Here is a 55,316-nt window from a genome sequence, read left to right as displayed (position 1 = left end):
CGGCCTCGATCTCGCGGTAGAGCCGGATGGTATAGTCCTGCAGCGCCGCGACATTGGGGTCGGCGTTGAGCGCATGGAAGCCGGCCGCCGCATGCCAGGTCGAGCCGGCCGTCAGTTCGGCGCGCTCGATCAGCGCCACGTCGCTCCAGCCGAAACGCGTCAGGTGATAGAGCACCGAGGCGCCGACCACGCCTCCCCCGATGACGACCGCGCGATAATGCGACTTCACGAGCCTCTCCCTCTCGTTGGAAGCCGTACGATACATAGTCTGGACATATGTGTCTAGACACTTATGTCCAGAGCTTGCTTACCGCTCCACGTCGTGCCACTTGTTCGGTCATGATCATGACCAATCGCCAGGACGAGCCGGCGCCCGGCAATTTCAAGGTGACCCGCGCGGACTGGATCAACCTGGCGCTGCAGACGCTGATTTCCGACGGCATCGAGAGCGTGCGGGTGCTTACGCTGGGACAGAAGCTCGGCGTGTCGCGCTCGAGCTTCTACTGGTATTTCGAAAGCCGGCAGGATCTGCTCGACCAGTTGCTCAAGCACTGGCAGGACACCAACACCAAGGCGATCGTCGAGCGCGCGCGCCGGCCGGCCGAGACCATCATCATGGGCGTGATGAACGTGTTCGAATGCTGGGCCGACGAGCGCCTGTTCGATCCGCGCCTCGATTTCGCCATCCGCGAATGGGCCCGGCGCTCGGCCGACGTGCGGCGCGTCATCGACCGGGCCGACGAGGAGCGCCTTCTCGCCATCCGCGACATGTACCGGCGGCACGGCTATGACGGCGAGGACGCCTTCATCCGCGCCCGCGTCCTCTATTACATGCAGATCGGCTATTACGTGCTCGACCTCAAGGAACCGGTCGAGGCGCGGGTCAGCCATCTCGCCGCCTATCTGCGCTCCTTCACCGGCCTGGAACCGAGCGAGGCGGATGTGGCGCATTTCATGCGCTTCATCGCGGCGCGGTGATATCGCAACGTGCAATCAACCTTAGCGTTCAACAAAGCTTGTGCTGTGGCTTCGCTGCCCTTGTGAGCGGTGATAAAATGGTCGAATAGTTTGACAGGGTGCCACCTGAAACTGCCCACATGCTGTTTTCAGGCGAAAGCGCGTTGGGGCGGAAGTCGGAATGGCAAGTCCTTCGAAACCACGCAAGAGAAGAGGCCGGATCGCTTCGGCGCTGCTCGGCCTCGATGCGTGGCTCGATTCCTCGCTCTACGAGATCGGTTTCAAGGCGCGCGAATTCTGGGAAGCGGCGACCATCTTTTCCCGCCGTTTCCGGGTGCATGGCTGGCGCCGCGCCATCATCGAGGTATTGAGCGAAGGTTTCACCATGGGCGCCGGCGGCGTCGTGGTGCTGCTCGCGCTCGCCATGCCTGCCTTCGACATCACAACCGGCGACTGGCGCAACCAGGGCGACTTCGCCGTCACCTTCCTCGACCGGTACGGCAACGAGATCGGCCAGCGCGGCATCATCCAGCGCGATTCCGTGCCGGTCGACGAGATGCCGGACATCGTCATCAAGGCGGTGCTGGCGACCGAGGACCGGCGTTTCTTCGACCATTACGGCATCGACGTCCTCGGCCTGTCGCGCGCGGTCTTCGAGAATGTGCGCGCCAATTCGGTGGTCCAGGGCGGCTCCAGCATCACGCAGCAGCTCGCCAAGAACCTGTTCCTTTCCAATGAGCGCACCCTCGAGCGGAAGATCAAAGAAGCCTTCCTGTCGCTGTGGCTGGAAGCGAACCTGTCCAAGAAGGAGATCCTGCAGCTCTATCTCGACCGCGCCTATATGGGCGGCGGCACGTTCGGCATCGAGGCGGCTGCGGATTTCTATTTCGGCAAGAGCGTCAAGGACCTGAGCCTGGCCGAAGCGGCGATGCTGGCCGGCCTGTTCAAGGCGCCGACCAAATACGCCCCGCATATCAACCTGCCCGCGGCGCGCGCGCGCGCCAATGTGGTGCTGTCCAACCTCGTCGACGCCGGCTTCATGACCGAAGGCCAGGTGCTGCAGGCGCGGCTGCATCCGGCCGACGTCGTCGACCGCGGCGAGCAGAAGAGCCCGGATTACTTCCTCGACTGGGCCTTCGACGAGGTCAAGAAGATCGCCAAGCCCGGCCAGCACTCGCTGGTGGCCCACACCACCTTCGACGCCAACATCCAGAAGGCGGCCGAGGAGTCGGTCGAGTTCCACCTTCGCCAGTTCGGCAAGGAGTACAACGTCACCGAAGGCGCGGTGGTGGTGATCGAGACCAACGGCGCGGTGCGTGCCATCGTCGGCGGCCGCGACTATGGCGCCAGCCAGTTCAACCGCGCCACCAAGGCGCTGCGCCAGACCGGTTCATCCTTCAAGCCCTATGTCTATGCCACCGCGATGGAGCACGGCTTCACCCCGGATTCGGTCGTTTCCGGCGGCGCGGTCAGCTGGGGCAGCTGGTCGCCTCACAACTACAGCGGCGGGTCGGCCGGCAATGTCACGCTGCTCACGGCGATCGCCAAGTCGATCAACACAGTGCCGGTACGGCTCGCGAAAGACTATCTCGGCATCGGTCCAATCAAGGCGATGGCCGAATCGATGGGTGTCGAATCGCCGCTGGAATCGCACAAGACCATGGTGCTCGGCACATCGGGCATGACGGTGATGGACCAGGCGACCGGCTACAGCGTCTTTGCCCAGAACGGTTTCGTCGGCTCACGCCATGGTATCACCCAGCTGGTCACCCGCACCGGCGAGGTCGTCTATGACTGGACCAAGGACGCGCCGCCGCCGCACCGCGTGCTGTCGGAAAAGGCGCTGAAATACATGAACACCATGCTGGCGGCGGTGCCGGTGATCGGCACCGCCCGGCGCGCTCAGCTTCCCAACATCGTCGTCGCCGGCAAGACCGGCACGACGCAATCCTACCGCGATGCCTGGTTCGTCGGCTTTACCGGCAACTACACGGCCGCCGTCTGGCTCGGCAATGACGACTTTACAGCGACCAACAAGATGACCGGCGGCACGCTGCCGGCAATGGTCTGGCAGCGGCTGATGGTCTATGCGCACCAGAATATCGACCTGAAGCCGATCCCCGGCATCGATCATCCATGGGTCGATCCGGAGGTCGCGGCCAAGGCGGAGGAGGCGGCGAAGAAAGAAGCCGACGCCACGGCGGCGCAGGTCGAGGCCGAACGCCCGCCGGTGCTTTCCAGCCGCACCACCCAGACGTTGAGGGAAATGACCAACGCGTTCCAGGCCGCGCCTGTGCTCGATGCGCCCGCCTTGCCGGAGACGCTTTCGGCGCTTTAGGACCGCGCTGGCGCAAAGCCGGCTTGCCACAGCACCCCGCGCCGCGATATCCCGGGCAACCTCCTCTGTTTGCGGCTCTCATGCTCAAGAACGCCATCCTGACGCTGCTTTCGCTTGCCATAGCCATCGGGCTTGGCGGCTACAGCGTCTGGTACGCGCTCAACGCGCAGGATGGCGTCGGCGCGATCCGCATCGGCCAATGGACCGCCTTCCCCGAAGTCGGGACCTTAGCCGCCGACCCCTACTCCAAGGCGCGCGTGGCGCGCGAGGGCGTGCTGGCGCTCGGCCAGGCCGAGGGGCTTGCCTTCGTCGCCGAGCGCGACGATGCCGGCCAGCCGCTGAAACGCGAATGCGCCTACACGATCGCGGGCGGTTTTCCGACCGCCCGCTTCTGGACGCTCTATGCCGCCGACCAATCGCTTGGCGTGATCGAGACCGGCAAGTCGAGGCGGTCGGCGCTGCAGTCCTACGAAATGCTGCGCCAGCCGGACAATTCCGTCGTCGTCTCCGTCGGCAACCGCCCGGCCCCGGGCAACTGGCTGCTCACCGGCGGCTCCGGCAAGATGTATTTCGTGCTGACCTTCTACGACACGCCGATCGCCTCGAGCACCGGCCTCTCCGACGTGACGCTGCCGCGCATCCTGAAGGCGGGCTGCAATGCGTAGCCTGCTGCACGCCCTGATCCTCGGCATCCTCGGCGCCGGCATCGTGCATATCGTCGTGCTGTTGCTGGTGCCGGAATTTTCCGAGCGCGATGCCTGGTCGCGGCTGGCGATGGCCTCCGACCTCTACAGGATGACGCGGCTAGACGCCGAAGCCGGCGGCGCGCCGGTGGTGAAGTCGGTCGACCCGCTGTTTTATGCCGCCGCCTGCCGCTTCGACCTCGCCGACGGGCTGGTGCGGATCAAGGCGCCCGGCGACGTGCCGTTCTGGTCGGCCTCGGTCTACGACCGCAACGGCCACAACATCTATTCCTTCAACGACCACAACGCCAATGGCGAAAAGCTCGACGCGGTGGTGCTGACGCCGGCGCAGATGATCGATGTGCGGCGCGACCTTCCGGAGGATCTGCAGGGCGCGATCTTTGTCGAGGCGCCGATCGAGGAAGGCATTTTCGTCGTCCGCGCCTTCGTGCCGGACGAGAGCTGGAAGCCGATCGTGTCACGCTTCCTGGAGCAGAGCGCCTGCGAATTGCAGGAGTACTAGCGCAAGCAATTCCGGGAAAAGCGTGAAACAGTTGGGCTCGGCGAGTTCGCCGTAACCTTCCGTCCGGAATTGCGCCAACGTCTATCAGTGATGTGGCGTGGAAGGTGGCGGCGAGCCGGGCTTGTCGGGACTGCCGGGCTGAGCCTGACTGGCCTGCGGACGCAATTCGTAGCGGACGCCGGGGAAAATGATGACCGCCGCCGCCGTAGTGGTGTCGTGACTTGCTCGATTTACAGGTGCCGCTCGCGGCACAAAAGACAGGACCATGCCCATGGTTCGCGCATTCCTCTCGGTTTCCCCGGAGCACAACGCAACGCCTCCAAAGTTGATTAAGAGGCGTAGAGGGTTAACGTAGCGCTAACGGATCGCGGCTAATTTGATGTTTGTTTTTCCTGGAGTTGCGAAACCAGCCCGGCTGGATTGCGCGGTTCAGGATTGTGTCGAGTGTCGGGCGTATCCTCCGTGTCATCTTCGGATTTCAGGCAAATCGCTATCCGGACCGAAGCTGGAAAGGCCGAAAGGCTATTCCGCGCCGCCGTGTCGGCCTTCTGCTCGCTGACGCGCCCCTCGCGCCGCGAGATCGCCCAGCTCGAGGATCTGACCCTGCCGCTGTTCGACGAGGTCTCGGTCGAATCGCGCCGCTATGTCGCCGCTGCCCTATCCGAGTGCGAATATGCGCCGACCGCGCTGGTACGTCGGCTGGCCGAAGAACCGGTCGAGATCGCAGCACCCCTGCTCACACGCTCAAACGCGCTGAGGGACATCGACCTCATCGCGCTGATCGGCCGGCACGGGCTGCCGCACGCACGCGCCATCGCGCGCCGCAAGGAGCTCAACACGACGATCGCCGATCTGATCCGCGCGCTGGAAAGGCCGACGCTGGTCAAGACGCGGCCCCCGGAGACGGTCACCAGGCTTGCGCCGAAACCAGAGCCCGTGGCCAAGGCGGACACCGGCCGTGCCGCGCCCGGCGAAGCGGCGGAGAATGCGCGGCGCCGGCTGCGTTCGATGATGCGCCCTGCCGGTGACGGTGCCGGCGTCAACACCTTCCTCGGCCAGCCGGCCTATGTGAAGCTGCGCGAGACGGCGCTGACCGGCAATGCGGCCTTCTTCCAGACCGCCCTTGCCGACGCGCTGGAGATCGACTTCGCGACTGCCCGATCGGTAACCGGGCAGTCAAGCTATGCCGCATTGCTTGCGGCGCTGCGCGCCCTCGATCTCAGCGAAGACAGGGCCTTTCTCATCGCGGTCGCGGTCTATCCCGGCGAGTTTCCGCATCCGCAGGCGATCCGCCTGTTCCTCGACCGCTACCGGCTGCTGCATCGCGAGGCGGCGCTCGACAAGGTACGCGCCTGGAAGACCGAGACTCTTTCCCGGGCGATCCGCGGCAATGCTTCCGATACGGCAAATGCCGAGCGCCTCGAAGCCTCGAACGGCGATCAAGCGGCCGCCGGCCTCAAGGCGTCCTAAGCCGGTCTACTCCGTCTTCACCGAAAGAAGCTCCTCGACCGGAACAGTTCCGGCCTCGATCTCCACCACCCAGATGTCGGGATCGAATTTCTTCTCCCGTTCCAATCGCGCATCGAACGCCGAGCCGTCCTCACCGGTATCGAGCAAGGTGAAGAAGCGCTCATCGGGCTTGGCCGAATCGTAGCTCGTCTGCGGCGCCGGTCCGTAGAGAGCCACCTCCCCCATCCGGCCGCGCGACAGAACGAAAACCGCGCCCGCCTCGGTGGCGCCACGCTTGACCACGGCCGCGAAACCGCTGGCGCCGAACACGCGGCGCACGAGGGCCGAAACCCAGAGATCGGTGGTTACGCGCATGAAACGTATCCGGGTAGCACAAGGCTGTTTAGCGGGATTCAGCTACGCTCGCGAGGGAGGATAACGTCAAAAAACTGGAGGTTCGTCGAGCGCCTTTTTGCGTAATCTGAAGGCCGAACGTATAGCACAACAATAACCAGTATTTGCGAATGCTTCAGTTCGTCAGGCCGATCTCGCGCATCTTGACGTAGACCGCCTCGTCCGGCTCGCCGGTCTCGGGCAGGCCGAACAGCGCCTGGAATTCCTTGATCGCGGATTTGGTGCGGGCGCCGACCTTGCCGTCGAGCTGCATGTCATTATTGCCGAAGGCCTTGAGGCCGGCCTGGATCTTGACGATGCGGGCGTCGGGAGACTGCGTGGCGCCATCTGCCGGGGCGGAGACCGGGATCACCGGCGGTTTGGCGGCGGAAGCGTTGGCGGCGACATCGGCTGGCCGTGGCATCGGATGGGGAATGGCCGCCGTCGTCTGGCGCGCACCAAGCTGATCGAGCAGTGCTCCGTCGATCTCTCCCGATCCCGGCAGCCCCACTTTCAGCTGATAGGCCTGGATGGCCTTGCGGGTGGCCGGGCCCGTCAAGCCGTCGACCGTGCCGTCATAGAAGTTGAGATCCTTCAAAATGCCCTGCACCTGCTGGACAACCGGATCCGGCTTGACGGCCGGCTGGGTCGGTGCCTGGCGCACGATGTTGATGGTCGTTTCCGGTTCGTTGGAGACGGTATGCGGGAAATTCTCGATGCTCCGGGTGGCGAAGAAGGCGCTGGTATGCGGAAAAGGCTGATACCAGAGCGCATTGGCCGAGACGTAGAACAGCGTCACCAGGAAGGCGGTCGAACCGCCGACCAGAACCGGATTGCTTGCGATCAGTTGACCGACGGCAGCCGCGCCCTCGGCAAAGACGCCGCGCTCGGGTTCGACCACCTTAGGCCGTTTTGCGGAGCGAGCCATTCCTCTCCCCATCTGCATCCCCCTTCGGCTTCGCCGCCGGCATGGCCAGCACACCGGAAGGCGCACCGGAACGCCGCTTCGGCCCGTTCACCGGCAGGCCGATCGTCACCGTGGTGCCCTCACCCGGCGCGCTCTCGATCGACATCGTGCCCTCGTGCAGCGCCACCAGGCCCTTGACCAGCGACAGGCCGAGCCCGGTTCCCTCGAAACGGCGCGTGTAATCATTCTGGATCTGCATGAACGGCTTGCCGAGATTGGCCATGTCCTCCTCGGCGATGCCGATGCCGGTGTCGCTCACCCAGAAATGCAGGCGCGAGCCGACGCGCTTGGCGCCGATCACCACTGAGCCGCCATCGGGCGTGAACTTCACGGCGTTCGAAGCGAGATTGATCAGGATCTGCTGCACCGCGCGGCGGTCGGCATTGATCTCGCCGGTATCCGGCGCGATCTGCGTGGCAAGAATTATGCCCTTGGCGTCGGCCAGCGGCCGCATCATCGAGCGGCACATGTCGACGGCCTCGACGAAGCGGAACGGCTCCAGCTCGGTCGCGTAGGCGCCCGCCTCGATGCGCGAGACATCGAGGATCGATGTGACGACGGACAGAAGATGCTGGCCCGACTCCCTGACCAGGCCGACATATTCCTTCTGGCGCGGATCCTTGAAGGCGCCGAACATCTCATGCAGCAGCATGTCGGAAAAGCCGATGATGGCGTTGAGCGGCGTGCGCAGCTCATGGCTGACCACCGCCAGGAAGCGGCCCTTGGCCACTTCGGCGGCTGCAGCCGCCTCCCTGGCGCCCGCAAGCTCCTCGCGCAGCGCAGCGACGCCGTCGTTCTCGCGCAGGACCACGGTGAATACGTCGCAGTCGGCTTCGCCGCGCATCAGTTCGAGGCTGAACGGACGGAAATTGTCGGCCGCGCCCGAACCTTCGCGCGGCAAGCGGATGCGCAGCTCAAGCCGGCGCTTCGGCGCACCCTCGCGCATATCGGCCAAGGCGGTGAGATAGGCGACGCGGTCGGAAAGATGGACGCGGTCGAACATGCCGGTGCCGAGCAGGAGCTCGGGCGCCAATTTCAGGATCGAGCGCGCCTTCGCGGACGCGTCGAGCACTTCGCCCTGCCGCCCGACGCGCAGCACGACGGCGTCGATGACGTCCTCGAGACGATCGGCGGCGGGTTCCGCCAGCTGCAAGCTGGCCGGATTGGCGAAGGCGGCGGCACGCGGCAGCAGCGTCAGCACCCAGGCGAGCGGCAGCAGCCAATGCCAGGCGGCGATTTCGCCAAGCGGCAGGACATGGCCGGCAAAGGGCTGGAGCACGATAGCGGCAAGCGCCGCCAGGGCGCTCGACAACGCGGCGCGCCGCGCCCCGGAGACCCACCAGGTTTCAACCGGCAATGCGACGGCAAGCAGCGCGACCGGCGAGGCCAAGCCGCCCGCCGCGGCAATAGCGCCGGCAAGGGCAAGGCCGCCCAACACGACCGCCATGCGGCCGGCGAGCGCCATGTGGCCGGTGGCCGCCACCAGAAGCGCAGAGAACCAGCACAGGCCGAAAGCAGCGAAGATCGCGGCTATGGTGACAGCCGCGCCGTGGCTCGACGTGACCAGCGTGACCGCAGCACCGGCAGCGAGGAAGGGAGCCGCAAGCATGACGCCGATGAAGCGGCGCTGGCGCAGGCGCTCTGCCTCACCCGTCACTGTCGGGTGAACCATGCGTTCGCAGCCAGCGGCAACCGCGCCAGGCAATTGAACGTATCTGGCTGAAATAGAACTCAACGCACGCGTACCCGGTCGCAAAAAACGCCCTGCCTGGCAGGTGACTCAATCAATTGGCTTGAAACTCGCATCCAGCGTTTAAGGAATGGATAAGGCTGACGGAGCCGGCGACCCGCCCAAGGCAAATATTGTGATGCCGGCGCCGCAAAGCACGCCGAGTTGGCGCCATGGTAAACGGCGGGTTAGCCGCGAGGCCTGTGCCAAAACGGGCCGAAACTTGATCCGGCTAACCACCATAGAAGATAAAGTCGTTTAATAACAATATGATATATGGTTATCATAAAGTTAATGCGACCGATGAGATTCGAGGCAAGTCGATGTCAAAATCAATCCTTTCGAATTTGCCTAAAATTTGCGGAAAATTCGCGGCTTCGATGCAAGCCGTCCTTTGCGTGACCGTGCCACTATCGTGCCCATAAAAGAGGTCATGCCTATGGATGCATGATCCGTCACGGATGGATGCATCATCCATCCCGGATGAGAGGCAAGTAAGATGGGCTTTCTGATCAGGATGGCTTTCTGGTTTTCGCTGGTGCTGCTCGCGCTGCCGCTCGGCGTTGGCCCGGGTGAAGACGGCCAGCAGAGCGTCGGGCCGATCCAGGCGCTGTTTGCGGCACGCGAGGCGGTCGGCGACATTGCCGGGCTGTGCGAGCGCAAGCCCGATGTCTGCGAGACCGGCAAATCGGCCATGTACACCATTACCGTTCGCGCCAAGGAAACGGCCAAGATCGCCGCGGCCATGATCGACGACCAGCAGTCCGGGCAGGCAGGCGCGCCCGAGACGAAGGTCGCGGATGGCTCCGTCACGACCACCGGCAGCGTCGCCGAGGACATCGTGCTGCCCGCCAAGGTCAACATCCCGGTGGCGTTGACGGCGAAGAACTGAGATCTCGTTCAGCCGTTCGCTCTGTCTCTTTTGGCGCAATTCCGGACGGAAAACCGTTTGACAATCGCTCTAACGCCGCGGGCCCGTCCGACCTCTCGACGCCCGCGGCGTCTTTCTTTTTCCGTGACGCGGCAGTGCCGGGCCACTATATGCAGGGCAATGACCACCCCGATCCAGACGATCCGCGACGACTTTTCCCTGCTCGACGAGTGGGAGGACCGTTATCGCTATGTGATCGAGCTCGGCGAAGGCCTGCCGCCTTTCCCTGAGGAGGAGCGCACGGCAACGAACAAGGTGCCTGGCTGCGTGAGCCAGGTGTGGCTCACCACCGAGCAGGGAGCGGGCGCCGACCCGGTGATCAGCTTCCAGGGCGATTCCGACGCCCATATCGTGCGCGGCCTCGTCGCCATCATGCTGGCACTGTTTTCAGGCCGGCAGGCAAGTGAAATCCGGAGCACCGACGCCGAAGCGACGCTGAAGGAGCTCGGCCTCGACGAACATCTGTCGCCGCAGCGCGCCAATGGCCTGCGCTCGATGGTCAAGCGCATCAAGCGCGACGCGGAAGCGGCGCTGAAGCAGACGGCCTGATCCGGGCCGACATCTCTTTGTTCTGACGCAATTCCGGATGGAATGGCTACGGCGAAGTCGCCGAGCCTAACCGCTATGCACTTTTCCTGGAATTGCTCCGGAAGCAAAACGGCGCCGCAAGGGCGCCGTCGAACTGCTTGAGGAACCGAGACCTATCAGCGACCCTTGCGCTTGCGGCCCAAACCCATCTTCTTGGCGAGCTGCGAACGGGCGGCCGCATAATTGGGGGCCACCATCGGGTAGTTGGCGTCCAGGCCCCACTTCTCACGGTATTCTTCCGGCGTGAGATTGTAGTGGGTCATCAGGTGCCGCTTCAGCGACTTGAACTTCTTCCCGTCCTCGAGACAGACGATGTAGTCGTCATGGACGGAGCGCTTCGGGTTGACGGCCGGCTTCTGCTTCTCGGCCGACGGCTGCTCCGGCGAGCCACCGACACGGCCCAACGCGGCGTGGACGTCGGCGATAAGGTTCGGCAGTTCCCCAACCGGCACCGGGTTGTTGCTGACATAGGCGGCGACGACATCGGCGGTCAGCTCGATCAGCGCATCACCGTTTTTCGAAGGTGTTTCGACGATTTCCATAGTGCTAAGGCCCCAACGAGAGTTGTTTCTAAAACTGTGCCCTTTTTTGCGGGATCGGGCATCGCGCGAATTTCATGCAGGAAAGGCCCCGCGATTCGCGTCGCTTATCTTAATGGCGCTGCATTGCAAGTAAGTCAATTCGCATACTGACTTATATTCGCCGATATTCATCAAATATTGCTGATTCAGCTTCAAAAATTCGTGCAAGGTGTAACTTCGCGAGATTTTTCTGGCCAGACCAGCATGCCATGACGTCACGTCATCCGTATGTTAGACATCCGATCGCCGCCCGACATGGCGCTCAATGCTTGCCAATGCTTGGATGCCTGTTGCGCCGCCACGATGAATCCTGCGGCGCAACGGAGCGCAAGGACCCCGCCTTGCCAGCCACACCGACAAGGTGGGGTGACGGCATCCCTCAATAAGGCGCGATATATTTGCCGTAGACCCAGCCGGTGACGAAATGGCCATTCTGCGCCGGGTCGTGCCAGATCTCGCACCAGCAATAGCGGATCGCCTGGCGCTGCTCCCACTGCGGCTGCCGGGCGATATCGAGCAGGTTGACGCCACCGGTGCAGCGGCCGGTCATCTGCATCACGGCACCGTTCGGATACGCGCGCTGCTTTTGCGATGTGTTGGAAGGAAATTTTCGCGCATTGAGCGCGTCGCCGAACGGCACGCCCGCCACTTGCCAGGCGGCAAAGACGGTTGCATGAGACTGACTGGAAAGAGCCAGACCTGCCGCAAGGACGGCAACAGACATTGCGGTAGAAACACAGGATTTCATCTTTCCCCCTTCAACTTAGCTTGTGTAGACCATCTTGAAACGCGCCCCCCTTGAACCGCCGCTGAGCGGCGTGTTCACTTGTTATTCAAGCAAATTCCGCAGCGAGACGTAATGATCAGAGCTTCCGCCTTCCCGACCGCCAGCCCGCCGATCCCTGAGAAACACCCGGTTTCCGACACACATCACGGCGTCACCCGCAGCGACCAGTATGCCTGGATGCGGGCTGACAACTGGCAGGCCGTGTTCCGGGACCCCTCCCTGCTCGACGGCCGCATCCGCGCCCATCTGGAGGCTGAAAACACCTATCAGGCCGTGCTGATGGCCGGCACAGCGGACCTGCGCGGCAAGCTGTTTGCCGAGATGAAAGGGCGCATCAAGGAAGACGATTCGACGGTGCCGATGAAGGACGGCCCCTATGCGTATGGCTCGTCCTTCAGGCAAGGCGGTGAGCAGCCGCGCTATTTCCGCACGCCCCGCGACGGCGGCGCCGACGAGATCCTGCTCGACGGCGACGCGGAGGCCGAAGGCAAGCCTTATTTCCGGCTCGGCGGCGTCGACCATTCGGCCGACCACAAGAAGCTGCTGTGGGCGTTCGACGACAAGGGTTCGGAGTTCTTCACGCTGCGCGTGCGCGATCTTGCGAGTGCCAAGGAGCTTGCCGACCAGATCCCGGATACGGGTGGCGGCGGGGTGTGGAATGCCGGCGATGACGGCTTCTTCTATACCCGTCTCGACGACAACCACCGCCCGTCAAAAGTGTTCTTCCACGCGCTCGGCAACAAGCCTGAAAACGACCGGCTGATCTATGAGGAGACCGATCCGGGCTTCTTCATGGATGTCGGCGGCACGCGCGCCAATGACTGGATCATGATCGGCATCAACGACCATGAGACTTCCGAATACCGCCTCCTGCCTGCCAATGACCCGTCAGCCGAGCCGAAGCTGGTGGCGGTGCGCGAGACCGGGCTGCAATATGACCTGGAAGAAGGCGGCGACATCTTCTTCATCCTCACCAACGCCGACGGCGCCAAGGATTTCAAGATCATGACCGCGCCGGTCGCCAATCCGGTGCGCGCCAATTGGCAGGAACTGGTACCGCACGAGCGTGGCCGGCTGATCCTCTCGGTGCTCGGTTTCAAGCATCACATGGTCAGACTGGAGCGCAAGGACGGCCTGCCGCGCATCGCCGTGCGCGAGCGCTCCAGCGGCGAGGAGCATTTCATCTCCTTTGACGAGGAGGCTTTCTCGCTCGGCCTCTCCGGCTCCTACGAATACGACACGGAAGTGATGCGCTTCACCTATTCGTCGATGACGACGCCGGCGCAGGCGTTCGACTACAACATGCGCAGCCGCGAGCGCGTGCTTTTGAAAACGCAGGAAGTGCCCTCAGGCCACCATCCGGAGCACTATGTCACGCGCCGCCTGATGGCGCCCGCCGCTGACGGCGAGCTGGTGCCGATCTCGCTGCTATACCATCGCGACACGCCGCTGGATGGTTCCGCGCCCTGCCTGCTTTACGGCTACGGCTCCTACGGCATCACCGTTCCTTCCGCCTTCAACACCAACTGCCTGTCGCTGGTCGACCGCGGCTTCGTCTACGCCGTCGCGCATGTGCGCGGCGGCAAGGACAAGGGCTATGGCTGGTACGAAGACGGCAAGCGGGCGAAGAAGATGAACACCTTCACCGATTTCATCGCCTGCGCCCGCCATCTCGTCGCCGAGCGTTACACGCAGCATGACCGCATCGTCGCGCAGGGCGGCTCGGCCGGCGGCATGCTGATGGGGGCGATCGCCAACATGGCGCCGGACAATTTCGGCGGCATCGTCGCCGAGGTGCCGTTCGTCGACGTGCTCACCACCATGCTCGACGCCAGCCTGCCGCTGACGCCGCCGGAATGGCCGGAATGGGGCAACCCGATCGCGTCGGCCGGCGACTACAAGACGATCGCCGCCTATTCGCCCTACGACAATGTCGCGGCGCTCGACTACCCGCCGATCCTGGCGCTGGCCGGCCTAACCGATCCGCGCGTCACTTATTGGGAGCCGGCGAAATGGGTGGCGCGACTGCGCGAACGCAAGTCGGGCGGCAATCCGGTGCTGTTCAAGATCAACATGGATTCCGGCCATGCCGGTGCATCGGGTCGCTTCTCGCGGCTGGAGGAGATCGCCTACATTTACGCCTTTGCCTTGAAAGTGACCGGCAAGGCCTGATTTTCCGCTCGCAATTGCCAAGAGCGCGCGTTACGCAATTCGCCGTTATTTTTGGTCGCGGTCATCTCGGACCGCCTCACCGTCATTCGCAGGGTTGGTCATGCTGCTCGTCGACGTTTATCTCGACAAATCGCCCATCCAGGGCATCGGCGTCTTCGCCAAACATCGCATCGCGCGGGGCACTCTAATCTGGAAGCTCGACCCAAGGTTCGACCGGCGCATTCCGGTGGAGACCTATGAAGGCGAATCCGGACCGGTGAAGTCCTATCTCGACCGCTATTCCTATCCGGACCGGCGCGATCCGAACTTTGTCGTCTTCGAGGCGGACGACGCGCGCTACATGAACCATGCCGACGAACCGAACTGCGATGTTTCCTCTCCCGAGGAGACTTACGCGCTGCGCGACATCGCGCCCGGCGAGGAACTGACCTGCGACTACAACCATTTTTTCGAAAACGGCTTCGACTTCCTCGGCGACCGCCACCCGTAGCCTGAGGCTATTTGGCCGGCTTACGCGCCGGATAGCCGTTCGGATGCGGCGGCACGGCCCTGAGGTACGCGGCGATCGCCGCACGGTCGTCAGCGGTCAGTTGCGCCATGTTGCGTTGCACGTCGACCATGGCGCCGCCGACGGAATCGAAATCGGGCGTGAAGCCGGTTTCGAGGTAGTTGGCGATGTCGGCCTCCGACCAGCTTTTGATGCTGTTACCGTCGGGGGTGATGTTGGGCACGATGCCCTTGCCTTCGGCCGCCACGGCCCCCGCCAGCCACTCGGCCTTCTTGAGCCCGCCGGCGAAGTCGCGCGGCGTGTGGCATTCGCCGCAATGGCCGGGTCCCTCGACCAGATAACGGCCGGCCAGAGCCTTGTCCGGCTTGCCGTCGGGCAGCGCAATCACCGGTTCGGGGCTGAGATAGAGCCGCTTCCACAGGCCGATGCCGCGGCGGATGGTGAAGGGGAAGGAAAGCTTGTGGCCCGGCGCCTTGCCGGCAACCGCCGGCAGCGTCTTCATGAAGGCGTAGAGGTCGGAGATGTCGGCCGGTTTCATGCGCGCGTAGGACGCATAGGGAAAGGCTGGATAGAAATGCTCGCCGGAAGGCGAAACGCCTTTCAGCATGGCATTGGCGAAGTCCTCCTTGCTCCAGGCGCCGATGCCGTCCTTCTGATCCTGCGAGATGTTTGGCGGCACGAAGGTGCCGAACGGCGTCTTCAGTTCCAGGCCGCCGACCAGTTGCAGCCGGGCGTCGCCCTCGCCGCCCGGCCTGGCATGGCAGGAGGTGCAGCCACCGGCATAGAAGATGCGCTTGCCTTTGGCGGCGTCGCCGGGGCCGAGCTGCGCGACGGTCTCGGCGTCCAGCCTGACGGGCGCCGACAGGACCCAGCCTGCGGCAGCCGCGCCGCCGCCAAGCACGATGACGGCGCCGACGAGCTTCTTCAGCCAGGCCATGTCAGGCGGTCAGCCCTTCTTGACCCTGTAGCTCTGATGGCAGGCGCCGCAATCGCCACCAAGGGTGTTGAGCTGCGCCTTCAAACCATCGACATCACCCGGCGGCGACGCGACCGCTTCCTTGGTGTTGGCAAGGAACTTGTCCTCGGCGGCCTTGAAGCCGGCCATATCTTCCCAGATCTTCGGCGCGGCTGTGGTATCGCCCTGGTCGCTGCCGGCCGGAAACAGCCTTTCGGCATCGAACTTCTCGGCGTTGGCCTGCAGGGCCTTCAGCGTCGTCAGCACGGCGGCCGCATCGAAATCCTCCTCGCCCTTGACCACCTTGGACAACTGGCCGGCGAGCTTGCCGCGCTCCTTCATCAGGGCCTGGCGATCCTGAATCGGATCGGCAAAGGCGGCCGAGCCGGCAAAGGCGAGCATAGATATGGCGAGGACAAGCTTTCTCATTCAATTGGCTCCATGGTGAAGAGAGTAAGCGACTGCGGCATTTCACCGTTTCACGGTGAAATGCTCTATCTCCTTGTTGGCGCAATTCCGGACGGAAAACCGTTCCACACTTTTCCTTGAATTGCTCTCAACGTTAACGGACGTCGCGACGGAAATATTCCCTTCGACGCCACAGTGAATTTTCCCCGCCGGGATGAAAATCTGTGGCGCCGGCCGAAAAAGAAAAGCCCCGGCGTGCCGGGGCTTTTCGGTAAAACGATCAACCTTTGGCCTTCTCGTATAGCTCCAGGACATGGTCCCAGTTGATCAGGCTGTCGACGAAGGCTTCGAGGTATTTCGGCCGCGCATTGCGGTAGTCGATGTAATAGGAGTGCTCCCAAACGTCGACGCCGAGGATCGGCGAGGCGCCATGAACCAGCGGATTCTCGCCGTTCGGCGTCTTGGAGATTTCGAGCTTGCCGTTCTTGACCGACACCCAGGCCCAGCCGGAACCGAACTGGGTGGTGCCGGCGGCGATGAAATCCGCCTTGAACTTGTCATAGCCGCCGAGATCGCTGTCGACGGCCTTCTGCAGCGCGCCCGGCAGCTTGTTGCCGCCGCCGCCCTTCTTCATCCACTTCCAGAAATGGATGTGGTTGTAGTGCTGCGCTGCGTTGTTGAAGAGCCCGGCATTCTTGCCGAAGGACTGCTTCACGACCTCTTCGACCGACAGGTCGCCCATTCCGGCTTCGGCTGCCAACTTGTTGCCGTTGTCGACATAGGCCTTATGGTGCTTGTCGTGGTGATACTCCAGCGTCTCCTTCGACATGTAAGGCTGCAGGGCCTCGTAGTCATAAGGCAAAGCGGGCAACTCAAAAGCCATGGATGGTACTCCCTCGAGGAAAAAGTCCGGTGATACTACCGAGCTAAGATAGGTCTGGAATGGGTCGGGGCAACTCCGGAATGGAGCGCCGAGCGACTTTTAGAGCAATTCCAGGAAAAGTGTGAAACGGTTTTCCGTCTGGAATTGCGTAAAAAATAAGAGCCGGAGCGGTTCGCCGTTTCTTCGCCGTTTCAGTGAAACGGTAGAACGCTCCAGCGGCTCAGGCGGCGGAAGTCGAATGCGCCCATTCCCAATAGAGCTCGCGCGCCTTCTTAGCCACGGGACCGGGCTGCAGGTCGCGATTCTCAATGCGCGTGATCGGCACGACCTTCGAATGATTGCCGGTCGAGAATATCTCATCGGCTTCGAGAAAATCGCGGATCGACAGCGTCTTCTCGGTGGTCTTGAAGCCATAGTCGCCGAGCAGGTTGATGGTCCGCGAGCGGGTGATGCCGGAGAGAAAAGTGCCGTTCGCGGCCGGCGTCATCACATGGCCGTCCTTGACCAGGAAAATGTTGGAGGTTCCGGTCTCGGCGACATTGCCCAGCATATCGAGAACCAGCGCGTTGTCGAAGCCGCGGTTCTTGGCCTCCAGGATGGCGCGGCCATTGTTGGGATAGAGGCAGCCGGCCTTGGCGTTGGTGGGCATGGTCTCGATGGTCGGGCGCCTGAACGGCGAGACGCCGATCGAAAAGCCGGAAGGCGCGATCATCGGCGATTCGTATAGACAGAGGCAGAAGCGGGTCGAGGCCGGATCGGCCGGCACGCCCATATAGCCGCCATGCTCGGCCCAATACATCGGCCTGATATAGACCGCCGTCTTGCCGTCGAATTTCTTCAGGCCATCCCAGGTCAGCCCGACGATCTCCTCAGCGGTCATGGAAGGCTTCAGGCCAAGCGCTGCCGCCGAGGCGTTGACGCGGGCGGAATGAAGCTCGATGTCGGGCGCCACGCCCTCGAACCAGCGGCCGCCGTCGAAGACGCTGGTGCCGAGCCACATGGCATGGCTGCGCGGCCCCAGTATCGCGACATTGCCCTCGTACCAGTCGCCGTCCACATAGGTCCAAGTCGCGGTTTGCGCCGCAGCCGCCAGTGTCATGTTCGCCGTCCAGATCGATGATTTCAGCCCGGCATAGGACGATGCTTTGGCGGCCAGCGTCAACCGACATCGGGAAAAATCGTTGAGGCCAGAGGCACTTGACCGCAATCAGCGCTTGCGCGGCAAGCCTACGCGCCGCAAAACTCTTCCGCATGCACCATGCGGCCTATGTCTTCGACGCCTATGGCACGTTGTTCGACGTGCATGCGGCCGTGCGCCGCCATGCGGGCGAGATCGGCCCGGACGGACAGTTGCTCTCCGAAATCTGGCGCGCCAAGCAGCTCGAATATTCCTGGGTCCGGACGCTGATGGGCTCATATGCCGATTTCTGGCAACTGACCGAGCAGTCGCTCGACTTTGCGCTACGCAAGGTGCCCTCGGCCGACCCGTCGCTCAAGGCCAGGCTGCTCGAAGCCTATTGGCGGCTCGACTGCTACCCGGAAGTGCCCGCCGTGCTGAAAGCGCTCAAGGCCTCGGGCGCGAAACTCGCGATCCTGTCCAACGGATCGCCGGAAATGCTCAACGCCGCGGTCAAATCCGCGGCACTCGACCAGATCCTCGACGATGTGTTTTCGGTCGACGCGGTGCGCAGGTTCAAGACCGATCCGTCGGTCTACGACATGGTGGTCACCGGCTGGCGGTTCTATCCGGGCGCGGTGTCGTTCCAGTCGTCGAACCGCTGGGACATAGCCGGCGCGGCCAAGTTCGGTTTCCGCACGGTCTGGATCAACCGGACCAACCAGCCGGACGAGTACCGCGACTTTCCGCCGGGGCTGATCCTGCCCTCGCTCGAAGGCCTGCCGGCCGGCGTCTAGAGCAATTCCAGGAAAAGTGTGAAGCGGTCAGGTTCGGCGACTCGCCATAGCCTTCCGTCCGGAATTGCGTCAAAAAGAGATACGGCGGTTCGCCGTTTCCCCGAAAACGGGCCAACGGCCCGCTGTTGCTGCAGCGCAACAGCTGCGGCGCGGCCACAGCTTCGCCTTTTTCTGTCCACCCTCAAGCCAGAATTGGAACCGCCTATCGCCGCCGACTGTTATGGATGCCGCCAGCGATGTGCGCACGGGTTCATGCTTTCTTGCGAATCAAGACCTAGAAAAGGCAACCATGTCAGACGCTTCCTTCCGCATCAGCCGCCGTGGCTTCCTCAATTTCACAGCCCTAGGCGCTGCTTCGGCAGCCGTTTCCGCCTGCACCACCACCGGTCCGGCCCCCGCCCCGGTCCAGCCGCCGCCGCCGGCCTATGTCGAGCCGCCGCTCGGCGACTATGAGACGATGTATGGCGCGATGTCCGACAACGGCTTCGACCTGCCGGCCATCCCGGTGAACAAGATCGATCACAGATTCTTGCGCCAGATCGTTCCCGATCCGACCGGGCAGCGCCCCGGCACCATCGTCGTCGATACCACCGGCCACTTCCTCTATCTGGTGCGCGAAGGCGGCCAGGCGATCCGCTACGGCGTCGGCCTCGGCCGCGCCGGCTTCGAATGGGCGGGTGACGCGGTCGTGCAATGGAAGCAGAAGTGGCCGAAATGGACGCCGCCGGACGAGATGGTCGCCCGCCAGCCCGAATTGACGCAATACAGCGCCAAGAATGGCGGCATGCCAGGCGGCCTGAAGAACCCGCTCGGCGCCCGCGCGCTCTATCTCTTCCAGGGCAACCAGGACACGCTCTACCGCCTGCACGGGTCGCCCGAATGGTGGTCGATCGGCAAGTCGGTGTCCTCGGGCTGCGTGCGCCTGATCAACCAGGACATCATCGACCTCTACGACCGGGTGCCGACCAAGTCGCCCGTCATCGTGACGGCCAATGTCGGCGCACCGGAGGAGGACATGCCGGAACGCAAAGCCATCCCGATCGACAACGGCGTACCGACGGGCTCGATCCTGCTCGGTCCGGTGAAGAAGCTCACCAACGAGATTTTCTGACCCGCCAAAGCGCGACGCGCTTTGTGCCTTTGTTCCTGTGCATGTCGTTTCCCAAAACCGCTGCGCACTTTTAGGCGACATGCATTGGCCGGTCAGCGGCGCTCGGCCAAAGGGGCGAAAACCCGCGACGCCGACGGCCTGCATCGATACGCCTGCAATCCGGCTGGACTACAAAAAACTTTCGAGGCTGGATGTTCTAAGCAGGTCGAACTTCAGGCATTTTATGCCGCAAGGAGTTTTGCCATGTACACACCCCCCGCCTTCCGCGACGACGACAAGGAGAGCCTCAGGGCCACGATCCGCGCGGCGCGGCTGGCTATCCTGGTCACCGCCACGGCCGAAGGCCCGCTGGCGACGCCGTTGCCGCTTTTCCTCGATGCGAGCGAAGGTGAGCATGGCGTGATCTACGGCCACGTCGCAAAGGCAAACCCGCATTGGCGCGTGCCGCCGCTGGGCGATGGCCTGGCGATGTTCATGGGGCCGGATGCCTATGTGACGCCGGCCTGGTACCAGACCAAGCAGGAGACCGGCAAGGTCGTGCCGACCTGGAACTATGTCGCCGTCCATGCCCACGGGCCGATCGAATTCTTCGAGGATGCCGACAGGCTGCTCGAGGTCGTGACGCGTCTGACCAACCTGCATGAAGGCGAACGCGTCGCGCCCTGGGCCGTGTCGGACGCGCCGCCGGATTTCGTCCAGTCGCAGCTGAAGGGCATTGTGGGGCTGCGCATGCCGATCACGAAGCTCGAAGGCAAGCGCAAGATGAGCCAGAACCGCAATGCGGCCGATCGCGCCGGCGTGCTGGCCGGCCTGGCGGCAAGCGACCGGCCTTCCGACCGCGAGGTTGCGCCGCTCATCCCGGTGTGAACGGCGCGACCACCTGAAGGCCGCGCCAGCGAGTTTGAACGGTTGATACCGTTAGCTGCGCAATGCCTCGCCGATGGCGTCGTCGAGGCGTTCGACGATCGCGTCGATGGCCGCAACGTCGCAGATGAAGGGCGGCGCCAGGAGCACATGGTCGCCACTGGCTCCGTCGATCGTGCCGCCCATCGGGTAGACAAGAAGGCCGTTCGCCATGGCAGCCTTCTTGATGCGCGCATGCAGCTTGCGTTTCGGATCGAAAGGCTGCTTCGTCGAACGGTCCTCGACCAGCTCGACGCCCATGAACAGGCCGCGCCCGCGAATATCGCCGATGTGGGGATGGTTGCCGAAGCGCTCGCCGAGCCGGCGCGCCAGATGCGCGCCCATCGCTTTCACATTGTCGAGCAGTCTGTCACGGGCGATGACCTCCTGAACGGCGAGCGCCGCGGCACAGGCCATCGGATGGCAGATATAGGTGTGGCCGTGCTGGAAGAGGCCTGAGCCATTCGCGAAGGCGTCGAAGATTTTCCGGCCAAGCAGGACCGCGCCGATCGGCTGATAGCCGCCGCCGAGCCCCTTGGCGATCGTCATCAGGTCTGGAGCGACGCCATCCTGCTCGCAGGCATGCAGCGTTCCGGTGCGACCCATGCCGCACATCACCTCGTCGAGGATCAAGAGCACGCCGTGGCGATCGCAGATCTGGCGGATGCGGCGCAGGTAATCCGCCACCGGCGGCACCGCGCCCGCCGTCGCGCCGACCACCGTTTCGGCAACGAAGGCCATGACCGTCTCCGGTCCGAGCTCGATGATCTTGTCTTCAAGCGCTTGCGCAGAGCGAGCGGCATAGTCCTCATCCGTCTCGCCGGTTTCCTGGAAGCGATAGGCGAAGCACGGGTCGATGTGATGCGTTTCGATGAGCAGCGGCCGGAACTGGGCGCGCCGCCATTCGTTGCCGCCGGTCGCGAGGGCGCCAAGCGTGTTGCCGTGATAGCTCTGCTTGCGCGCGATGATGTTGCGGCGCTGCGGTTGGCCGATCTCGACGAAATACTGCCGCGCCATTTTCAGCGCCGCCTCGATCGCCTCCGAACCGCCGGAGACGAAATAGGCATGGCTGATGCCGGCCGGCGCGTCGGCGACGAGCCGGTCGGCAAGGGCTTCGGCGACGTCGCTGGTGAAGAAGCTGGTATGGGCGTAGGCAAGCGTGTCGGCTTGCCGGTGCATGGCGGCGATGACGTCGGGATGGCCATGGCCGAGGCAGGAAACAGCGGCGCCGCCGGAGGCGTCGATATAGCCGCGCCCGTTGCTGTCGAACAGCTCGATGCCCTTGCCGCCGCTGGCGACCGGCAGCACGGCGTTGATCTGGCGATGCAGGATATGGGTCATGATTTCCTCCGGCCGCGCGGCGGCAAGATGTGGATGTCGAGTTGGGAGAGCTGGTCCTCTGTGCGGCGGATGGCGGCAAGCGCCTTGTCCCCGCCCTTGCCGGCGATCAGCGCCGCGAGGATCTCGCCGACGACGAAGGCCGGCGCCATGGCGTGGAAGAAGGACGGGCTTTCCGTCGGCACCAGCACCGACAGGGCGGCCAGGCCGACGAGCGGCGACACGGCGCTGTCGGTGAGCGCGATCACCGGCACGCCGCCGGCCGCGGCGCGACGGGCAAGATCGACGGTCAGCCTGGTGTAGGGCGCGACGCTGACCACGAACAGGATGTCCTCAGAGGTCGCGAGGCGAATGGCGTCGGTGCCAGTTCCCGAGGCGCCGTCCAGCATCACCGCCTTCTCGCCGAGAAAGGACATGACGTAGGAAAAGTGCGCGACGACCGGATGGCTGGAGCGCAGGCCGAGGCAGAATATCCGGCGCGCCGCATGCAGCCGCTCGGCCGCCGCGGCAAGCGTGTCGAGCCGCTCGGGTTCGCCAAGGTGGGCGATCTGCTCCGACAGCGACCTCACCATCTCGCCAGCCAATGCGCGGTCGCCGACCTCGCTTTGCCGCGCGAGCTGCGCGCCAGCTTTGCCGGCGAAGCCGAGCTCACCCTGCCGCATGGCATTGGCGTAAAGCGAGCGCAGCGACTCATAACCATCGAAGCCCAGCCGCTTGGCCAGGCGCACCATCGTCCAGGGCTGCAGGCCGGCGCGGCGCGCCTGCTCGCGCATCGACAGCAGCGCCACGTCCTCGGGATTGTCGAGAAGATAGCGGGCAGCGTCCTGAAGCTGCGAAGGCAGGGCGTCGAAGACCTCGACGATGGCATCGGTGAGCGGCGCGCGGATCATGCCACAACCATAGACGCAAATGTATGATCGTGCAATATATGTTGCATAAGTTGATCTATTGCAACAAATGGAGCTATCAATGCCGTACCAAAATCGCGTTGCGATCGCCGTGGCGCCAAATGGCGGTCGGCGCACGAAGGCCGACCATCCAGCCTTGCCGATCACCCCGGATGAGTTGGCGGATGTGGCCGCTGCCTCGTTCGAAGCCGGCGCCGCCATGATCCACGTCCATGTCCGCGACCGCGACGCACGCCATTTGCTGGACGCCGAAGCCTACCAAGCCGCGACCGCAGCGATCAGGGCGAGCGTCGGCGACAGGCTCGTTCTCCAGATCACCAGCGAGGCGCTGGGTATCTATCGGCCCGAAGAGCAGATGCGGGTGGTGCTGGAAGTCCGCCCCGAAGCGGTTTCGCTGGCCTTGCGCGAGCTCGTGCCCGACCCGACGCGTGAAACGGCGTTCGCCGCGTTCCTCGAAACGCTGCGCAGGGAGAAGGTCACGCCGCAGATCATCCTCTACACCCCCGAGGAGGCGGCCTATCTCGCGGCGCTCGCGGGTCGCGGCGTGATCCCCTTCGACAACCTGCCGGTTCTCTATGTGCTCGGCCGCTACACGATCGGGCAGACGTCGCGGCCAGCCGACCTGCTGCCGTTCCTGGTGCCCGGTATCGCCGCCGCCAGCCATTGGATGGTCTGCGCCTTCGGCGGCCAGGAGACGGCCTGCGTCACGACCGCGGCGCTGCTCGGCGGACATGCGCGCGTCGGCTTCGAGAACAATCTTTTCCTGCCCGGCGGGGCGCTGGCTTCCGGCAATCAGGACCTCGTCGCGGCTACGAGGCGGGCAGTCGAAGCCTGCGGAGTCACACTCGCCGATGCGGACGCGCTCAGACGTCAGTGGGCCGCCGCCTGAAGCTTCTTGAATGTTCGCTGACAGCCGTTCCCCAGCAGGTTCGCCTTGTCGCAAGATGCAAATATGTAGTGCATTTTATATCTGAATGCATTTTTAATTTGCGCAGAAGGTCCGACGGTGTTAGGCTTCCCGGGCAATCCAACAAAAAGGGGAACCCGAAAAATGAAGTTCGCACTTGCAAGCCTCACCGCCGCCGCGGCCGTCGCGGCAACACTCGCCTTCGGCCATCCGGCCTTTGCCGACGACCTGATCGTGGCGACGGACACCGCCTTCGTTCCGTTCGAATTCAAGGAAGGCGACAAATATGTCGGTTTCGACATCGACCTGTGGGCCGCAATCGCCAAGGATATCGGCGTGACCTACACGCTGCAGCCGATGGACTTCAACGGCATCATCCCGGCGCTGCAAACCAAGCAGGTCGATGTCGGGTTGGCCGGCATCACCATCAAGGACGAGCGCAAGAAGGTCATCGACTTCTCTGACGGCTATTACGACAGCGGCTTCCTTTTGATGGTGCCGGTCGACAGCGCGATCAAGGGTCCGGATGATCTCGTCGGAAAGACGCTGGCCGTGAAGACCGGCACGTCGGCGACCGACTACGCCAAGGAGCATTTCAAGGGCACGGAACTGCGCCTGTTCCCCAACAGCGACAACGCCTATCTCGAGGTTGCGACCGGACGCGCCGACGCTGCCATGCACGACACGCCGAACGTGCTCTACTACATCAAGACCAACGGCCAGGGGAAAGTGAAGACCGTCGGCCCACAGATGATGGCCCAGCAATATGGCATCGCCTTCCCCAAGGGCAGCCCGCTCGTCGCCAAGGTCAATGCTTCGATCGCCAAGTTGAAGGGCGACGGCACCTATAAGGCCATCTACCAGAAGTGGTTCGGCACCGAGCCGCCGAAGAGCTGATCACCGGGGTTTCCCTTGGATCCCCTTGCGCGCCGGCAGGGCCGGCGTGCCTTCCCTGAAGGAAAGCTCTCATGGATTTCGATTGGTCCGTCATCTGGCAGGCCTTGCCGGAGCTGTTCAAAGGCGCCCGCCTCACGGTGCTGATCGCGCTCGCCGGGCTTGCCGGCGGCCTTGTCATCGGCTTCGCCGCCGGGCTGGCACGCGCCTATGGCAACATCGTTCTCAACGCCATCGCCATGGTCTATGTCGAGATCATTCGCGGCACCCCGATCATCGTGCAGGTGATGTTCATCTATTTCGCGCTGCCGATACTGGCCGATGTCCGCATCAACCCACTGGCGGCGGCAATCATGGCGATCATCATCAATGCCGGCGCCTACATCGCCGAGATCGTGCGCGGCGCCTTCCTTTCCGTCCATCGCGGATTGCGCGAGGCCGGCCTAGCGCTCGGCCTGCCGTTCTGGAAAGTGCTTCTCTACATCATCGGCCCGCTCGCCTTCCGCCGCATGATCCCGGCGCTCGGCAACCAATTCATCGTCAGCCTGAAGGATACATCGCTGTTCATCGTCATCGGCGTCGGCGAACTCACCCGGCAGGGCCAGGAAATCATGGCGGCCAACTTCCGCGCCGTCGAAATCTGGTCGGCCGTGGCGATGTTCTACCTGATAATGACGGGCACGCTTACGCTCATCCTCCGGCTGACCGAAAAGAGGATGCGCATCCTGTGAGCATCGTGGCGTTCAAAAAAGTCACCAAGCGCTTCGGCCAGGTCACGATCCTCGACCAGGTCGACCTGTCGATCGAGCCCGGCGAGAAGGTCGTCCTGATCGGCCCCTCCGGATCCGGCAAATCGACGCTGCTTCGCTGCATCAATGCGCTGGAGGAGATCAACGGCGGTGACCTCGTCGTCGACGGCATCAGCGTCAAATCCGGCGGCCGCATGGTCCGCCTGATCCGCCAGGAAGCCGGCATGGTCTTCCAGCAGTTCAATCTGTTTCCGCAGATGACGGCGCTCGAGAACGTCGCTTTCGGCCCGCGCCGCGTGCGTGGCGAAACGCGGCAAGAGGCACGCAGGCAGGCGCTGGAAATGCTTGCCAAGGTCGGCCTCGCCGACCGGGCGCATCACTATCCGAGCGAGCTTTCCGGCGGCCAGCAGCAGCGTGTCGCCATCGCCCGTGCGCTTGCCGTCAAGCCTAAGCTGATGCTGTTCGACGAGCCGACCTCGGCGCTCGATCCCGAATTGCGGCATGAAGTGCTGCGCGTGATGCAGGCGCTGGCCGAGGAAGGCATGACGATGATCGTCGTCACTCACGAGATGGCCTTTGCCCGCAAGGTCGGAACCAGGCTGATCTTCATGGAGGGCGGCAAGATCGCCGTCGATGGCGAGCCGCGGGAGCTGCTTGCGAACCCGCAAAACCCGCGCTTGAAAGAGTTTCTCCAGCATGTTGCATGATGCCGACCGCCGGCTTTCCTTCATCGATGTCGCGGGGTCGCCGCAGGAGGTCGGCGCCGCCCTCGGGCGCTTTGGCCGGGCCGCCCTGCACGACCACTTCCGCACGTCCGCGGCATGGCGCGAACTGACCGCACGCCGCGCCGATCCCCGTATCGGCACGATGGCGACGATCGTGCGGGAACGGTTTCCGCGCTACTGGGCCGAGTTGCAGGGCCTCGCCGTCGGGCTCGAATTGCCCTTCGACGACGTCTTCCTTTGGAACTGCCGCGGCGACATCTGGGCAATGGCGCCGGATGGCTGCACGACGGTGCAATTGCCGGGATCCCCGCATGTCATCGGTCACAACGAGGACGGCGACCCGGATTTCGCCGGGCACTGCGCGCTGGCCCGTGTGACGTCCGAAGGCGGCAATCAATTCACCGCCTTCGTCTATCCCGGCTCGCTGCCCGGCCACACATTCGCGGCCACGTCGGCGAGGCTGGTGCAGACGGTCAACAACACCAGGCCGCTGGCCGGCGGCGCCGGGGCGCCGCGCATGGTGCTCGCGCGCGCCGTGCTCGACGCAGCGGACCTCGACGCGGCGCTGGCTCTGCTCGAATCGGTGCCGCGCGCCGGCGCCTTTCATCTTACCCTGGCGCAGGCCGGCGACGAGCGGCTGCTTAGCGTCGAGTTCACCGCCCAAGCCCTGTCGGTCGATCGCGTCGAAGCGGCGCGTGTCCACTCGAACCACTTGATCCACGCCGACACCGGGCGCATGTCGCAGATCGTCACCGGTTCGTCCGGCGTGCGCCAACGACGGGGCGAAGCGCTGCTGGATCAGACGCCGCAATCGAACCCGCAAAGCCGCGCGCTCGGCATCTTGTGGGACGCGGCCGATCCCGAGCTGCCGATCTACCGCACCGATCCGGCCGACAGCGATGTCGAGAACACGCTTGCAAGCGCTGTCTTCCGCATCGGGGCTGACAAGGTCGAGTGGGCTGTCTACGATGCGGCATACGAAGCAGCGCGCTTCGACATGCGGGATGGACTTGTCCCTGTCGCGGGGTGAACGGGAACGATGCCAGAGGAAGTCGTTGCGAAGCCGCCGCGCACCATCGAGGATCTGAGGGCACTGGCGCTCTCGGTCGGCCGCGACGAAGCAGGCTTTTCCCTCGGCTCCAAGGCGCATGACGTCTTCGCCAAGCTGGTCGAGGCGCCCGAACAATCGGCCGTCCGCACGATCTCGGAACTCGCCGATCAGTTCGGCATCAATCCGTCGACGCTGACCAGGCTGGCGAAGCGTCTCGGCTTCGAAGGCTTCAGCGATTTTCAGGCCGTCTTCCGCAAGGCAATCGCCGACGACCAGCAATATTTCTACAGCCGCCAGGCCGGAAGGCTGATGACGACACCGTCGGCAGGCGGCACCGAAGTCGAGGTCTTCGAGCAGCTGGCGCGCGAAACGGCGGCGAATGTCGACGGCTTCCTCGGTCAGGTGGACAGCGCCTCGCTAAAAGGTACGGCAAGCCTGCTGGCGAGCGCTCGGCGCGTGCGCATCCACGGCGTTCGCCAATTCCATTCGCTGGCGAGCTTTCTTACCTATGGCCTGGGCATGGTGCGGTCCGACGTAGCGCTCCTGGATGCGCCGCGCCTCGGCGTCGCCGAGGCGCTGTCGCAGCTTGAGCCGGGCGACGTCGTCGTCACAGCCAGCTGCGCGCCCTATACGCGCAGCGTCGCCGAGGTCGGCCGCGTCGCGGCAGCGAACGGCCAGAGCGTGATCGCGATCACCGATTCCCGATCCTCGCCACTCGCCCCTCCGGCCGAGCATGCCTTCTTCATCCCGCATGCCAGCAGCTTTTATTCGAACAGCATGGGCGCCTATGTCGTGTTTTGCGAAGCGCTGCTCAACCTCGTCGCCCGCGAGCTGGGCGACAAGGCGCTGAACTCGCTGGCCGGGCGCGAGCGGCTCATCGCCGAGATGAACATCGAAGTCGGCTGATCACTTCAGCCCCTCGTGCTCGGCGCTGAAAGCTCACCTTCCCCTGGCCAGGCTCCCCAGAATGCCGCGCACGATGGCGCGGCCGACGGATGAGCCGACCGAGCGCACCACCGACTTGATGGCGGCTTCGGCAACGGTCTGGCGGTTGGAAGACCGCCGGTTGCCTGTCCCCAAGACATCGTCGAAGCCGGGAATGGTCCAGCGCGAGCCGCCGCTGTTTTGCTGCTTTGCGTGGGCCTCGGCGTCTTGCGCCTCCTTGGCCTTTTTCTGCAGGATTTCGAAGGCCGATTCGCGATCGACGACCTGGTCGTACTGGCCGGCGACCGGGCTCTCGGCCATGATCTTGCGTCGCTCGTCCGGTGTGATCGGCCCGAGCCGCGAGGATGGCGGGCGGATCAGCGTGCGCTGGACCATGGCCGGCACGCCCTTGTCCTCCAGCATCGAAACCAGCGCTTCGCCGGTGGCGAGCTGGGTGATGGCGGTGGCGCAGTCGAAATCGGGATTGGGCCGGAAGGTGTCGGCGGCAGTGCGCACCGCCTGCTGTTCGCGCGGCGTATAGGCGCGCAGCGCGTGCTGGACGCGGTTGCCAAGCTGGGCGAGCACCTTTTCCGGAATGTCGAGCGGGTTCTGGGTGACGAAATAGACGCCGACGCCCTTGGAGCGGATCAGCCGCACCACCTGCTCGACACGGTCGATCAGCACTTTCGGCGCGTCTTCGAACAGCAGATGCGCCTCGTCGAAGAAGAAGACCAGCTTCGGCTGGTCGAGATCGCCGACCTCGGGCAGTTCCTCGAACAGTTCCGACATCAGCCACAGCAGGAAAGTGGCGTAGAGCCTGGGGTTCATCATCAGCTTGTCGGCGGCCAGAACGCTGATGGCGCCGCGGCCGTCGCGCGTGGTGCGCATGATGTCGGCGATGCGCAGCGCCGGCTCGCCGAAGAAGTTCGCCGCGCCTTGGCTCTCCAGCACCAGGAGCGTGCGCTGGATGGCACCGACCGACGGCCTGGTGACATTGCCGTAGCGCGCGCTGAGTTCGTCGGCGCGGTCGGCGATGTTGGCGAGCAGCGCCTGCAGGTCCTTCAAATCAAGCAGCAACAGGCCTTCCTCGTCGGCGATGCGGAAGGCGATGTTCATGACGCCTTCCTGCGCCTCCGTGAGGTTCATCAGCCGCGACAAAAGCAGCGGCCCCATCTCGGAAATGGTGGCACGGATCGGATGGCCCTGCTCGCCGAACAGATCCCAGAAGATGACCGGAAATTCCTGGAACTGGTAGGGATCGAGCTTCACCTCTCCGGCGCGCTCGACCAGGAAATCCTTGGCCTCGCCCATCATGGATATGCCGGATAGGTCGCCCTTGACGTCGGCGCAGAAGACCGGCACGCCGGCATTCGAAAAGCCCTCGGCCAGGATCTGCAGGCTGACCGTCTTGCCGGTGCCCGTGGCTCCGGTGACAAGGCCGTGGCGGTTGCCGTAGCGCAACAACAGCTCTTCCGCGTGCTGATAGGAATCGTCGGGCTTGCGGCTGGCGCCGATGAAGATGCTGGTCTCGTCAACCATAAATCCGGTCTCCGCAATCTGTTCCGCTCAAAGGCCTCACCCGAGCTATAGTAACGCTAGCCGCATGCGGCAATGGTCAGTAAAGAATTTGGGGCCGGCACCGAATTTGACTTTGGGCGCTTGCGGATTTTGCGCATGTTTGGCAATCGGTTAGATGGCCGCAAGAGCACCTGGCCGGATGACGCATTGTGATATCCGGTTCCTGACCTTAGATTGGCTGGACCCGGCTGATGCGGCCGAGAAGCGAGGAGAGCGATGAGCGCCGGCGCCTTGACCAGGGATGTCGACCTTCCGAACCCGGACGCCAAGCGTTGGCAGACGCTGGCGGAGAAGGCGCTTGCCGGCGGTTCCTTCGAGGAAAAGCTGGTTTCGCACACCGATGACGGCATCCGCATCGAACCGCTCAGCCAACGCTCGACGACCGCCGAGCCGCTGCCACGCACAAATCCGACAGTGCCCTGGATCGTCAGCCAGCGCGTCGACGACCCGGACATCGCCCGCGCCAGCGCGCAGGCGCTGGACGACATCGCGCAAGGGGCGACCGGCCTGTCGCTGGTCTTCGAAGGCGCGCCGAACGCGTTCGGCTACGGCCTGCCGCGCACCGCGGAAGCACTGGAAGCGGTGCTCGACGGCGTGCCGCTCAACCGCGTGCAGGTGCGCATCGACGCGCATCCCTGGAGCCGCGCGGTCGCCGACTGGCTGCTCGCTTTCTTGAGCCGCCGCCGCTCCGACCCGACCAAGCTCAACCTCTCCTTCGGCATCGACCCGGCGGCGATCTTCGCCGGAACCGGGCGGCTGCGCACCTCGATCGAGGCGCTGCAGGAATCGATGCCGCAGTCGCTGGCGCATTTCTTCTCGATGGGCGTGCCGGGCGTTCTGCTCGAGGCCGACGGCCGCGTCTTCCACAATGCCGGCGCCACCGAGGCGCAGGAGCTCGGCACGATGATGGCGTCGGTCGTGTCCTATCTCAGGATGTTCGAGAAGGCGCGCCAGCCGCTTGTCTACGCCGCGCCGCATATCGGCTTTGCCCTCAGCGTCGACCAGGACCAGTTCCTGTCGACGGCCAAGGTGCGGGCGTTGCGCAAGCTCTGGGCGCGCGTCCAGGAGGCCTGCTCGATCCCGGCATCGACGGCGAGCATCCATGCCGAGACCTCCTACCGCATGATGACGATGGCCGACCCGGAGACCAACATTTTGCGCACGGCCATCGCGGCCTTCGCGGCCGCAACCGGCGGCGCCGATTCGATCTCGATCCTGCCGCACACGATCGCACACGGGCTGCCGGCCGGCTTTGCCCGCCGCGTAGCCCGCAACGCCCAACTGATCATGGCCGAGGAGAGCCATGTCGGCCATGTCGCCGACCCCGCCGGCGGTTCGGGCGCGGTCGAGACGCTGACCAACGATCTTTGCGCTGCTGCCTGGGAGGAATTCCAGCGCATCGAGGCCGAGGGCGGCGTGCTCAACAGTTTGCAGCAGGGCTATATCCAGAACCGCGTGCAGACCGCCGCCGCCAAGCGCAACGGCGCTTACCGATCCGGTGAACGCGGCATTGTCGGCACGACGCTCTATCGCGTGCCGAACGAGCGGCCGGTCGAGACACTGCCGCAGGAGCGGCGGCCGGCGCTGACGGAGGGCGTGGCGACTTGCGAGCCGCTGTTTCCGGTGCGCATCGATCAGTCGATCGGAGCCGGTTCATGATCCCGGATTTCAGCCAGATCGGCTGGTCGGCGCCGCGTCGGGTGCCGGTCGGGCTCAAGGGCCAGCGGATGACGCCCGAAGGCATCGCCGTAAAGCACCTCTATACGCAGGGCGACCTCAAGGGGCTTGCCAATCTCGACACCTATCCGGGCATGCCGCCGTTCGTGCGCGGGCCCTACCCCACCATGTATGTCCAGCAGCCCTGGACGATCCGCCAATATGCCGGCTTCTCGACGGCGGAGGAATCCAACGCCTTCTACCGGCGCAATCTCGCCGCCGGCCAGAAAGGACTGTCGGTCGCCTTCGATCTTGCCACCCATCGCGGCTATGACAGCGACCATCCGCGCGTCGCCGGCGATGTCGGCATGGCCGGCGTGGCGATCGATTCCATCCTCGACATGCGCCAGCTTTTCGACGGCATTCCGCTCAACGAGATGACGGTGTCGATGACGATGAACGGCGCGGTGCTGCCGATCATGGCTCTGTTCATCGTGGCGGCCGAGGAACAGGGCGTTGCCGAGAAGGATCTGGCCGGAACCATTCAGAACGACATCCTGAAGGAGTTCATGGTCCGCAACACCTACATCTATCCGCCGAAACCTTCGATGCGGATCGTGTCGGACATCTTCGCCTACACCTCCAAGCATATGCCGAAGTTCAATTCGATCTCGATCTCCGGCTACCATATGCAGGAAGCAGGCGCGACGGCCGACCTCGAGCTTGCCTACACCATTGCCGACGGCATCGAATATGCGCGCGCCGGCGTTGCGGGAGGCCTCGACATCGACCGTTTCGCGCCGCGCCTTTCCTTCTTCTGGGCGATCGGCATGAACTTCTTCATGGAGGTCGCCAAGCTCCGCGCCGCGCGGCTGCTGTGGTCGAGCCTGATGCAGAAGAATTTCGTGCCGAAGGACGAGCGCTCGCTGTCGCTGCGCACCCATTGCCAGACTTCCGGCTGGTCGCTGACGGCGCAGGACCCCTATAACAACATCACCCGCACGATGATCGAGGCGATGGCGGCGACGCAGGGGCACACGCAATCGCTGCACACCAATTCCTTCGACGAGGCGATGGCGCTGCCGACCGACCATTCGGCGCGGATCGCGCGCAACACGCAGCTCATCCTGCAGAAGGAATCCGGCACCACGCGCATGATCGATCCGTGGGGCGGCTCGGCCTATGTCGAGCGGCTGACGCATGATCTGGCGGCGCGCGCGCTTGCCCATATCGAGGAGGTGGAAAGCCTCGGCGGCATGGCGGCGGCGATCGAGAAAGGCATTCCCAAGCTGCGCATCGAGGAAGCCGCCGCCCGCACCCAGGCGCGCATCGATTCCGGCGAGCAGGTGCTGGTCGGCGTCAACGCGCATAGGCCTCAGACCGATATCGAGGTCGATGTGCTGAAGATCGACAATGCCGAGGTGAAGGCGAGACAACTGGCAAAGCTGCAGCGGCTCAAAGGCACGCGCGACGTCGCGGCCCTGGAGGACGCGCTGGCGGCGCTGACCCGTGCCGCCGAAGGCGACGAGAACCTGCTCGAATTCGCGATCCGCGCGGCGCGCGCCAACGCAACCGTCGGCGAGATTTCGCTGGCGCTGGAAAAAGTGTTCGGCCGCCACACGGCGGCTGTGCAAACGATCTCCGGCGTCTATCGCGACGCGCTCGGCGACAATCCGGCGGTCGATCGGCTCAAGGAAAAGATCGAGGCGTTCGAGAAGAAGACGGGCGGCAAGCCGCGCATCCTGGTCGCCAAGATGGGACAGGACGGACACGACCGCGGGCAGAAGGTGATCGCCAGCGCCTTTGCCGATCTGGGCTTCGACGTCACCGTCGGGCCGATGTTCCAGACGCCGGACGAGATCGCAAGGCTGGCGGTGCAGCACGATGTCGACATCATCGGCGCCTCCTCTTTAGCCGCCGGGCATCTGACGCTCATCCCCGAGCTCAAGGACGCGCTGAAGAAACTCGGCCATGGCGACATGCTGATCGTCGCCGGCGGCGTCATCCCGCCGCAGGATTATGAAGCGGTGCTGAAGGCTGGTGCGGCGGAAATCTTCCCGCCAGGGACGGTCATCCCGGAAGCGGCTAACCGGCTTATGGATCGGTTGCTGGCCGATCAGTGAGAGCTTGCCCAATCGGCGAAAAGGTTGTTTCTATGAATTGAGCTACAACCAAGACGCGATAATGGCCAAGACGATCATCCATACGCTTGAAGACGGATCAGGAGCCTTACTGCTGCCACGCGAAATGCTTGACAGCTTGAACCTTCAAGTTGGCGATCAGCTCCAGATCATCGAAACTGACGACGGCGTCATTCTCAGGCCAGTCCGCGACAGCGTCGAACGGCAGATCGACGCCGCTCGCGATATCATGGACAAATACGAAACCGCACTGCGAAAGCGGCAAAATAGATTCTGCCGACGAATTCCTCGACACAAAGATTTTGCAAGGTTGCAGACTTGTCGGCGGGTAAGATCCTCACCGTTCGTTTGGGCAAATCAGCGCAAACGCTGGCGATTAGCTGAAGCCATCCCAACCTCGTCATCCCTGGGCGAAGCAGGAGCGGCGCAGAATTCTGCATCGCAGTGGCAACGCTGAAGTCACGGCATGGATCCTTGGGTCTACGCGGTACGCTTCGCTTCCCGCTCCGCCCAAGGATGACGATCGCGATGGGCGCTTCGACCAATCTCCAAGCCCGCGACCTGCCAACGCAAGCATAGCCGACCGGCCAAATTCTCTGCTAGAGAACTAGTTCTCGGCCTTGTCCGAGAGCTTGACGATCTCCCATTCCTTGCCGTTCACAGCGGCTACATCACCGACCTTCTTGCCGAACAGCGCCAAAGCCATCGGCGAGACATGGGAAATCGAGCCCTTGGACGGATCGGCTTCGTCCTCGCCGACGATGCGCCAATGCACCTTCTTACCGTCGTCGCCCTCCAGAGTGACGCCCATGCCGAAGCGCACCACGTCGCTGCCGGGTTCCGGCACCGAAAGCTCGGCGTTCTCGCGCCGCGCGGTCCAGTAGCGCAGGTCACGAGAAACCACCGCGATGCGCTCGCGGTCGCCCTTCCTTTCGGCCTTGGCAAGTATGTCGCGCAAGTCGGCCAGATTATCCTCGATCATCGCGAGGCCGCGCTCCGTCACCAGATTGCGGTGCGTGCTGATCGGCCGTTCGCCGACGCCGGCAATGGCGTTTTCGCTGTCTTCTTCGCGGGTAAAAGCTCTGCTCATTCGATGAACTTAGGCTTGGCGAGGCGACTGCACAAGCGGTTTGCCGACAGGTCTGCCTTGGCACGATTCCTGCGACGGACACGGCGAAACGCCAGGACCTGTGCCGATGTTGAACAGACGAACGTTGCTTGCCCAGACCGCAGGCCTTGCCGTCGCCGGCCTCTTCGCCGGCAAGGCATCGGCGAAGACGCTGCCGGGTATCGAGATGGCCGCGATGCGCGGCTCGATCAACGCCACCGAGGTCGGCGTGCAGCCGGGCGCGGTCGACGACCAGAGCAAGGCTTTCGCCAAGCTGCTCGCCGAAGCCAGCGACCGCGACCAGCCGGTATTCCTGCCGCCCGGCACCTATCTCGTCTCAAACCTCAAGCTGCCCGCCCGCGTGCGGCTGTCGGGCGTGCCCGGCGCGACGCGCATCGTCTATGGCGGCAACGGCCATCTGATGATGGCCGAACAGGCCGAGCATATCGAGCTCAGCGGGCTGGTGCTCGACGGCGCCAACCGCTGGCTCGCCGAATACACGCAAGGGCTGCTGGATCTGCGCCGCGTCGCCCATCTCGTCATCGACAATTGCCAGGTGACCGGCAGTGGCAAGAACGGGCTGGCGCTCGAGCATGCCGTCGGCCGTGTCGGCCGGTCCGATATTTCGGGCGCGGCGGATGCCGGCATCTATTCGGTCGAGGCCGGCGGGCTGGAGATTTCCGGCAACACCGTGTCCGATTGCGCCAATGGCGGCATCCTCGTGCATCGCTGGCAGACGGCGGAGGACGGCACCATAGTCAGCGGCAATCGCGTCCAGCGCATCGGCGCGCGGAGCGGCGGTACGGGCCAGAACGGCAACGGCATCAACGCCTTCCGCGCCGGCAATGTGATCATCTCGGGCAACGTCGTCTCCGACTGCGCCTTCACCGCGATCCGCGCCAACAGCGCCAGCAACCTGCAGATCACCGGCAACACCTGCTCGCGCTCCGGCGAGACCGGGATCTATTCGGAATTCTCCTTCGAAGGCGCGATCCTCAGCAACAATCTGGTCGACGGCGCCGCCAACGGTATCTCGATCGTCAACTTCAACGAAGGCGGCCGCATGGCGGTCTGCTCGAACAACATCGTGCGCAACCTCGAGACGACCGGCCCGTACACCGCCGATCCGCCGGGCTTCGGCGTCGGCATCAGCGCCGAAGCGGATACGACGGTCTCGGGCAATGTCGTCGAGAACGCGCCGCTCTACGGCATGCAGCTTGGCTGGGGGCCGTATCTGCGCAATGTCGTGGCGACCGGAAACATCATACGCCAGGCAGGCACAGGCATTGTCGTTTCGGTCGTCGAAGGTTCAGGCACCGCGGTCATCTCGGACAATGTCATCGACGGCGCGAAAAACGGCGCCATTATCGGCCAGCGCTGGGCCGATCCGGTGACCGGCGATCTCGCCAAATCAAGCGATACCGGCTACGCGCATCTGACCGTCGAGCGAAACAAGGTGAGCTAGAGCATTTTGCAGCCAAGCGGAATCGCTTGGCGTCGCACAAATGCGGCTAAAACAAGGGATAGAGCGGTTCGCCGTGAAACGGTGAAACGCTCTAGGCCGCAGCCACGATAATGTGTGCCTGGATCTTGGCGGCAACCTCGCCGGTGCCATGTCTGTCGGCGATCACGGATTCGGCGTAGTCGGTTGCGGCTTCAAGCTTTTCCGGATCCCGGGCCTCGATCTCGTTGCGAAGAAGCGTTCCCTTGCAATAAGCGACAGCCGGAACGCGCGGCGAAGATGCGCGGCTCTGCTCGGCTCTGGTCTCGATGGCCACATCGGCGAACCCGGCGACCTCCAAATCATTGCGGATCAGCGCCTTGTCGTGGTAGCCGTGCGGTGTGCGCGCCAGGAAACGCGGCGGATCGTGCGGAAAGATCGTGGCCAGAGCATTCGTCACGTCGTCGGCGAATATATTCTCCTCGATGCGATCCCACACGCTGAACAGGAAATGTCCTCCGGGCTTCAGAACCCGCTTTGCCTCGCGATAGGCAGCTGAGCGGTCGGGAAAGAACATCGCCCCGAACTGACAGCAGACGAGGTCGAAGGCGCCATCGCCGAATGGCAGCTTCAGGGCATCAGCCTGGCGCCATGTGATGCGGCTGTCAGGACCCTGGCGCGAGGCCGCATAATCGAGCATCGGCTGGTTGAGGTCGGTTACGGTGTAGCTCGCGCCCGGAGAGAGTTTCGGCGCAAGGGCGCGGGTGACGGCCCCGGTGCCCGCAGCGGTTTCCAAGACGGCGAAGGGTGAGAAAGACGCCACCCGTCGTGCGGTCTCCGCCGCATAAGCCTCGAAAATCAACGGCACCATATGGCGATCGTAGTTTTCCGGGATCGACCCGGCAAACACCTTGTCCGTTTCCAGCATAGCTACCCACCGTCCGTTCGGTGGTGGGGAGACTAGCAAAAACATGAACTCGTTGCTGTTCAGTTTTGTCGTGGGCAGCGTTTTTCCGGGTTGTCGACGGCCAAACCTGGCAGCCTTGGATTTAGATACACATTGTGTATGCAAACATGCTATGTAGGTGATGGAAGGATTCATCGCCATGGCCACCAAAAACCGGGACAGCCACGCTAAGCCCGTCAATCTGCGTATCCGCGAGGATGTCCGCATCCTGATCGACCGTGCCGCGAAGATACGCGGCAAGACCCGCTCCGACTTCATGATCGACGCCGCTTACCGCGCGGCTGAAGACACGCTGCTCGACCAGACGCTCGTCAAAGTCGATGCCGAGAGCTATCAGCATTATCTCGATATCCTCGATCGGCCACCGAGCGGCGAGGGATTTGCCCGCCTGATGAATGCGCCCAAGCCCTGGCGGGACTGATGCTATCGGCACCAGCCCCTCTTGCCGATAGTCACGAACTCGACCTTTTTCAAAGCGGGGCCGACAGCCTGGATCAATGGCTTCGACGGCGAGCGCGCGCCAACCAAGTCAGCAGCGCGTCCAGAACCTATGTGATTGCAGAAAGCAAGCGCGTTGTCGGCTATCATTGCCTCTCGTCAGGCGGACTTGACCTCGCTGATGCGCCCGGTTCGATCCGGCGCAATATGCCTGATCCCGTGCCCACGGCTGTGCTTGGCCGCCTGGCTGTCGATGTGAACTGGCAGGGCAAGGGCCTGGGCGTCGCTCTGTTACAGGACGCGGTGCTGCGGACCGGTCAAGCGGCAGCCATTCTCGGCATTCGAGGACTCTTGGTCCATGCGATATCGGATGGAGCCAAAGCGTTTTATGAGCGCTATGGCTTCCAGGCTTCCCCAAAAAAATTCGATGACTTTGGTGCTGTCGCTGAAGACGGCTAGTTGAGCGCCGCTGTCGGCCGCAGCAAGCCGACCTTGGCGCCGACGCGGCTTTCGATTGCGGGACGGGCAAGTTCGGTAAGCTTTGCCGCAAGCGCCTCATCGCCGCGCAGCAACTTTGCCAGCACCGCGGCGATCATCACCTCCGCCGCCCTGCCGGCGCCGTCATCGCATTTCAAAGCGATGCCGAGGCCAAGTTCGGGCAATGCCGCGCAATAGACGCCTTCTGCGCCGGTCTTGACGAAGATGCGGCCGGGCGCGACCTGCATCAGCGCGACATCGGCCTTGCCGGTGCCGGAGACGAGAAACGGCTCGGCCATGCAGGCCGAAAGCAGCCGCTTCGCCGCCTTGGCGCGTTCGGGCGAAAAGCCCCTGCCCGTCGCCATACGGGCAAAGCCGCGCGCAAAGCTCTTCAACGGCACGGCATAGGTGGGGATAGAGCAGCCGTCGGTGCCGCTATGGTCGACGTCATGCGCCGCGCCTGTCACGGATTGCATGGCGTCACGCACCATCTCCTGCAGCGCATGGCCGGCCTTGACATAGCCACCGTGGGAAATGCCGGCGTGGACGCAGGTGCAAAGGAAGCCGGAATGCTTGCCGGAGCAGTTGTTGTGCAAAGCGTTGGGCACGCCACCGGCGCGGGCGAGCGCGATGGTCGCATCGTGGCTCGAGGGCCAATGCGCGCCGCATTCCAGCGCTTTTCTGTCGAGACCCGCCTTGGCGAGCATCGCCGTGGCCAGCTCGACATGCGCCGGCTCGCCCGAATGCGAGGCGCAGGCCAGCGCCAGTTCGCGATTGCCGAAGCCATAGGCGTCGGCGGCCCCCGATTCGACCAGCGGCAATGCCTGGATTGCTTTCACCGCGGAGCGCGGGAATACCGGGCGTTCCGTATCGCCAATCTCCCAGACAGCCTTGCCGTCGGCGTCGAAGACGGAAACGGCGCCGCGGTGCGCGCTTTCGACCACCGCGCCGCGTGTGACTTCGACCAGAACCGGATTTGTCATGTTGCCTCCCGCGCACATGGCCTCGAAGATCGGAACCCGATTTTCGAAAGGATCATGTGCAAAACCAAAGTCTTACAGCGTCCTTTGCGCGCCCAAAGGGCGCGCGGCGCTGTAATGCGGGCTGCTTCTAGCGAATCCTGTCGAGAATGGAAACGTAATTGGCTACCGCCGCGCCACCCATGTTGAAGATGCCGCCGAGCTTCGCGCCCGGCACCTGGATGCCGCCGGCTTCGCCGGTCAGCTGCATGGCGGTGAGCACATGCATCGAGACGCCGGTGGCGCCGATCGGGTGGCCCTTGGCCTTCAGGCCGCCGGACGGATTGACCGGCAGGCGGCCGTCCTTGGCCGTCGTGCCGTCCAGTGTCAGCCTGGCGCCCTCGCCGGGCTTGGCCAGACCCATCGCCTCATATTCGATCAATTCGGCAATGGTGAAGCAGTCATGCGTCTCGACGAAGGAAAGATCGTCGAGGGTCACGCCGGCCTTTTTCAGCGCCTGTTCCCAGGCGCGCTCGCAGCCCTCGAAGGAGAGGATGTCGCGCTTCGACATCGGCAGGAAATCCTGGACATGCTCGTTGGCGCGGAAGGTGACGGCACGGCGCATCTTCAGCGCAGTCGCGGTGTCGGTGAGCACAAGTGCGGCGGCGCCGTCCGAGACCAGCGAGCAATCGGTGCGCTTCAGCGGACCGGCGACGAACGGGTTCTTCTCGCTTTCCTGGCGGCAGAACTCGTAGCCGAAATCCTTGCGCATCTGGGCATAGGGATTGTCGACGCCGTTCTTGTGGTTCTTGGCGGCGATCATGGCGAGCGCGTCGGACTGGTCGCCATAGCGCTGGAAATAGGCCTGCGCGATCTTGCCGAAGACGCCGGCAAAGCCGGCCGGCGTCTCGCCATCCTCAGGCAGGTAGGACGCCTTGAGCAGGTTCTTGCCGATCTCGGGACCGGGCGTGGTCGTCATCTGCTCGGCGCCGACCACCAGCACGATGCGGGCGGCGTTGGCATCGATGGCGCGGATGCCTTGCCGGACGGCGGCCGAACCGGTGGCGCAGGCGTTCTCGACGCGCGTCGCCGGCTTGAAGCGAAGCCGGTCATCGGCCTGCAGCACGAGGCTCGCAGTGAAATCCTGCGGCGAGAAGCCGGCGTTGAAATGGCCGAGCACGATCTCGTCGACATCGTCCGGACCGATGCCGGCATGGTCGAGCGCCTCGACGGCGACCTTGGTGATCAAACCCTCCAGCGTCTCGCCTTCGAGCTTGCCGAAGCGCGAATGCGCCCAGCCGACGATGCATGCGGTCATGGCAACCTCCATTTGCGCCGCAGCCTAGCACGATCCTTCGCGGCACGTGATTCAATATTGTTCAATAGTGAACCGTTTTCCAGACCCTTGGGATGGGCCAGAGCCACAGGATCGGTTGATCTGGGTGTCGATTTTTTGTTGATTGATGCGTCAATAAAAAATAATCTACCGTCAAACCGGATCCTCAAAATGCCGAAAATCGGAATGGAGCCAGTGCGCCGCAGGGCACTGATCGACGCGACGATCTCGGCGATCGGCGAGCGCGGATCACTGGACGTGACAATGTCGGAGATCGCCGGCCGCGCCGGCGTGTCGTCGGCGTTGGCGCATCACTATTTCGGCGCCAAGGACGAGCTGCTGTTTGCGACGATGCGGCACATCCTGGCCGAGCTCAACAGCGACACAAGGCGCGCGTTCGGCCTTGCCGTCACGCCGCGCCAGCGCGTCTCGGCCGTCGTTGCGGTCAGCTTCTCCGACGACCAGTTCCAGCCTCAGATCATCGCCGCCTGGCTCGCCTTCTATGTCGAGGCGCAGAAATCCTCCGACCTGCGGCGGCTGCTGCGCATCTATGCGCGGCGGCTGCATTCCAACCTGATGAGCGGCCTGACCGGTATCCTGCCGAAGACCCAGGCCGACCGCGTCGCGGAGGCGACCGCGGCGCTGATCGACGGGCTCTACATCCGCCGCGCGCTGAAGGACGGGGTGCCCGACGCACAGACCGCGATCGCGCTCGTCGAGGACTATCTCGAAACCAAGCTCAATGGACGGAGCCTGCCTTGACCACCCGGCGACCCAATTTCCTGATCGTCATGGTCGATCAGCTCAACGGCACGTTCTTCCCGGACGGCCCGGCGGATTTCCTGCATGCGCCGCATCTGAAGGCGCTCGCCGCCCGCTCGGCGCGCTTTGCCAACAACTACACAGCCTCGCCGCTCTGCGCGCCCGGCCGGGCTTCCTTCATGAGCGGCCAGTTGCCGTCGCGAACTGGGGTCTATGACAACGCCGCCGAGTTCGTTTCCTCGATCCCGACCTTCGCCCATCACCTGCGCGGCGCCGGCTACTATACCTGCCTGTCCGGCAAGATGCATTTCGTCGGACCGGACCAGTTGCACGGTTTCGAGGAGCGGCTGACCACCGACATCTATCCCGCCGATTTCGGCTGGACGCCCGATTACCGCAAGCCTGGCGAGCGCATCGACTGGTGGTACCACAATCTGGGCTCGGTCACCGGAGCCGGCGTCGCCGAGACCACCAACCAGATGGAGTATGACGACGAGGTTGTGTTCCTGGCCTCGCAGAAGCTCTACCAGTTGTCGCGGGAGCAGGACGACGCGAGCCGGCGGCCCTGGTGCCTCACCGTCTCGCTGTCACACCCGCACGACCCCTATGTCGCGCGCAAGCAGTATTGGGACCTCTATGAGCACTGCCAGGCGCTGGACCCGGAGACCGGGTTCATTGCGCATGACGAGCAGGACACGCATTCGCAGCGGCTCTACCGCGCCAGCGACTATCAATCCTTCGAGATCACGCCTGAACAGGTGCGCCGTTCGCGACGCGGCTATTTCGCCAATATTTCCTATGTCGACGACAAGCTCGGCGAGTTGCTGGACGTTCTCGGCCGCACGCGCATGCTCGACGACACGGTCATCCTGTTCTGTTCGGATCATGGCGACATGCTCGGCGAGCGGGGCCTGTGGTTCAAGATGAGCTTCTTCGAGGGTTCCGTGCGCGTGCCGCTGATGATCGCCGGCAAGGGCGTCACCGCCGGACTTATCGAGGCGCCGGTTTCCAATCTCGACGTAACGCCGACGCTCTGCGACCTCGCCGGCATCGACATCGCGGCGATCGCGCCGTGGACGGACGGCCAGTCGCTGCTGCCGCTGCTGGGCGGCAAGGCGCGCACCGCGCCGGTGTTGATCGAGTATGCAGCCGAAGGCTCGTATGCGCCGCTGGTCGCGATCCGCGACGGCAGATACAAATTCGTCCATTGCGAACTCGACCCGCCACAGCTGTTCGATCTCGAAGCAGATCCGCTCGAGCGCGACAACCTCGCCGACGACCCGGCGAACGCTGCTTTGGTCGCGAGGTTCACAGGCAAGGTCAGGGCACGCTGGGACATGGCGGCTTTCGACGCCGCCGTGCGCGAGAGCCAGGCGCGCCGCTGGGTCGTCTACCCGGCGCTGCGCAACGGCGCCTACTACCCGTGGGATTTTCAGCCGCTGCAGAAGGCGTCTGAGCGCTACATGCGCAATCACATGAACCTCGACAATCTCGAAGAGAGCAAACGGTATCCAAGAGGCGAATGATGGCAGACGTTCTTGTTCCTACCCTCGATCACCTGAAACAGGCCTATGCCGTCACCTCGACGGCCACGCAGGTGACGCCCCTGCTGGAGTCGGCGGCGCTCGCCCGGGAGACCGGTGCTGCGCGCGTCTTCGTCAAGCCGGAGTCGCTGCAATGGGCCGGATCCTTCAAGGTGCGCGGCGCCTATTGGCGGCTGAACCGGCTGTCGCCGGATGACGCGAAAAAGGGAGTCGTCGCCTATTCCTCCGGCAATTTCGCGCAAGGCCTCGCCGCCGCGGGCCAGGCGCTGGGCATTCCGGTCACCATCGTCATGCCGATCGATGCGCCGGCCGCCAAGCGGGATGCCACCGCCGGGTACGGCGCGCGGGTGGTCCTGACCGATCATGGCGATCGCGCCCGTGAGGAGGTCGCCGCCGCCAAGGCGCGCGAGATCGCCGAGACCGAGCAACTCACCCTGCTCCATCCCTTCGACGATCCGGAGATCGTCGCAGGCCAGGCCGGCGCCGGGCTGGAGGCCCTCGACCAACTGGCGACGAAGAAGGCGCGTGCCGACCTGGTGTTCTGCTCGGTCGGGGGCGGCGGGCTGATCGGCGGCGTCTCGCTCGCCTTCCACTATCTGTCGCCGAAGACCGAGATCATCGCCGTCGAGCCGGAGGGTTTCAACGGCATGGGCTCGTCGCTGGCGCATGGCGCGATCGAGACGATGCCGATCGGACCGAAATCGATCTGCGACGGGCTGATGGCGCGCAAGCCCGGCGACGCGCCCTTCGCGGCGGTGAGTGCCGCAGGCGTCCGCGGCGTCACCGTCGACGATGCCTCGGTGCGGCGTGCGATGAAGATTGCGTTCGAGCGCATGAAGCTGGTGCTGGAGCCCTCGGGCGCGGCGTCGCTGGCGGCGCTGCTCGGCGGCAAGGTGGATGTGAAGGACAAGACCGTCCTCGTGGTTGCAACCGGCGGCAATGTCTCGCTCGCCGATTTTATGGCGCATATGAACAATGCTTGAAGCGGATTTCGTCATCATCGGCTCCGGCTCCGCCGGCTCGGCCATGGCCTACCGGCTGTCGGAAGACGGCAAGCACTCGGTGATCGTAATCGAGTTCGGCGGCACCGATATGGGGCCGCTGATCCAGATGCCGTCCGCGCTGTCGATCCCGCTCAACATGAGCCTCTACGACTGGGGTTTTGCCAGCGAGCCCGAGCCGCATCTCGGCGGCCGCGTGCTTGCCACCCCGCGCGGCAAGGTGGTCGGCGGCTCCTCCTCGATCAACGGCATGGTCTATGTGCGCGGCCACGCGCATGACTTCGACCACTGGGCCGAACAAGGCGCTACCGGCTGGAGCTTTGCCGACGTGCTCCCCTATTTCAAGCGCATGGAAGATTCCGACGGCGGCGAGGACGGCTGGCGCGGTCACGGCGGACCGCTGCATGTGCAGCGCGGCACGCGGAAAAATCCGCTCTACGGCGCCTTCGTCGAGGCGGGACGCCAGGCCGGGTTCGAACTCACCGACGACTATAACGGAGCGAAGCAGGAAGGCTTCGGGCCGATGGAGCAGACCATTCTGGGCGGCCGCCGCTGGTCGGCGGCGAATGCCTATCTCAGGCCGGCTCTCAAACGCAAGAATGTCAGCCTGCTCAAGGGTTTCGCCCGGCGCGTGGTGATCGAGAATCAACGCGCCGTCGGCGTCGAGATCGAAGCTGACAAAAAGATTCAGGTCGTTAAGGCGCGGCGTGAGGTGATCGTGGCGGCGTCGTCGATCAATTCGCCGAAGATCCTGATGCTGTCCGGCATCGGCCCGGGCGCGCATCTCAAGGAAAACGGCATTCAGGTGGTCGCCGACCGGCCGGGCGTCGGCGCCAACCTGCAGGACCATCTGGAGCTCTACATCCAGCAGGAAGCCACCAAGCCGATCACGCTGAACTCGGTGCTCAATCCTTTCTCCAAGGCGTTGATCGGCGCGCAGTGGCTGTTCTTCAAGACCGGGCTCGGCGCAACCAACCATTTCGAGGCGGCCGCCTTCGTGCGCTCGCAGGCCGGCGTCGACTACCCCGATATCCAGTACCACTTCATTCCAGCGGCGGTGCGCTATGACGGCAAGGCGGCCGCGAAGTCGCATGGCTTCCAGGCGCATGTCGGGCCGATGCGCTCGAAGTCGCGCGGCTCTGTGAGCCTGCGCTCGCCCGACGCGCGCGCCAAGCCGATCATCCGCTTCAACTATATGTCGCATCCGGACGACTGGAGCGAGTTCCGCCACTGCATCCGGCTGACGCGCGAGATTTTTGGCCAGAAGGCCTTCGACGGCTTTCGCGGCAAGGAGATTTCGCCGGGCAGCCATGTGCAATCGGATGACGAGCTCGACGCCTTCATCCGTGACCACGCCGAGAGCGCCTACCATCCTTGCGGCACCTGCAGGATGGGCCGCGCCGACGATCCGACCGCCGTCGTCGATCCGGAATGCCGGGTGATCGGCGTCGAAGGCCTGCGCGTCGCCGACTCCTCGATCTTCCCGCGGGTGACCAACGGCAACCTCAACGCGCCCTCGATCATGACCGGCGAGAAGGCTTCCGACCACATCCTTGGTCGGACGCCGCTGGCGCCATCCAACCAGGAACCCTGGATCAATCCGCGCTGGCAGGTGGCGGACCGATAGGGCATTGTCGGACAAATCGCCCGCTCGGCAAACAGATCTGGAGAAAGCCATGCGCGCCCAGCCAACGGCATCGCATTATGTCAACGGCCGTTACATCGAGGATGAAGGCGGCGCGCCGCTTCCGGTGATCTATCCGGCAACGGGCGAGACCATCGCCACGCTGCATTCGGCGACGCCGAATGTGCTGGAGCTCGCCATCGAGGCGGCGCGCGCGGCGCAGCCGGCCTGGGCGCGGATGAAGCCGGTCGAGCGCGGACGCATCCTGCGCCGCGCCGCCGACATTCTTCGCGCCCGCAATGCCGATCTGGCGCGAATCGAGACGCTCGATACCGGCAAGGCGATCCAGGAAACGCTGGTGGCGGATGCGCCTTCGGCCGCCGACTGCCTTGAATATTTCGCCGGCGCTGTCGCCGCCTTCAACGGCGAGATGATCGATCTCGGCGGACCGTTCGCCTACACGCGGCGGGAGCCGCTCGGCGTCTGTGTCGGCATCGGCGCCTGGAACTATCCGATCCAGATCGCCGGCTGGAAGTCGGCGCCGGCTTTAGCCATGGGCAATGCCATGGTGTTCAAGCCGTCGGAGAACACGCCGCTGTCGGCGCTGGCGCTGGCCGAGATCTACAGCGAAGCAGGTTTGCCCGATGGCCTGTTCAACGTCGTGCAGGGCTATGGTGATGTCGGCGCCGGTCTCGTCGGCCATGATGTCGTGGCAAAAGTCTCGGTGACCGGCTCGGTGCCGACCGGCCGCAAGGTGCTGTCGCTTGCCGGCTCGAAGATGAAGCACGCGACGATGGAACTTGGCGGCAAGTCGCCGCTCATCGTCTTCGACGACGCCGATCTCGAAAACGCCATCGGCGGCGCCATGCTCGGCAACTTTTACTCCAGCGGCCAGATCTGCTCCAACGGCACGCGCGTCTTCGTGCAGAAGGGCTTGCATGACCGCTTCGTCGAGCGGCTGGTCGAGCGCACCAAGAAAATCCGCATCGGCGATCCGCTCGATCCCGAAACGCAGATGGGGCCGCTGGCCAACAAGGCGCAGCAGGACAAGGTCGTCTCCTACATCGCCGCCGGCAAGCAGGATGGCGCGAGCCTCGCCTGCGGCGGCAACGTGCCGTCGTTGCAGGGGTTCGAGGGCGGCTTCTTCATCGAGCCGACGGTGTTCACCGGCGTCACCGATGGCATGCGGATCGCGCGCGAGGAGATTTTCGGACCGGTGATGAGCGTGCTCAAATTCGACAGCGAGGACGAGGTGATCGAGCGCGCCAACGACAGCGAATTCGGCCTGGCGGCCGGCGTGTTCACCCGCGACCTGCCGCGCGCGCACCGCGTGATCGCCGAGTTGCAGGCCGGCACCTGCTGGATCAACGCCTATAATCTGACGCCGGTGGAAATGCCCTTCGGCGGCGTCAAGCAGTCCGGCATCGGCCGCGAGAACTCGCTTGCGGCCCTGGCGCATTACTCGCAGCTGAAGGCGGTGTATGTCGAGACCGGGGACGTGGCCAGCCCGTATTGACTTGGCAAAATGGCTTGGCCGACTTATCATAGATTGATAAGAATGGATAATATCCAAAGGGTGACGCCATGCCTGCCAGCTACAATATCGGCTCCCGTTACGAGGCATTAGTGCGTGAACTTGTCGAGAGTGGCCGCTACGCAAGCGCCAGCGAAGTCGTGCGTGACAGCTTGCGTCTGCTCGAGGAACGCGAGGAGCAGCGGCAGGCGAAGCTTGCTGCATTGCGTGAAGACATCCGCAAGGGGAAGGAAAGCGGCCCTGGCATTCCGGCGTCGGAGGTTCTCGATCGCCTCGAAGCGAAGTACCGCGATAAAAGCCACAAGTAATGGCTGTCACGTTCTCGCCCGCCGCCGCCAGAGATGTCGAGGAAATCGGCGACTACATCCATAGTGAAAATCCAGCGGCTGCTCGACGCTTTGTGGCGGCGCTCAGAGCGCGGTGCGATCGCATCGCCAACGCACCGCGGGGCGGCGCGCCACGATACTCCTTGTCGCCGGACTTACGGTCTGTCCCGTTCCAGCACTACATAATCTTCTACGTGGCTGAAGGTGGCGATGTGCGAATTGAACGAGTCGTGCACGGCGCTCGCGATGTCGATGCCATTTTCGAGGCGGATGACGACGCTTAGAGCGCTGACATCGGCCTCACCCCTTCCCCGCCGTCCCGTCCAGATACTGCGTCAGCGCATAGACCAGGTGATAGAAGATGCTGGCCGGCACCTCGGTCGCCAGTGAGCGGCCGCGCTCGTCGATGCGGTCGATCCACAGGCCGAGCGGCGCCGGGTCGATGTGCCAGCGGAACAGGCGGCCGACGCGCGCCTCGATCTCGGGCTTGAGGTCCGGCCCGCCCGAGCCGTCGAGCGCGATCGCCGCCTTGATCGCCTCGGCTTGCGGCCAGCTTCGCGAGACCGTGTCGAGCGGCAGGCCCTGGCGCGAGACGGCACCATAGGCGAGGCCGGTGGCGCGGTTGAGGCCGTTGGCAATGGCCGAGGCATAGAGCTTGCGGGCGAAGGCGGTGAGTTCGCCCTGGCCGCTGCGGGCGGCGAAATCGACCAGCAGCGAGGCCCATTCGAAATGATGGCCGGGCTCGGTCCAGGTCCCCTTCTCGCCCGCCGCCGGCTTCCAGCCTTCATCGAAATATTCGCCGAGCGTCCAGCTCTCGGGATCGAAGAAATGACTGCGGAAGAGGTCGATGATGCGTGCCGCGCGGCGCAGATAGGCGCGCTCGCCCGTCGCCTTGTGCCAGGCGAGAAAGGCCTCGAGCAGATGCATATGCGGGTTGGAACGCCGCGTCTCCGCGCCGTCGGAGGTTTCCAGGAAGCCTGTCATGCGGCTGTCTTCCAGATGGGCATCGAGGAAGGCGAAGGTTTCCTCGCCCAGCCGTAAGGCGTCGGGATGACCAGACATATGAGCGTGCGCAAGCGCCAGAAGCACGCAGGAATGGTCGTAGGCGTCCTCGACCGGATCGGCGACCGAGCCGTCGATGTTGAGCGTGCGCACCCAGCCGCCGCGCTTCGTGCGGCCCTGACCGGCCATGAAGTCGATGCCGTGCGCGATCAGCCGGTCGGCCGGACCGTCCCAGCCGCGCTCCTTGGCGACCGCGAAGGCATAGACCTGGCGCGCCTGCGTGCGCACGCGCTTGGGTTTCATCAACGGCGCGGCATCGAAGCCGAGCGCCTCGTGGAACCCGCCATAGTGCTCGTCAACGCCCCACGTCGACCAGAGCGGTAGCGTCTCCTCGAACAGCCAGTGGCGCACGCGCCGCCGCCAGGCGCCGCTCTCGATCACGCGGTCATGCGCCGGCGTGAACCTCGTCTCCAGCCGGCCGGATTTCTCCAGCTGCTCGACGATCTTCTTGACGTGCTGGCTGTGGCTGACCGGGGCGACGAAGGTCGCGTCGGCTGTGGAGACGATGGCGACGTCCTTCATGCCGATCGCCGACAGCAGGCGACCGTCGCCGCGGATATAGGAGTTCTCGCAATCGATGGCGACGACATCGCCGAGGATGACATTGCCGTCCTTGTCGGACGGGCCGACATCGAGCAGTGACTGCCAGGAGCCGAGGTCGTTCCAGCGGAAGCCGGCGGGCACCATGGCAATATCCTGCGCGCGTTCCATGATGGCGTAGTCGATCGAGGTCGACGGAATCGCGGAATAGAGTTCCAGCGGCATATAGAGGCCCGAAAGATCGCTGGTTGCCGCCTTGTAGGCGGCCTCGGTCGCCTGCCAGATCCTTGGCTCGAAGGCGGCGAATGCGTCGCGCATGGCACCGGCCCGGAACAGGAAGATGCCGGTGTTCCAGTAGAAACTGCCGGCCTCGAGATAGGCCTGCGCGGTGGCCAGATCGGGTTTCTCGACAAAGCGCGAGACATCGAACACGCCGTTCCTGTCGGCCCCGACCTCGATATAGCCATAGCCGGTCTCGGGCTGAGTAGGCTTGAGGCCGAACACCACGAGACGGCCGGCATTTGCCGCGGCCGCGCCCGCCTCGATGCTTCGCCAGAACTGACCAGTTGTCGATATCTCGTGATCTGACGGCACCACCAGCACCAGTTCATCGCCGAATTCGGAAAGCGCGCGCAGGCTGGCCAGTGCCACGGCGGCCGCCGTGTTGCGCCCGGTCGGCTCGAACAGCGGACCCCCGCCGGCAAGATCGAGACCGGCAAGGTCGGCATGGACACGCTCGGCATGGCGCTCGGAGGCAATGAGAAAGATCGGCGTGTCGCCCTTCGGCCGCGCCGCCAGCCGGCGCAAGGTTTTTGCCAGCATCGAACCGTCGCCGGAAAAATCATGGAACTGCTTGGGATTGTCCTCGCGCGATAACGGCCACAGCCGCGAGCCAACACCGCCGCTCATGACGAAACTAATGATGCGCTGGTTCATTAGGTCCTGTGCTCGGAGTTGATGGGCAAGCGGCCGCCGGACATGCCTTTAACCGGTGTTGAGCCGATTGGAAATCCGCTCGGCCGCCAGATCGATGAACGCCTTGACCAGCGGCGAAAGATGCCGGCTGCTCGGGTAAAGCACATAGAGGCCGCCGGCCGGCGTGGTGTAGTCTCCTAGAACACGGCGCAGCCGGCCCTCGCGTATGAGCGTGTCCGCCATCGCGTGCGGCATCTGGGCGACGCCGTAGCCCGCAATTGCCGCGGCAACCACCGCCTGCATCTCGTTGGCGGCAAGGCGCCCCGCGACGGTGACGACCGCCTCCTCGCCATCCGGCCCCTCCAGCACCCAGTGGGCGCCGACAGTCGACGGACCGGCAATGACGCAGTGATGATGAGCCAGGTCCGCCGGGATTTCAGGCGTTCCATGGCGCAAGAGATAATCCGGACTGGCGCAGAGCAGACGATGCGTCGAGCCGAGCTTGCGCGCAATCAGCGTCGAATCCTGAAGAACGCCGGTGCGGAAAGCGAGATCGATACCGTCCTCGACAAGGTTTAGCTTGTCGTCCGTAAGGCGCAACTCGACCTTGGCCTTCGGATACATCGCCAGAAACTCGACTACAACACGGTTGAGGAAATAGGCGCCGAAGCCGACGGGAGCGGAAATGCGGATCGTGCCTGTCGGTTCCGCCCTTGCCTCGGCAAGCTGCTGATTCGCCTCCTCGATCGCCCGCAGCGCCTGGCTGCTCCGCTCGTAATAGAGACGGCCGGCATCGGTCATGTTGAGGCTGCGCGTCGTGCGCTGCAACAGGCGCACCCCGACCTCGCGCTCGAGTGCCGCGACACGGCGGCTGACCGTCGTCTTGGGCATGGCGAGCAAGCGCGCGGCAGCGGTGAAGCTGCCGGCCTCGACCACGCGGGCGAACACGACAATATCGTTGAGGTCGAACATTGTATCCATGAGTGGGACAAAGTTTTTCAATTATAGGCAGTTATGCATCAATTCGACAATGCCTAACTTTGCTCCACCAACAGCAAGGAGCAAATGAGATGACGACCAAAAGAGAAATTCTGGTGACCGGCGCCACGGGCCAGCAAGGCGGCGCGGTCGCGCGTGCCCTTCTTTCGAAGGGCCATAAGGTGAAGGCGTTGACACGCTCGCCCGACAGCAACGCAGCGCGGCAACTGGCGGCAGCCGGCGCAGAAATCGTGGCCGGCGATCTCTCCGACAAGGCTTCGATCACAAAGGCCGCGCGCGGTGCCGACACGATGTTCCTGATGGGCACGGTGACCGAGGCCGGGATGGAAGAAGAAACCCTTCAAGGCATCCTCGCCGCCGACGCGGCGAAGGCCGCCGGCGTCGGACATCTGATCTACTCGTCCGTCGCCGATGCGAACAAGAAGACCGGCATCCCGCATTTCGAAAGCAAGTACGGCGTCGAGCAGCACATCGAGCGGCTCGGCATCCCTTACACGATCAGCGCGCCGGTGGCGTTCATGGAGAACTTCGTGGCGCCGTGGTCGATCGGCGCGTTGAGCCAGGGCACGCATGCCTTCGCGGTGCCCGCCAGGCGCCAGCTGCAGCTGGTGGCGCTGGCCGATATCGGCGCCTTCGTCGCCGCACTCGCGGAGCGGCGCGAAAGCGTCTTCGGCAAGCGCTTCGATTTTGCAGGCGACGAATTGTCGGGCGAGGACCAGGCGAGAATTTTGTCGGAGGCCATCGGCCGCCCGATCCGGTACCAGGAAATTCCGATCGCCGTCGCCCGCCAGCAGAGCGAGGATACGGCGCTGATGTTCGAGTGGTTCGATCGGGTCGGCTACGACGTCGATATCGCCGCCCTGCACAGGGAGTTCCCGGAGGTGCGCTGGCACAGATTCGCCGACTGGGCGAAAGCGTTCGACTGGAGCGTGCTCGGCCAGCCGGCCGCCTGAGCACGGCGGGCGACGGAACCCGGAAGGAAAGCTGATCGGCGAATCCAAAAGCAATGGTCCGCTGCCCATTTGACGCAGCGGACCAACGTGCTCAGCCGCAACGTTCAAGGTGCCAGCGGCGAAAGCCGACGAAATGCGACAGAAGTGCTGCCATTGGCGCTTGCAGGATCGAAGGGCGGCGGCTATAAGCCCGCGGTCTGGTCACGGAGTGTAGCGCAGTCTGGTAGCGCACCTCGTTCGGGACGAGGGGGTCGCAGGTTCAAATCCTGCCACTCCGACCAGAAAAAACAATGACTTAGGCAACACCAAGATTGCCTACCCCACAGATATCCCCACAGAAACAGACCAAGAATCTAGGTGGGCGCCGCCTTTGCCGGCCCAACTGCGGCATTGGCCCAGTAGTCTCGGCAACGTCGATACGAACTGGCTTTTGAAGTGCCTATGGCCGCCACAGGCGGGCTCAGCAAACAAAGCAGCCGAAGGAGCGTCAGCATTTGCGCCGGCCTTCAGGGCCGGGACGCGGGACCGACTGCGGCGACGAGACGGGGTAAAAGGGCAGCCGTAGGAGCGTCAGCATCGCGCCGCCAAGGGCGGGACGCGGGACCGACGGCCCCCGGCGAGGAACACCCCTAGACTTCGGCGCGAAGAAGTTCGTCGTCCTCGACAACGAGGCCCGGAAGGTGTCGGCGGAGTCGACTTGGTGCTCGATGTCATCGGCGGCGACATTCAAAAGCGGTCGGCGCGCCTGATTCGAGCCGGAGGAACACTGGTGTCCATCGGCGGGCCGACCGAGGCGCGGCCGGTCGACGGCCTGGCGATCGACTTCGTACTATGGTGGGCCCGGAGGGCGTGTTAAAATTGTTGATTCTATAGAGTTTTTCGTGGGCCAAAATCAGAAATCTTCCCGCATGGCCGCCGAGGTGATCGCGGCCGCGCCGCTGGTAAGCGTCGTAGATCTACCTCTTCCATCTGCAGCAGGCCTGGCCAATTTGGCGGCATCAGCCCAAAGCCGCGCTGCCTGGTCCACCGCATGTTGAGGTCCGGATCGATTACTTCGTCGCGTGAAACTCCGCTTTTGCCTTGCGTTCCTTAATCGGAAAAGTCGAGATGGGTCGATTGACCGAGATTCGAGAATGCGGAACACGATTCGGTAGCGCGCCAATAAGCAGAAATCGCAGGAGCTCGATATCTACTATGGAACTTCAGCGTATCTTATGATGCTCTGATTTTGCACGTTTTCGACCAATTCGTCCGCACGCGATAAAAGCCGGCGAAGCAAGGGGGAGGTATTTGCCTCGTTATATCCAAGCGTGAGATCAACTGTCGGAGGCACTCCTTCCAGCGCTCTGGCAACAACGTTTGGTGCCAGCATGTTTTGCGCATAAAGCGGGACAAGAGTAACTCCGCCCGTGGATGCGACAAGCGACATTGCCGACGATATGTTCTCGCCTTCGTATTTTGCCTTGAGCACGATCCCCGTACTCGATGCGTACTCCTGGATGGCAGCTTGCAATACCGGAGACGTTCTCGCCGAACTGACGTAAATTTCGCGGACGAGATCTTCCGGCCGAATCTTTTTGCGTGATGCCAAGCGATGGCTCGCCGGCAGCACGGCGAGAAGAGGCTCCTTCGCCAGCAATTTGAAGGATAAGCCCAAACTCTGTTTCTCGGGACGAAGGAAGGCTAGGTCCAACCTCCCGCGCATTAACGCAAGGGCAAGCTCCGGGGAGGATAGACTACACAGCGTGACTTCAGTCTCCGGCGCTTCCTCACGGATCATGCGCAACAGGTGAGGCAACCACGTGACCTCCAGCCCAACCAGAAACCCCATAGCGAGTGCGGGTCTTTTCGGCTCTGCCGTCCGTCGGGCGCCTTCGATCGCAGCCTCGACTTGCAGAAGTGCCAGCCGAGCATGATCGAGAAACACTTTACCGGCGGCGGTGAGCGTCACGCCACGCGGCTGCCGCTCCAGCAGTTTTACACCGATTTCGGTTTCCAGATCGCGAATTTGCCTGCTGAGGGAGGGTTGGGAAGTGTGTAGCCGTCGTTCGGCTGCGGTCAGTAAACTTCCCTCCTCGGCAACAGCAACAAAATAGCGCAAATGCCTCAGTTCCATCAGGTCCTCGCTATACCTTTAAGGCATAGCTCGAACATACAAGGTATTTGTCTTTGAAAAAAGGGCGATTTAGTTAACGTCGCAATTCGGGGATATAATCAAACACGCCTCACCGGAGGTATTTCCCACTCAACTGTGTCCAATTGGAGAAGGAGCGACTCAATGCCTACGATCACAACCACAGACGGCGTAAACATCTTCTACAAGGACTGGGGCTCAGGCCAGCCGATCGTATTCAGCCACGGCTGGCCGCTGTCGGCGGACGATTGGGACGCCCAGATGACCTTCTTCCTTCGACACGGCTACCGGGTGATCGCCCATGACCGGCGCGGCCACGGTCGGTCCGACCAGCCCGGCACCGGCAACGACATGGACCACTGGGTTGCCGACCTGGCGGCACTGACTGAACACCTCAACCTTCGCGACGCGATCCATATCGGGCACTCGACAGGTGGCGGCGAGGTGGCTCGCTACGTCGCCCGCTATCAGGAGCGCGTCGCGAAGGCGGTACTGGTCGCTTCGCTGACGCCGAACATGTATCGGAGCGAGAACAACCCCGCCGGTCAACCGCCGGAATGGTTCGAAGCGATCCGGGCAGGCGTGCTGGGCAACCGGGCAGAGTTCTTCCGTTTCGTCCCTGAGAATCCATTCTACGGCTACAAGCTGGACGGAGCCAAACCTTCGGAGGCAGTGATTGCGAATTGGTGGCGCCAAGGCATGGCCGGCGGCGCGTTGGCGCACTACGCAACAGTCGACTCCTGGCTCGAAGATTACACCGAAGACCTCAAGAAGATCACCGTGCCGGTGCTGGTGATGCATGGCGGGGCCGATCAGGTCGTCCCGTTCGCAAGTTCCGTGCCGCGTGCGGTCGACCTGCTCAAGAACGGGTCGCTGAAAACCTACCCCGGCTACCCCCATGGCATGCTGACCACGCATGCGGATGTCCTCAATCCCGACCTGCTCTCGTTCATCAGATCTTGACGACATCGACCGGACCACGACCGTCATCAACGTCGGACGGAGAATCTGTCACCCGGCACTGCCGGGTGACAGCTGCTGGTGCTGATACATGAAGCGTTCCCGAACTGTGCTTCCGACAGTGGCAATTTGCCTGATGCGTAGTGAAAGATGCAATTTGTCGCGCTTAAGTCTTTCGATGCGGTGGCCGATTACTCCACCGGTCGAAATGTCTCGGCGTCTCGGCTTCCGCCATCTAGAGCCGGGGGTTCCCGTCGATTTAATGTCGGAAGGACCACCAGCTTCCAAAGTGCCCGTCATAAGCTCGTTTATCGGCTTCCGGCCTTTAGGTAACCGCAGGCTGGCGTTGCCGTCGTATTCGAGTTTTATGGCGCTCAGCTCGATGACAGCTTTTGGGACACTGACCATTGTGTCTGAACGGCTGAAATGCTGAAGGGTTTCGGGTGCCGTGAGGCGTACGAAAGCCTCTCATGCAGGAACCCGCGGTCAGCAGGCGGTGAGCTATGGGGATTTGTGTTTCGGCGTGTGCCAGCGTCTGTCGCGGACGTCTGCATAGAGCGCTGGTGGCTGGTCGAGCATGCGGCT

Annotated in this window: 52 protein-coding genes, 1 tRNA gene and 2 pseudogenes (1 of these 55 running past the window's edge); 35 read left to right on the top strand and 20 right to left on the bottom strand. The window is 63.7% G+C overall.

Annotated elements, in window-relative coordinates; translation table 11 throughout:
• Positions 1-229: the 5' portion of a GcvT family protein gene (locus tag ACWGS9_RS25415; RefSeq protein ID WP_454507835.1), read on the bottom strand. The gene continues 2,180 nt to the left of window position 1, outside the view; 229 of the gene's 2,409 nt are visible here — the first part of the coding sequence; it begins with the start codon at positions 227-229; the stop codon falls past the left edge of the window.
• A 110-nt stretch (positions 230-339) separates the two neighbouring features.
• On the opposite strand from ACWGS9_RS25415, the gene ACWGS9_RS25410 reads away from it, so the two are divergent.
• The 5 genes from ACWGS9_RS25410 to ACWGS9_RS25390 all read left to right on the top strand — a co-directional run bounded on the left by ACWGS9_RS25410 (position 340) and on the right by ACWGS9_RS25390 (position 5,971).
• Positions 340-978 carry a TetR/AcrR family transcriptional regulator gene (locus ACWGS9_RS25410; protein ID WP_454507834.1) on the top strand — a complete coding sequence of 213 codons (639 nt, stop codon included), beginning with the start codon at positions 340-342 and terminating at the stop codon, positions 976-978.
• 160 nt (positions 979-1,138) lie between these two features.
• On the top strand, positions 1,139-3,295 hold the full coding sequence (locus tag ACWGS9_RS25405) for a transglycosylase domain-containing protein (protein WP_454507833.1): 2,157 nt from the start codon (positions 1,139-1,141) through the stop codon (positions 3,293-3,295).
• Between the two features lie 80 nt (positions 3,296-3,375).
• Positions 3,376-3,960, top strand: coding sequence for a DUF1214 domain-containing protein (locus ACWGS9_RS25400; protein ID WP_454507832.1), 585 nt, complete (start codon positions 3,376-3,378; stop codon positions 3,958-3,960).
• Positions 3,953-4,501 carry a DUF1254 domain-containing protein gene (locus ACWGS9_RS25395; protein WP_454507831.1) on the top strand — a complete coding sequence of 183 codons (549 nt, stop codon included), beginning with the start codon at positions 3,953-3,955 and terminating at the stop codon, positions 4,499-4,501. Before ACWGS9_RS25400 ends, ACWGS9_RS25395 begins: the two co-directional genes overlap by 8 nt.
• Before the next feature lie 462 nt (positions 4,502-4,963).
• The gene (locus ACWGS9_RS25390; protein ID WP_454507855.1) at positions 4,964-5,971 is read left to right on the top strand and encodes a hypothetical protein; all 1,008 of its coding nucleotides are present in this window, start codon (positions 4,964-4,966) and stop codon (positions 5,969-5,971) included.
• Between the two features lie 6 nt (positions 5,972-5,977).
• On the opposite strand, the gene ACWGS9_RS25385 is transcribed toward ACWGS9_RS25390, so the two are convergent.
• From ACWGS9_RS25385 to ACWGS9_RS25375, 3 genes are all read right to left on the bottom strand, one after another.
• A complete protein-coding gene (locus tag ACWGS9_RS25385; RefSeq protein WP_454507830.1) occupies positions 5,978-6,325 on the bottom strand; it encodes a DUF1491 family protein in 348 nt (115 codons plus the stop codon).
• Between the two features lie 154 nt (positions 6,326-6,479).
• Positions 6,480-7,271, bottom strand: a complete 792-nt coding sequence (locus tag ACWGS9_RS25380) for a peptidoglycan-binding domain-containing protein (RefSeq protein WP_454507829.1) — start codon at positions 7,269-7,271, stop codon at positions 6,480-6,482.
• Positions 7,246-8,982, bottom strand: a complete 1,737-nt coding sequence (locus ACWGS9_RS25375; protein ID WP_454507828.1) for a sensor histidine kinase — start codon at positions 8,980-8,982, stop codon at positions 7,246-7,248. Before ACWGS9_RS25375 ends, ACWGS9_RS25380 begins: the two co-directional genes overlap by 26 nt.
• A 556-nt stretch (positions 8,983-9,538) precedes the next feature.
• Here ACWGS9_RS25375 and ACWGS9_RS25370 point away from each other — a divergent pair.
• Positions 9,539-9,931, top strand: a complete 393-nt coding sequence (locus ACWGS9_RS25370) for a DUF5330 domain-containing protein (RefSeq protein WP_454507827.1) — start codon at positions 9,539-9,541, stop codon at positions 9,929-9,931.
• A 159-nt stretch (positions 9,932-10,090) separates the two neighbouring features.
• Positions 10,091-10,519, top strand: a complete 429-nt coding sequence (locus ACWGS9_RS25365; protein ID WP_454507826.1) for a SufE family protein — start codon at positions 10,091-10,093, stop codon at positions 10,517-10,519.
• A 155-nt stretch (positions 10,520-10,674) separates the two neighbouring features.
• Here the strand turns inward: ACWGS9_RS25365 and ACWGS9_RS25360 are convergent, their stop codons facing one another.
• Entirely contained in the window at positions 10,675-11,100 is a 426-nt protein-coding gene (locus ACWGS9_RS25360) for a Ros/MucR family transcriptional regulator (RefSeq protein ID WP_027164827.1), read from the bottom strand.
• Between the two features lie 418 nt (positions 11,101-11,518).
• Complete coding sequence (locus ACWGS9_RS25355) at positions 11,519-11,863, bottom strand: SH3 domain-containing protein (RefSeq protein ID WP_454507825.1); 345 nt, start codon at positions 11,861-11,863, stop codon at positions 11,519-11,521.
• Between the two features lie 135 nt (positions 11,864-11,998).
• Here ACWGS9_RS25355 and ACWGS9_RS25350 point away from each other — a divergent pair, with 135 nt between their 5' ends.
• Positions 11,999-14,098 carry a S9 family peptidase gene (locus ACWGS9_RS25350; protein ID WP_454507824.1) on the top strand — a complete coding sequence of 700 codons (2,100 nt, stop codon included), beginning with the start codon at positions 11,999-12,001 and terminating at the stop codon, positions 14,096-14,098.
• A gap of 100 nt (positions 14,099-14,198) precedes the next feature.
• Positions 14,199-14,588 carry an SET domain-containing protein gene (locus ACWGS9_RS25345; RefSeq protein WP_454507823.1) on the top strand — a complete coding sequence of 130 codons (390 nt, stop codon included), beginning with the start codon at positions 14,199-14,201 and terminating at the stop codon, positions 14,586-14,588.
• A 7-nt stretch (positions 14,589-14,595) separates the two neighbouring features.
• Here the strand turns inward: ACWGS9_RS25345 and ACWGS9_RS25340 are convergent, their stop codons facing one another.
• From ACWGS9_RS25340 to ACWGS9_RS25325, 4 genes are all read right to left on the bottom strand, one after another.
• Positions 14,596-15,543: a cytochrome c gene (locus ACWGS9_RS25340; RefSeq protein WP_454507822.1), complete on the bottom strand. Its 948-nt coding sequence runs from the start codon at positions 15,541-15,543 to the stop codon at positions 14,596-14,598.
• Positions 15,544-15,552: 9 nt separating this feature from the next.
• A complete protein-coding gene (locus ACWGS9_RS25335) occupies positions 15,553-15,990 on the bottom strand; it encodes a c-type cytochrome (RefSeq protein WP_454507821.1) in 438 nt (145 codons plus the stop codon).
• Positions 15,991-16,249: 259 nt separating this feature from the next.
• Positions 16,250-16,852, bottom strand: coding sequence for a superoxide dismutase (locus tag ACWGS9_RS25330; protein WP_320217350.1), 603 nt, complete (start codon positions 16,850-16,852; stop codon positions 16,250-16,252).
• Between the two features lie 220 nt (positions 16,853-17,072).
• Positions 17,073-17,951: a branched-chain amino acid aminotransferase gene (locus tag ACWGS9_RS25325; protein ID WP_454507854.1), complete on the bottom strand. Its 879-nt coding sequence runs from the start codon at positions 17,949-17,951 to the stop codon at positions 17,073-17,075.
• 152 nt (positions 17,952-18,103) lie between these two features.
• On the opposite strand from ACWGS9_RS25325, the gene ACWGS9_RS25320 reads away from it, so the two are divergent.
• From ACWGS9_RS25320 to ACWGS9_RS25310, 3 genes are all read left to right on the top strand, one after another.
• Positions 18,104-18,766, top strand: a complete 663-nt coding sequence (locus tag ACWGS9_RS25320; RefSeq protein ID WP_454507853.1) for a haloacid dehalogenase type II — start codon at positions 18,104-18,106, stop codon at positions 18,764-18,766.
• A gap of 289 nt (positions 18,767-19,055) precedes the next feature.
• The gene (locus ACWGS9_RS25315) at positions 19,056-19,877 is read left to right on the top strand and encodes a L,D-transpeptidase (RefSeq protein WP_454507820.1); all 822 of its coding nucleotides are present in this window, start codon (positions 19,056-19,058) and stop codon (positions 19,875-19,877) included.
• Positions 19,878-20,120: 243 nt separating this feature from the next.
• On the top strand, positions 20,121-20,744 hold the full coding sequence (locus ACWGS9_RS25310) for an FMN-binding negative transcriptional regulator (RefSeq protein WP_454507819.1): 624 nt from the start codon (positions 20,121-20,123) through the stop codon (positions 20,742-20,744).
• Positions 20,745-20,795: 51 nt separating this feature from the next.
• On the opposite strand, the gene ACWGS9_RS25305 is transcribed toward ACWGS9_RS25310, so the two are convergent.
• Together ACWGS9_RS25305 and ACWGS9_RS25300 are read right to left on the bottom strand one after the other, a co-directional pair.
• Positions 20,796-22,121 (bottom strand): aspartate aminotransferase family protein, encoded by a 1,326-nt coding sequence (locus tag ACWGS9_RS25305; protein WP_454507818.1) that lies wholly within the window; start codon positions 22,119-22,121, stop codon positions 20,796-20,798.
• On the bottom strand, positions 22,118-23,008 hold the full coding sequence (locus tag ACWGS9_RS25300) for a MurR/RpiR family transcriptional regulator (RefSeq protein ID WP_454507817.1): 891 nt from the start codon (positions 23,006-23,008) through the stop codon (positions 22,118-22,120). The genes ACWGS9_RS25305 and ACWGS9_RS25300 overlap by 4 nt, the downstream gene beginning before the upstream one ends.
• A 79-nt stretch (positions 23,009-23,087) precedes the next feature.
• Here ACWGS9_RS25300 and ACWGS9_RS25295 point away from each other — a divergent pair, with 79 nt between their 5' ends.
• From ACWGS9_RS25295 to ACWGS9_RS25270, 6 genes are all read left to right on the top strand, one after another.
• A complete protein-coding gene (locus tag ACWGS9_RS25295) occupies positions 23,088-23,915 on the top strand; it encodes a beta-keto acid cleavage family enzyme (RefSeq protein WP_454507816.1) in 828 nt (275 codons plus the stop codon).
• Positions 23,916-24,077: 162 nt separating this feature from the next.
• On the top strand, positions 24,078-24,830 hold the full coding sequence (gene glnH, locus ACWGS9_RS25290; protein ID WP_454507815.1) for a glutamine ABC transporter substrate-binding protein GlnH: 753 nt from the start codon (positions 24,078-24,080) through the stop codon (positions 24,828-24,830).
• A gap of 71 nt (positions 24,831-24,901) precedes the next feature.
• Positions 24,902-25,558 (top strand): glutamine ABC transporter permease GlnP, encoded by a 657-nt coding sequence (gene glnP / locus ACWGS9_RS25285; RefSeq protein ID WP_320229070.1) that lies wholly within the window; start codon positions 24,902-24,904, stop codon positions 25,556-25,558.
• Positions 25,555-26,283: a glutamine ABC transporter ATP-binding protein GlnQ gene (gene glnQ, locus ACWGS9_RS25280; protein ID WP_454507814.1), complete on the top strand. Its 729-nt coding sequence runs from the start codon at positions 25,555-25,557 to the stop codon at positions 26,281-26,283. The genes glnP and glnQ overlap by 4 nt, the downstream gene beginning before the upstream one ends.
• The gene (locus ACWGS9_RS25275) at positions 26,273-27,331 is read left to right on the top strand and encodes a C45 family autoproteolytic acyltransferase/hydolase (protein ID WP_454507813.1); all 1,059 of its coding nucleotides are present in this window, start codon (positions 26,273-26,275) and stop codon (positions 27,329-27,331) included. Before glnQ ends, ACWGS9_RS25275 begins: the two co-directional genes overlap by 11 nt.
• A gap of 9 nt (positions 27,332-27,340) precedes the next feature.
• Positions 27,341-28,258, top strand: coding sequence for a MurR/RpiR family transcriptional regulator (locus ACWGS9_RS25270; protein WP_454507812.1), 918 nt, complete (start codon positions 27,341-27,343; stop codon positions 28,256-28,258).
• Between the two features lie 33 nt (positions 28,259-28,291).
• On the opposite strand, the gene ACWGS9_RS25265 is transcribed toward ACWGS9_RS25270, so the two are convergent.
• Complete coding sequence (locus ACWGS9_RS25265) at positions 28,292-29,815, bottom strand: helicase HerA-like C-terminal domain-containing protein (protein WP_454507811.1); 1,524 nt, start codon at positions 29,813-29,815, stop codon at positions 28,292-28,294.
• Positions 29,816-30,070: 255 nt separating this feature from the next.
• Between ACWGS9_RS25265 and ACWGS9_RS25260 the strand changes: the two genes are divergently transcribed.
• The 3 genes from ACWGS9_RS25260 to ACWGS9_RS25250 all read left to right on the top strand — a co-directional run bounded on the left by ACWGS9_RS25260 (position 30,071) and on the right by ACWGS9_RS25250 (position 34,108).
• Positions 30,071-31,513, top strand: a complete 1,443-nt coding sequence (locus ACWGS9_RS25260; protein WP_454507810.1) for a methylmalonyl-CoA mutase subunit beta — start codon at positions 30,071-30,073, stop codon at positions 31,511-31,513.
• Positions 31,510-33,633: a methylmalonyl-CoA mutase gene (scpA, locus tag ACWGS9_RS25255; RefSeq protein WP_454507809.1), complete on the top strand. Its 2,124-nt coding sequence runs from the start codon at positions 31,510-31,512 to the stop codon at positions 33,631-33,633. Before ACWGS9_RS25260 ends, scpA begins: the two co-directional genes overlap by 4 nt.
• A gap of 61 nt (positions 33,634-33,694) precedes the next feature.
• Positions 33,695-34,108: an AbrB/MazE/SpoVT family DNA-binding domain-containing protein gene (locus ACWGS9_RS25250; protein WP_454507808.1), complete on the top strand. Its 414-nt coding sequence runs from the start codon at positions 33,695-33,697 to the stop codon at positions 34,106-34,108.
• Between the two features lie 150 nt (positions 34,109-34,258).
• Here the strand turns inward: ACWGS9_RS25250 and greA are convergent, their stop codons facing one another.
• The gene (gene greA, locus ACWGS9_RS25245; protein ID WP_320217368.1) at positions 34,259-34,741 is read right to left on the bottom strand and encodes a transcription elongation factor GreA; all 483 of its coding nucleotides are present in this window, start codon (positions 34,739-34,741) and stop codon (positions 34,259-34,261) included.
• A gap of 106 nt (positions 34,742-34,847) precedes the next feature.
• Here greA and ACWGS9_RS25240 point away from each other — a divergent pair, with 106 nt between their 5' ends.
• Positions 34,848-36,224: a TIGR03808 family TAT-translocated repetitive protein gene (locus ACWGS9_RS25240; protein ID WP_454507807.1), complete on the top strand. Its 1,377-nt coding sequence runs from the start codon at positions 34,848-34,850 to the stop codon at positions 36,222-36,224.
• Positions 36,225-36,315: 91 nt separating this feature from the next.
• Here the strand turns inward: ACWGS9_RS25240 and ACWGS9_RS25235 are convergent, their stop codons facing one another.
• Entirely contained in the window at positions 36,316-37,128 is an 813-nt protein-coding gene (locus ACWGS9_RS25235; protein ID WP_454507852.1) for a class I SAM-dependent methyltransferase, read from the bottom strand.
• 178 nt (positions 37,129-37,306) lie between these two features.
• On the opposite strand from ACWGS9_RS25235, the gene ACWGS9_RS25230 reads away from it, so the two are divergent.
• Positions 37,307-37,588, top strand: coding sequence for a type II toxin-antitoxin system TacA family antitoxin (locus ACWGS9_RS25230; protein WP_454507806.1), 282 nt, complete (start codon positions 37,307-37,309; stop codon positions 37,586-37,588).
• Positions 37,588-38,068: pseudogene (locus ACWGS9_RS25225) on the top strand (GNAT family N-acetyltransferase). Before ACWGS9_RS25230 ends, ACWGS9_RS25225 begins: the two are co-directional and overlap by 1 nt.
• On the opposite strand, the gene ACWGS9_RS25220 reads toward ACWGS9_RS25225, so the two are convergent.
• Both ACWGS9_RS25220 and ACWGS9_RS25215 read right to left on the bottom strand, forming a co-directional pair.
• On the bottom strand, positions 38,061-39,065 hold the full coding sequence (locus ACWGS9_RS25220; RefSeq protein WP_454507805.1) for an asparaginase: 1,005 nt from the start codon (positions 39,063-39,065) through the stop codon (positions 38,061-38,063). The pseudogene ACWGS9_RS25225 and the gene ACWGS9_RS25220 overlap by 8 nt on opposite strands.
• Before the next feature lie 127 nt (positions 39,066-39,192).
• Complete coding sequence (locus ACWGS9_RS25215; RefSeq protein WP_454507804.1) at positions 39,193-40,359, bottom strand: acetyl-CoA acetyltransferase; 1,167 nt, start codon at positions 40,357-40,359, stop codon at positions 39,193-39,195.
• A 189-nt stretch (positions 40,360-40,548) separates the two neighbouring features.
• Here ACWGS9_RS25215 and betI point away from each other — a divergent pair, with 189 nt between their 5' ends.
• The 7 genes from betI to ACWGS9_RS25180 all read left to right on the top strand — a co-directional run bounded on the left by betI (position 40,549) and on the right by ACWGS9_RS25180 (position 47,452).
• Entirely contained in the window at positions 40,549-41,139 is a 591-nt protein-coding gene (gene betI, locus ACWGS9_RS25210; RefSeq protein WP_454507803.1) for a choline-binding transcriptional repressor BetI, read from the top strand.
• Entirely contained in the window at positions 41,136-42,665 is a 1,530-nt protein-coding gene (gene betC / locus ACWGS9_RS25205) for a choline-sulfatase (protein WP_454507802.1), read from the top strand. Before betI ends, betC begins: the two co-directional genes overlap by 4 nt.
• Positions 42,662-43,666: a threonine/serine dehydratase gene (locus ACWGS9_RS25200; RefSeq protein WP_454507801.1), complete on the top strand. Its 1,005-nt coding sequence runs from the start codon at positions 42,662-42,664 to the stop codon at positions 43,664-43,666. Before betC ends, ACWGS9_RS25200 begins: the two co-directional genes overlap by 4 nt.
• Positions 43,659-45,311 (top strand): choline dehydrogenase, encoded by a 1,653-nt coding sequence (betA, locus tag ACWGS9_RS25195; protein ID WP_454507800.1) that lies wholly within the window; start codon positions 43,659-43,661, stop codon positions 45,309-45,311. The genes ACWGS9_RS25200 and betA overlap by 8 nt, the downstream gene beginning before the upstream one ends.
• A 49-nt stretch (positions 45,312-45,360) precedes the next feature.
• Positions 45,361-46,824, top strand: a complete 1,464-nt coding sequence (gene betB, locus ACWGS9_RS25190; RefSeq protein ID WP_454507799.1) for a betaine-aldehyde dehydrogenase — start codon at positions 45,361-45,363, stop codon at positions 46,822-46,824.
• 68 nt (positions 46,825-46,892) lie between these two features.
• The gene (locus tag ACWGS9_RS25185; RefSeq protein WP_320290199.1) at positions 46,893-47,150 is read left to right on the top strand and encodes a type II toxin-antitoxin system ParD family antitoxin; all 258 of its coding nucleotides are present in this window, start codon (positions 46,893-46,895) and stop codon (positions 47,148-47,150) included.
• Positions 47,150-47,452, top strand: a complete 303-nt coding sequence (locus ACWGS9_RS25180) for a type II toxin-antitoxin system RelE/ParE family toxin (RefSeq protein ID WP_454507798.1) — start codon at positions 47,150-47,152, stop codon at positions 47,450-47,452. The genes ACWGS9_RS25185 and ACWGS9_RS25180 overlap by 1 nt, the downstream gene beginning before the upstream one ends.
• 16 nt (positions 47,453-47,468) lie before the next feature.
• Here the strand turns inward: ACWGS9_RS25180 and ACWGS9_RS25175 are convergent, their stop codons facing one another.
• Both ACWGS9_RS25175 and ACWGS9_RS25170 read right to left on the bottom strand, forming a co-directional pair.
• On the bottom strand, positions 47,469-49,706 hold the full coding sequence (locus tag ACWGS9_RS25175) for an AGE family epimerase/isomerase (protein ID WP_454507797.1): 2,238 nt from the start codon (positions 49,704-49,706) through the stop codon (positions 47,469-47,471).
• 48 nt (positions 49,707-49,754) lie between these two features.
• Positions 49,755-50,657 carry a LysR family transcriptional regulator gene (locus ACWGS9_RS25170; protein WP_454507796.1) on the bottom strand — a complete coding sequence of 301 codons (903 nt, stop codon included), beginning with the start codon at positions 50,655-50,657 and terminating at the stop codon, positions 49,755-49,757.
• 98 nt (positions 50,658-50,755) lie between these two features.
• Between ACWGS9_RS25170 and ACWGS9_RS25165 the strand changes: the two genes are divergently transcribed.
• From ACWGS9_RS25165 to ACWGS9_RS25155, 3 genes and pseudogenes are all read left to right on the top strand, one after another.
• Entirely contained in the window at positions 50,756-51,637 is an 882-nt protein-coding gene (locus ACWGS9_RS25165) for an NmrA/HSCARG family protein (RefSeq protein ID WP_454507795.1), read from the top strand.
• Between the two features lie 204 nt (positions 51,638-51,841).
• Positions 51,842-51,918 (top strand) — tRNA-Pro (locus tag ACWGS9_RS25160).
• Positions 51,919-52,230: 312 nt separating this feature from the next.
• Positions 52,231-52,469: pseudogene (locus ACWGS9_RS25155) on the top strand (zinc-binding dehydrogenase); the annotation flags it as partial.
• A gap of 360 nt (positions 52,470-52,829) precedes the next feature.
• On the opposite strand, the gene ACWGS9_RS25150 reads toward ACWGS9_RS25155, so the two are convergent.
• On the bottom strand, positions 52,830-53,753 hold the full coding sequence (locus tag ACWGS9_RS25150) for a LysR family transcriptional regulator (protein WP_454507794.1): 924 nt from the start codon (positions 53,751-53,753) through the stop codon (positions 52,830-52,832).
• A gap of 162 nt (positions 53,754-53,915) precedes the next feature.
• On the opposite strand from ACWGS9_RS25150, the gene ACWGS9_RS25145 reads away from it, so the two are divergent.
• The gene (locus ACWGS9_RS25145) at positions 53,916-54,734 is read left to right on the top strand and encodes an alpha/beta fold hydrolase (protein WP_454507793.1); all 819 of its coding nucleotides are present in this window, start codon (positions 53,916-53,918) and stop codon (positions 54,732-54,734) included.
• Positions 54,735-55,316: the final 582 nt, after the last annotated feature.

The organism is Mesorhizobium sp. Arg314, assembly GCF_053714275.1.
This window is presented reverse-complemented; position numbering and strand designations above follow the sequence as displayed.

What these genes read in the sequence shown, in the direction of transcription:
- ACWGS9_RS25175 (WP_454507797.1), bottom strand. Translation starts at nt 49,706, where the DNA reads ATGAACCAGCGCATCATTAGTTTCGTCATGAGCGGCGGTGTTGGCTCG.
- ACWGS9_RS25180 (WP_454507798.1), top strand. Translation starts at nt 47,150, where the DNA reads ATGGCTGTCACGTTCTCGCCCGCCGCCGCCAGAGATGTCGAGGAAATC.
- ACWGS9_RS25350 (WP_454507824.1), top strand. Translation starts at nt 11,999, where the DNA reads ATGATCAGAGCTTCCGCCTTCCCGACCGCCAGCCCGCCGATCCCTGAG.
- ACWGS9_RS25235 (WP_454507852.1), bottom strand. Translation starts at nt 37,128, where the DNA reads ATGCTGGAAACGGACAAGGTGTTTGCCGGGTCGATCCCGGAAAACTAC.
- ACWGS9_RS25265 (WP_454507811.1), bottom strand. Translation starts at nt 29,815, where the DNA reads ATGGTTGACGAGACCAGCATCTTCATCGGCGCCAGCCGCAAGCCCGAC.
- ACWGS9_RS25355 (WP_454507825.1), bottom strand. Translation starts at nt 11,863, where the DNA reads ATGTCTGTTGCCGTCCTTGCGGCAGGTCTGGCTCTTTCCAGTCAGTCT.
- ACWGS9_RS25295 (WP_454507816.1), top strand. Translation starts at nt 23,088, where the DNA reads ATGCCGTACCAAAATCGCGTTGCGATCGCCGTGGCGCCAAATGGCGGT.
- ACWGS9_RS25365 (WP_454507826.1), top strand. Translation starts at nt 10,091, where the DNA reads ATGACCACCCCGATCCAGACGATCCGCGACGACTTTTCCCTGCTCGAC.
- ACWGS9_RS25240 (WP_454507807.1), top strand. Translation starts at nt 34,848, where the DNA reads ATGTTGAACAGACGAACGTTGCTTGCCCAGACCGCAGGCCTTGCCGTC.
- ACWGS9_RS25250 (WP_454507808.1), top strand. Translation starts at nt 33,695, where the DNA reads ATGGCCAAGACGATCATCCATACGCTTGAAGACGGATCAGGAGCCTTA.
- betB (WP_454507799.1), top strand. Translation starts at nt 45,361, where the DNA reads ATGCGCGCCCAGCCAACGGCATCGCATTATGTCAACGGCCGTTACATC.
- ACWGS9_RS25370 (WP_454507827.1), top strand. Translation starts at nt 9,539, where the DNA reads ATGGGCTTTCTGATCAGGATGGCTTTCTGGTTTTCGCTGGTGCTGCTC.
- ACWGS9_RS25400 (WP_454507832.1), top strand. Translation starts at nt 3,376, where the DNA reads ATGCTCAAGAACGCCATCCTGACGCTGCTTTCGCTTGCCATAGCCATC.
- ACWGS9_RS25170 (WP_454507796.1), bottom strand. Translation starts at nt 50,657, where the DNA reads ATGTTCGACCTCAACGATATTGTCGTGTTCGCCCGCGTGGTCGAGGCC.
- ACWGS9_RS25150 (WP_454507794.1), bottom strand. Translation starts at nt 53,753, where the DNA reads ATGGAACTGAGGCATTTGCGCTATTTTGTTGCTGTTGCCGAGGAGGGA.
- ACWGS9_RS25145 (WP_454507793.1), top strand. Translation starts at nt 53,916, where the DNA reads ATGCCTACGATCACAACCACAGACGGCGTAAACATCTTCTACAAGGAC.
- ACWGS9_RS25275 (WP_454507813.1), top strand. Translation starts at nt 26,273, where the DNA reads ATGTTGCATGATGCCGACCGCCGGCTTTCCTTCATCGATGTCGCGGGG.
- ACWGS9_RS25395 (WP_454507831.1), top strand. Translation starts at nt 3,953, where the DNA reads ATGCGTAGCCTGCTGCACGCCCTGATCCTCGGCATCCTCGGCGCCGGC.
- ACWGS9_RS25230 (WP_454507806.1), top strand. Translation starts at nt 37,307, where the DNA reads ATGGCCACCAAAAACCGGGACAGCCACGCTAAGCCCGTCAATCTGCGT.
- ACWGS9_RS25220 (WP_454507805.1), bottom strand. Translation starts at nt 39,065, where the DNA reads ATGACAAATCCGGTTCTGGTCGAAGTCACACGCGGCGCGGTGGTCGAA.
- ACWGS9_RS25215 (WP_454507804.1), bottom strand. Translation starts at nt 40,359, where the DNA reads ATGACCGCATGCATCGTCGGCTGGGCGCATTCGCGCTTCGGCAAGCTC.
- ACWGS9_RS25360 (WP_027164827.1), bottom strand. Translation starts at nt 11,100, where the DNA reads ATGGAAATCGTCGAAACACCTTCGAAAAACGGTGATGCGCTGATCGAG.
- ACWGS9_RS25375 (WP_454507828.1), bottom strand. Translation starts at nt 8,982, where the DNA reads ATGGTTCACCCGACAGTGACGGGTGAGGCAGAGCGCCTGCGCCAGCGC.
- ACWGS9_RS25410 (WP_454507834.1), top strand. Translation starts at nt 340, where the DNA reads ATGATCATGACCAATCGCCAGGACGAGCCGGCGCCCGGCAATTTCAAG.
- betA (WP_454507800.1), top strand. Translation starts at nt 43,659, where the DNA reads ATGCTTGAAGCGGATTTCGTCATCATCGGCTCCGGCTCCGCCGGCTCG.
- scpA (WP_454507809.1), top strand. Translation starts at nt 31,510, where the DNA reads ATGATCCCGGATTTCAGCCAGATCGGCTGGTCGGCGCCGCGTCGGGTG.
- ACWGS9_RS25385 (WP_454507830.1), bottom strand. Translation starts at nt 6,325, where the DNA reads ATGCGCGTAACCACCGATCTCTGGGTTTCGGCCCTCGTGCGCCGCGTG.
- glnH (WP_454507815.1), top strand. Translation starts at nt 24,078, where the DNA reads ATGAAGTTCGCACTTGCAAGCCTCACCGCCGCCGCGGCCGTCGCGGCA.
- ACWGS9_RS25260 (WP_454507810.1), top strand. Translation starts at nt 30,071, where the DNA reads ATGAGCGCCGGCGCCTTGACCAGGGATGTCGACCTTCCGAACCCGGAC.
- ACWGS9_RS25300 (WP_454507817.1), bottom strand. Translation starts at nt 23,008, where the DNA reads ATGATCCGCGCGCCGCTCACCGATGCCATCGTCGAGGTCTTCGACGCC.
- ACWGS9_RS25200 (WP_454507801.1), top strand. Translation starts at nt 42,662, where the DNA reads ATGATGGCAGACGTTCTTGTTCCTACCCTCGATCACCTGAAACAGGCC.
- ACWGS9_RS25315 (WP_454507820.1), top strand. Translation starts at nt 19,056, where the DNA reads ATGTCAGACGCTTCCTTCCGCATCAGCCGCCGTGGCTTCCTCAATTTC.
- glnP (WP_320229070.1), top strand. Translation starts at nt 24,902, where the DNA reads ATGGATTTCGATTGGTCCGTCATCTGGCAGGCCTTGCCGGAGCTGTTC.
- ACWGS9_RS25335 (WP_454507821.1), bottom strand. Translation starts at nt 15,990, where the DNA reads ATGAGAAAGCTTGTCCTCGCCATATCTATGCTCGCCTTTGCCGGCTCG.
- ACWGS9_RS25330 (WP_320217350.1), bottom strand. Translation starts at nt 16,852, where the DNA reads ATGGCTTTTGAGTTGCCCGCTTTGCCTTATGACTACGAGGCCCTGCAG.
- ACWGS9_RS25405 (WP_454507833.1), top strand. Translation starts at nt 1,139, where the DNA reads ATGGCAAGTCCTTCGAAACCACGCAAGAGAAGAGGCCGGATCGCTTCG.
- ACWGS9_RS25325 (WP_454507854.1), bottom strand. Translation starts at nt 17,951, where the DNA reads ATGACACTGGCGGCTGCGGCGCAAACCGCGACTTGGACCTATGTGGAC.
- greA (WP_320217368.1), bottom strand. Translation starts at nt 34,741, where the DNA reads ATGAGCAGAGCTTTTACCCGCGAAGAAGACAGCGAAAACGCCATTGCC.
- ACWGS9_RS25310 (WP_454507819.1), top strand. Translation starts at nt 20,121, where the DNA reads ATGTACACACCCCCCGCCTTCCGCGACGACGACAAGGAGAGCCTCAGG.
- ACWGS9_RS25305 (WP_454507818.1), bottom strand. Translation starts at nt 22,121, where the DNA reads ATGACCCATATCCTGCATCGCCAGATCAACGCCGTGCTGCCGGTCGCC.
- betI (WP_454507803.1), top strand. Translation starts at nt 40,549, where the DNA reads ATGCCGAAAATCGGAATGGAGCCAGTGCGCCGCAGGGCACTGATCGAC.
- ACWGS9_RS25185 (WP_320290199.1), top strand. Translation starts at nt 46,893, where the DNA reads ATGCCTGCCAGCTACAATATCGGCTCCCGTTACGAGGCATTAGTGCGT.
- ACWGS9_RS25345 (WP_454507823.1), top strand. Translation starts at nt 14,199, where the DNA reads ATGCTGCTCGTCGACGTTTATCTCGACAAATCGCCCATCCAGGGCATC.
- ACWGS9_RS25320 (WP_454507853.1), top strand. Translation starts at nt 18,104, where the DNA reads ATGCACCATGCGGCCTATGTCTTCGACGCCTATGGCACGTTGTTCGAC.
- ACWGS9_RS25380 (WP_454507829.1), bottom strand. Translation starts at nt 7,271, where the DNA reads ATGGCTCGCTCCGCAAAACGGCCTAAGGTGGTCGAACCCGAGCGCGGC.
- ACWGS9_RS25270 (WP_454507812.1), top strand. Translation starts at nt 27,341, where the DNA reads ATGCCAGAGGAAGTCGTTGCGAAGCCGCCGCGCACCATCGAGGATCTG.
- ACWGS9_RS25165 (WP_454507795.1), top strand. Translation starts at nt 50,756, where the DNA reads ATGACGACCAAAAGAGAAATTCTGGTGACCGGCGCCACGGGCCAGCAA.
- ACWGS9_RS25340 (WP_454507822.1), bottom strand. Translation starts at nt 15,543, where the DNA reads ATGGCCTGGCTGAAGAAGCTCGTCGGCGCCGTCATCGTGCTTGGCGGC.